Origin of the sequence: Hwangdonia seohaensis (assembly GCF_031932625.1) — a bacterium.
Classification (GTDB): domain Bacteria; phylum Bacteroidota; class Bacteroidia; order Flavobacteriales; family Flavobacteriaceae; genus Hwangdonia; species Hwangdonia seohaensis.
On sequence record NZ_JAVSCK010000002.1, the window covers coordinates 461,372 to 519,042 of the forward strand.

The 57,671-nt window shown below is 31.5% G+C and carries 48 protein-coding genes (2 of these 48 running past the window's edge); 35 read left to right on the top strand and 13 right to left on the bottom strand.

Annotated elements, in window-relative coordinates; translation table 11 throughout:
- On the bottom strand, positions 1-1,773 hold the 5' portion of the coding sequence (locus RNZ47_RS07275) for a TonB-dependent receptor domain-containing protein (RefSeq protein WP_311938306.1). Its footprint begins 654 nt before the window's first position; the window shows 1,773 of its 2,427 coding nt (coding positions 1-1,773); the start codon lies at positions 1,771-1,773; the stop codon falls past the left edge of the window.
- A gap of 165 nt (positions 1,774-1,938) precedes the next feature.
- Here RNZ47_RS07275 and RNZ47_RS07280 point away from each other — a divergent pair, with 165 nt between their 5' ends.
- From RNZ47_RS07280 to RNZ47_RS07295, 4 genes are all read left to right on the top strand, one after another.
- Positions 1,939-3,138 (top strand): alanine dehydrogenase, encoded by a 1,200-nt coding sequence (locus tag RNZ47_RS07280; protein WP_311938308.1) that lies wholly within the window; start codon positions 1,939-1,941, stop codon positions 3,136-3,138.
- 37 nt (positions 3,139-3,175) lie between these two features.
- Entirely contained in the window at positions 3,176-3,529 is a 354-nt protein-coding gene (locus RNZ47_RS07285) for a hypothetical protein (protein ID WP_311938309.1), read from the top strand.
- Complete coding sequence (locus RNZ47_RS07290; protein ID WP_311938311.1) at positions 3,523-4,116, top strand: sugar transferase; 594 nt, start codon at positions 3,523-3,525, stop codon at positions 4,114-4,116. Before RNZ47_RS07285 ends, RNZ47_RS07290 begins: the two co-directional genes overlap by 7 nt.
- A 99-nt stretch (positions 4,117-4,215) precedes the next feature.
- Entirely contained in the window at positions 4,216-5,274 is a 1,059-nt protein-coding gene (locus tag RNZ47_RS07295; RefSeq protein WP_311938313.1) for an SDR family NAD(P)-dependent oxidoreductase, read from the top strand.
- Here the strand turns inward: RNZ47_RS07295 and RNZ47_RS07300 are convergent, their stop codons facing one another.
- Entirely contained in the window at positions 5,275-6,453 is a 1,179-nt protein-coding gene (locus RNZ47_RS07300; RefSeq protein WP_311938315.1) for a proline dehydrogenase family protein, read from the bottom strand.
- Between the two features lie 97 nt (positions 6,454-6,550).
- Here RNZ47_RS07300 and aroB point away from each other — a divergent pair, with 97 nt between their 5' ends.
- From aroB to RNZ47_RS07315, 3 genes are all read left to right on the top strand, one after another.
- Complete coding sequence (aroB, locus tag RNZ47_RS07305) at positions 6,551-7,618, top strand: 3-dehydroquinate synthase (RefSeq protein ID WP_311938318.1); 1,068 nt, start codon at positions 6,551-6,553, stop codon at positions 7,616-7,618.
- A 65-nt stretch (positions 7,619-7,683) separates the two neighbouring features.
- Positions 7,684-7,983 (top strand): hypothetical protein, encoded by a 300-nt coding sequence (locus RNZ47_RS07310; protein ID WP_311938324.1) that lies wholly within the window; start codon positions 7,684-7,686, stop codon positions 7,981-7,983.
- Between the two features lie 145 nt (positions 7,984-8,128).
- Entirely contained in the window at positions 8,129-8,875 is a 747-nt protein-coding gene (locus tag RNZ47_RS07315; protein ID WP_311938337.1) for a tyrosine-protein phosphatase, read from the top strand.
- On the opposite strand, the gene RNZ47_RS07320 is transcribed toward RNZ47_RS07315, so the two are convergent.
- Genes RNZ47_RS07320 through RNZ47_RS07335 form a run of 4 tightly spaced genes read right to left on the bottom strand, consistent with a single transcriptional unit; the run spans position 8,872 to position 15,178 of the window.
- On the bottom strand, positions 8,872-11,244 hold the full coding sequence (locus RNZ47_RS07320) for a GumC family protein (RefSeq protein WP_311938351.1): 2,373 nt from the start codon (positions 11,242-11,244) through the stop codon (positions 8,872-8,874). The genes RNZ47_RS07315 and RNZ47_RS07320 overlap by 4 nt on opposite strands.
- 4 nt (positions 11,245-11,248) lie before the next feature.
- The gene (locus RNZ47_RS07325) at positions 11,249-12,055 is read right to left on the bottom strand and encodes a polysaccharide biosynthesis/export family protein (RefSeq protein WP_311938356.1); all 807 of its coding nucleotides are present in this window, start codon (positions 12,053-12,055) and stop codon (positions 11,249-11,251) included.
- A gap of 41 nt (positions 12,056-12,096) precedes the next feature.
- Entirely contained in the window at positions 12,097-14,052 is a 1,956-nt protein-coding gene (locus tag RNZ47_RS07330; RefSeq protein WP_311938359.1) for a polysaccharide biosynthesis protein, read from the bottom strand.
- A complete protein-coding gene (locus RNZ47_RS07335; protein WP_311938365.1) occupies positions 14,045-15,178 on the bottom strand; it encodes a DegT/DnrJ/EryC1/StrS family aminotransferase in 1,134 nt (377 codons plus the stop codon). Before RNZ47_RS07335 ends, RNZ47_RS07330 begins: the two co-directional genes overlap by 8 nt.
- Positions 15,179-15,839: 661 nt before the next feature.
- Here RNZ47_RS07335 and RNZ47_RS07340 point away from each other — a divergent pair.
- From RNZ47_RS07340 to RNZ47_RS07395, 12 genes are all read left to right on the top strand, one after another.
- The gene (locus tag RNZ47_RS07340) at positions 15,840-16,838 is read left to right on the top strand and encodes an SDR family oxidoreductase (protein WP_311938375.1); all 999 of its coding nucleotides are present in this window, start codon (positions 15,840-15,842) and stop codon (positions 16,836-16,838) included.
- 19 nt (positions 16,839-16,857) lie between these two features.
- Positions 16,858-18,138: a nucleotide sugar dehydrogenase gene (locus RNZ47_RS07345; protein WP_311938382.1), complete on the top strand. Its 1,281-nt coding sequence runs from the start codon at positions 16,858-16,860 to the stop codon at positions 18,136-18,138.
- Positions 18,138-19,652: a lipopolysaccharide biosynthesis protein gene (locus RNZ47_RS07350; RefSeq protein ID WP_311938384.1), complete on the top strand. Its 1,515-nt coding sequence runs from the start codon at positions 18,138-18,140 to the stop codon at positions 19,650-19,652. Before RNZ47_RS07345 ends, RNZ47_RS07350 begins: the two co-directional genes overlap by 1 nt.
- Before the next feature lie 2 nt (positions 19,653-19,654).
- A complete protein-coding gene (locus RNZ47_RS07355; RefSeq protein ID WP_311938386.1) occupies positions 19,655-20,941 on the top strand; it encodes a hypothetical protein in 1,287 nt (428 codons plus the stop codon).
- A gap of 6 nt (positions 20,942-20,947) precedes the next feature.
- Entirely contained in the window at positions 20,948-21,712 is a 765-nt protein-coding gene (locus RNZ47_RS07360; protein ID WP_311938388.1) for a formyl transferase, read from the top strand.
- An 84-nt stretch (positions 21,713-21,796) separates the two neighbouring features.
- Entirely contained in the window at positions 21,797-22,801 is a 1,005-nt protein-coding gene (locus tag RNZ47_RS07365) for a polysaccharide pyruvyl transferase family protein (RefSeq protein WP_311938390.1), read from the top strand.
- A gap of 1 nt (position 22,802) precedes the next feature.
- Complete coding sequence (locus tag RNZ47_RS07370) at positions 22,803-23,777, top strand: glycosyltransferase family 2 protein (protein WP_311938392.1); 975 nt, start codon at positions 22,803-22,805, stop codon at positions 23,775-23,777.
- 3 nt (positions 23,778-23,780) lie between these two features.
- On the top strand, positions 23,781-24,884 hold the full coding sequence (locus tag RNZ47_RS07375) for a glycosyltransferase (RefSeq protein ID WP_311938394.1): 1,104 nt from the start codon (positions 23,781-23,783) through the stop codon (positions 24,882-24,884).
- An 18-nt stretch (positions 24,885-24,902) separates the two neighbouring features.
- Entirely contained in the window at positions 24,903-26,003 is a 1,101-nt protein-coding gene (locus RNZ47_RS07380; protein WP_311938396.1) for an EpsG family protein, read from the top strand.
- Positions 26,004-26,131: 128 nt separating this feature from the next.
- Entirely contained in the window at positions 26,132-26,998 is an 867-nt protein-coding gene (locus RNZ47_RS07385; RefSeq protein ID WP_311938398.1) for a glycosyltransferase family 2 protein, read from the top strand.
- A gap of 14 nt (positions 26,999-27,012) precedes the next feature.
- The gene (locus RNZ47_RS07390; RefSeq protein ID WP_311938400.1) at positions 27,013-28,011 is read left to right on the top strand and encodes a polysaccharide deacetylase family protein; all 999 of its coding nucleotides are present in this window, start codon (positions 27,013-27,015) and stop codon (positions 28,009-28,011) included.
- A gap of 21 nt (positions 28,012-28,032) precedes the next feature.
- Positions 28,033-29,178 (top strand): glycosyltransferase family 4 protein, encoded by a 1,146-nt coding sequence (locus RNZ47_RS07395; protein WP_311938402.1) that lies wholly within the window; start codon positions 28,033-28,035, stop codon positions 29,176-29,178.
- A gap of 325 nt (positions 29,179-29,503) precedes the next feature.
- Here the strand turns inward: RNZ47_RS07395 and RNZ47_RS07400 are convergent, their stop codons facing one another.
- The 3 genes from RNZ47_RS07400 to RNZ47_RS07410 all read right to left on the bottom strand — a co-directional run bounded on the left by RNZ47_RS07400 (position 29,504) and on the right by RNZ47_RS07410 (position 35,463).
- On the bottom strand, positions 29,504-30,973 hold the full coding sequence (locus tag RNZ47_RS07400) for a T9SS type A sorting domain-containing protein (RefSeq protein ID WP_311938404.1): 1,470 nt from the start codon (positions 30,971-30,973) through the stop codon (positions 29,504-29,506).
- 655 nt (positions 30,974-31,628) lie between these two features.
- Positions 31,629-33,524 carry a right-handed parallel beta-helix repeat-containing protein gene (locus tag RNZ47_RS07405; RefSeq protein ID WP_311938406.1) on the bottom strand — a complete coding sequence of 632 codons (1,896 nt, stop codon included), beginning with the start codon at positions 33,522-33,524 and terminating at the stop codon, positions 31,629-31,631.
- Between the two features lie 268 nt (positions 33,525-33,792).
- Positions 33,793-35,463, bottom strand: coding sequence for a right-handed parallel beta-helix repeat-containing protein (locus RNZ47_RS07410; RefSeq protein WP_311938408.1), 1,671 nt, complete (start codon positions 35,461-35,463; stop codon positions 33,793-33,795).
- Between the two features lie 474 nt (positions 35,464-35,937).
- Here RNZ47_RS07410 and RNZ47_RS07415 point away from each other — a divergent pair, with 474 nt between their 5' ends.
- The 16 genes from RNZ47_RS07415 to RNZ47_RS07490 all read left to right on the top strand — a co-directional run bounded on the left by RNZ47_RS07415 (position 35,938) and on the right by RNZ47_RS07490 (position 54,030).
- On the top strand, positions 35,938-36,570 hold the full coding sequence (locus RNZ47_RS07415) for a sugar transferase (protein ID WP_311938411.1): 633 nt from the start codon (positions 35,938-35,940) through the stop codon (positions 36,568-36,570).
- 32 nt (positions 36,571-36,602) lie between these two features.
- The gene (locus RNZ47_RS07420) at positions 36,603-37,295 is read left to right on the top strand and encodes an acetyltransferase (RefSeq protein ID WP_311938413.1); all 693 of its coding nucleotides are present in this window, start codon (positions 36,603-36,605) and stop codon (positions 37,293-37,295) included.
- On the top strand, positions 37,295-39,958 hold the full coding sequence (locus RNZ47_RS07425) for a peptidoglycan bridge formation glycyltransferase FemA/FemB family protein (protein WP_311938414.1): 2,664 nt from the start codon (positions 37,295-37,297) through the stop codon (positions 39,956-39,958). Before RNZ47_RS07420 ends, RNZ47_RS07425 begins: the two co-directional genes overlap by 1 nt.
- Positions 39,959-40,114: 156 nt before the next feature.
- The gene (locus tag RNZ47_RS07430; RefSeq protein WP_311938415.1) at positions 40,115-41,167 is read left to right on the top strand and encodes a sugar-transfer associated ATP-grasp domain-containing protein; all 1,053 of its coding nucleotides are present in this window, start codon (positions 40,115-40,117) and stop codon (positions 41,165-41,167) included.
- Between the two features lie 3 nt (positions 41,168-41,170).
- Positions 41,171-42,475, top strand: a complete 1,305-nt coding sequence (locus RNZ47_RS07435; protein ID WP_311938416.1) for a phenylacetate--CoA ligase family protein — start codon at positions 41,171-41,173, stop codon at positions 42,473-42,475.
- Between the two features lie 103 nt (positions 42,476-42,578).
- Positions 42,579-43,280: an acetyltransferase gene (locus tag RNZ47_RS07440; protein WP_311938418.1), complete on the top strand. Its 702-nt coding sequence runs from the start codon at positions 42,579-42,581 to the stop codon at positions 43,278-43,280.
- A gap of 43 nt (positions 43,281-43,323) precedes the next feature.
- Entirely contained in the window at positions 43,324-44,571 is a 1,248-nt protein-coding gene (locus RNZ47_RS07445; protein WP_311938419.1) for a GNAT family N-acetyltransferase, read from the top strand.
- 262 nt (positions 44,572-44,833) lie between these two features.
- The gene (locus tag RNZ47_RS07450; protein WP_311938421.1) at positions 44,834-46,042 is read left to right on the top strand and encodes a GNAT family N-acetyltransferase; all 1,209 of its coding nucleotides are present in this window, start codon (positions 44,834-44,836) and stop codon (positions 46,040-46,042) included.
- Between the two features lie 10 nt (positions 46,043-46,052).
- A complete protein-coding gene (locus tag RNZ47_RS07455) occupies positions 46,053-47,228 on the top strand; it encodes a GNAT family N-acetyltransferase (RefSeq protein WP_311938423.1) in 1,176 nt (391 codons plus the stop codon).
- Positions 47,229-47,245: 17 nt separating this feature from the next.
- Positions 47,246-48,181, top strand: coding sequence for a GNAT family N-acetyltransferase (locus RNZ47_RS07460; protein WP_311938425.1), 936 nt, complete (start codon positions 47,246-47,248; stop codon positions 48,179-48,181).
- 9 nt (positions 48,182-48,190) lie between these two features.
- Positions 48,191-49,363 carry a GNAT family N-acetyltransferase gene (locus RNZ47_RS07465; RefSeq protein WP_311938428.1) on the top strand — a complete coding sequence of 391 codons (1,173 nt, stop codon included), beginning with the start codon at positions 48,191-48,193 and terminating at the stop codon, positions 49,361-49,363.
- Positions 49,364-49,371: 8 nt separating this feature from the next.
- Positions 49,372-50,535: a GNAT family N-acetyltransferase gene (locus RNZ47_RS07470; RefSeq protein ID WP_311938430.1), complete on the top strand. Its 1,164-nt coding sequence runs from the start codon at positions 49,372-49,374 to the stop codon at positions 50,533-50,535.
- A 175-nt stretch (positions 50,536-50,710) separates the two neighbouring features.
- Positions 50,711-51,658 carry an SGNH/GDSL hydrolase family protein gene (locus RNZ47_RS07475; RefSeq protein WP_311938432.1) on the top strand — a complete coding sequence of 316 codons (948 nt, stop codon included), beginning with the start codon at positions 50,711-50,713 and terminating at the stop codon, positions 51,656-51,658.
- Between the two features lie 15 nt (positions 51,659-51,673).
- A complete protein-coding gene (locus tag RNZ47_RS07480; RefSeq protein WP_311938434.1) occupies positions 51,674-52,504 on the top strand; it encodes a cupin-like domain-containing protein in 831 nt (276 codons plus the stop codon).
- Positions 52,494-53,012 (top strand): hypothetical protein, encoded by a 519-nt coding sequence (locus RNZ47_RS07485; RefSeq protein WP_311938436.1) that lies wholly within the window; start codon positions 52,494-52,496, stop codon positions 53,010-53,012. Before RNZ47_RS07480 ends, RNZ47_RS07485 begins: the two co-directional genes overlap by 11 nt.
- Positions 52,996-54,030: an HTTM domain-containing protein gene (locus tag RNZ47_RS07490; protein WP_311938438.1), complete on the top strand. Its 1,035-nt coding sequence runs from the start codon at positions 52,996-52,998 to the stop codon at positions 54,028-54,030. Before RNZ47_RS07485 ends, RNZ47_RS07490 begins: the two co-directional genes overlap by 17 nt.
- A gap of 7 nt (positions 54,031-54,037) precedes the next feature.
- Here RNZ47_RS07490 and RNZ47_RS07495 read toward each other — a convergent pair whose 3' ends face one another.
- The 4 genes from RNZ47_RS07495 to RNZ47_RS07510 form a co-directional block, all read right to left on the bottom strand.
- Entirely contained in the window at positions 54,038-54,973 is a 936-nt protein-coding gene (locus tag RNZ47_RS07495) for a hypothetical protein (RefSeq protein WP_311938440.1), read from the bottom strand.
- A 31-nt stretch (positions 54,974-55,004) separates the two neighbouring features.
- Entirely contained in the window at positions 55,005-56,357 is a 1,353-nt protein-coding gene (locus tag RNZ47_RS07500) for an MBOAT family O-acyltransferase (RefSeq protein ID WP_311938442.1), read from the bottom strand.
- 316 nt (positions 56,358-56,673) lie between these two features.
- On the bottom strand, positions 56,674-57,153 hold the full coding sequence (locus tag RNZ47_RS07505) for an Lrp/AsnC family transcriptional regulator (protein ID WP_311938443.1): 480 nt from the start codon (positions 57,151-57,153) through the stop codon (positions 56,674-56,676).
- A 70-nt stretch (positions 57,154-57,223) separates the two neighbouring features.
- Positions 57,224-57,671, bottom strand: partial view of a M14 family zinc carboxypeptidase gene (locus RNZ47_RS07510; protein WP_311938445.1) — the final stretch only. It continues 701 nt past the right edge of the window; the window shows 448 of its 1,149 coding nt (coding positions 702-1,149); the start codon falls outside the window, past its right edge — the gene reads right to left on this strand; it ends in the stop codon at positions 57,224-57,226.

Consider the following 57,671-nt stretch of genomic DNA (forward strand, 5'->3'; position numbering starts at 1 on the left):
TAAAGTAAATGTATTGTCAATCTGTGGTTTTAAATACGGGTCTCCAGTTGTATAAGCATTATCATTTAAAAAGTATTTAAATGGATTTAGCTGGCTATATCTGGGTCTGTGGATGCGTTTATTATAATTAAAATAAATCTCGTTATTATCATTCAGTTTGTTTAAAATATGGAACGACGGGAAAAACTTAACATAGTTATTGTCATTCTTTTGATTTGTGGATATCGAAGTCCCTTCAATGTTTGTAAACTCAACCCTAAGACCAGATTTTAAACTCCATGCCTCCCAATCTTTCGAGTAACTGGTGTAAGCCGCATAGTTTAATTCATCGTATAAAAACGTATCCGAGTTTTGTACGTCTTCAGTTTTTACACCGTTTTCAAAAGCAAACTGATTTAAAATACTTTCGGAATTGATATTGGATATTTTAGCTCCAGCTTCAAAATGTGCAGAGGCGCTAATGGGCAACTCGTAATCAACTTGCCCCGTATTTAGTTTTATTTCTTGACTGGAATATGTTTGAAACTTATTGTTCCTAAATGCCGTGCTATTATTTGGCAAAAAATAACCGGTATTCACATCTTGAAAATCAGAAAAATCATAATCGGTATAATGTAAGCTGACAGACAGCTTCTCTCCTGCCCTTTTAAATTTATGAATATAATCTAAGTTAAAAGCAAGGTTAAAAGTTTCGTTTACTTTGTTATTTGATGTATTAAAAGTTGAATCCAGTACTTTGGAAATATGATAAACTTCGGTTAATGAGTTTATGTTTGTTTTACTGGCTTTTCTCGGCGCCATTAAAATATTTGCTGAAAACCCTAAACTGTTATTTTCGTTAAAATCGTAATCCAAATTGGCGTTTATATTTTGATTTGCAGATTTTCGACTTCTTTTAAAATCGGTTTCCCAACTCGTGTTATCTGAAAAATTTAACGATTCGTTGTTATGCCTAAAATCTTCCCTCGGATTTAAACTGTAATTGAAATACGTACTTAGTTTTTTAGTTTTAAAAAAATGGTTTGTGCCCAATGCATATTTTGGAAATTCCGAACCTTGTTTATAATTCCCAAAAACACTGCCGTTATACCCAGCAATAATGTTTTTACTGGTTTTGATATTAAGTACGGCTCCGCCTTCTGCTTCGTATTTTGCCGGTGGGTTTGTAATAACCTCGATAGATTTAACGTTGGTTGCCGATGTGCCCTCTAATAGTTGCTGAATTTCATTTGACGACAAATGGACTTTTCTATCATTTATATAAACCGTGGGAGTAGCGTTTTTAATTGTAATACCACCATCATGCACCAATACACCCGGAGTATGTTTTAAAACATCCAAAACATTGGTGTTTGACAAAGTAGAGTTTTCCACATCAAAAACTAAGCGGTCAACCAGCCTTTTTATTGTTGGTCTTTTGGCAATAACAGTAACATCGTCCAGCGCCTCTAGGTTTTCTTCTAAAACAATGGTTTTTAATATAGTATCCTCATTAATCTCAACAGTTATCGAGTTTGATTTATAGCCTAAAAAGCTAACCTTAAAGGTGTAATTTCCAGCTTTTAAATTGTTAATTGTAAAAGCTCCATTTTCATCGGTTGAGGTGCCGGTAACAATATCTTTTAGCGCTTCTGAATTTTCAGTAACAACGACATTAGCATAGGCGATTGGGGCGTTTTTATCATCTTTAACAAATCCGTTTACGCTAAAATCTTGGGAAAAACAGGAAATAGAAAAAATAAATAAAAGGAAATGAGTAGGTTTTAAAATCATAGTCTATCTAAAACACAAACATAAAATAATTATACTAAATAGAGATGGGGCAAATCCACATTAATTCCAAAATTTTTTCTTACAGAAATTATAAAATAATATTCTTCTCTATGTAAAGCAATCAGAAATTATTCGTAATTTCATTTTTATTTAACAAACCAAACCATGTCAAAATACTTGTCACCTTTTACTAAACAACAACTTTTGCCTCAAGAGGAAATGCTTGAAATCAAAAAACGAAAAGGTAAACTTTTTATTGGAATCCCAAAAGAAACAGCTTATCAGGAAAAAAGAGTCTGTTTAACACCAGATGCCGTTTCTGCACTTGTTTATAACGGGCATCAGGTTTTAATGGAGTCTGGAGCTGGTGAAGGCGCCAATTTTAGCGATAAGGATTATAGTGAAGCAGGTGCGGAAATAACAAAAGATACGGCTAAGGTTTTTTCGTGCCCCATGATTTTAAAAGTAGAACCACCAAGCCTGGAGCAAATAAAATTAATTAACCCACAAACCATATTAATATCTGCTTTACAGCTTAAAACTCAAGAAAAAACATACTTCGAAGCCTTGGCGTCAAAGCGTATTACGGCCTTGGCCTTTGAGTTTATTAGAGACGCAGACGGTACCTATCCTGCCGTTAGGTCATTAAGTGAAATTGCAGGTACGGCATCTACCTTAATTGCCGCCGAATTACTATCTAATAGTACAGATGGCAATGGGTTAATGTTTGGTAACATTAGTGGTGTTCCGCCCGTTGAAGTAGTTATTCTCGGTGCGGGAACCGTAGGCGAATTTGCCGCCAGAAGCGCTATTGGTTTAGGCGCCAATGTAAAAATATTCGATAATTCCATTACAAAATTAAGAAGCATTCAAACCAATCTTGGACGCCCGCTTTTTACTTCAACTTTACAACCAAAAAACCTAACCAAAGCCTTAAAACGATGCGATGTTGCTATTGGTGCAGTACGCGGAAAAAACCGATCGCCTATTTTGGTTACCGAAGCTATGGTGCAACACATGAAAAAAGGCGCCGTAATAATTGATGTTAGTATTGATATGGGCGGTTGCTTTGAAACCAGTGAGGTTACTACACACAAAAAGCCAACATTTATAAAGCATAACGTGGTACACTATTGTGTGCCAAATATACCTGCAAAATACTCCCGAACCGCTTCCGTTTCAATAAGCAACATTTTTACACCTTATTTGTTAAAAATAGCCGAAGAAGGCGGTATTGAAAATTCTCTAAGATTTGATAGAGGTTTAAAAAATGGATTGTATTTTTACCACGGGATTTTAACCAGCAAACCTGTTGGCGAATGGTTCGATTTAAAGTATAGCGATATTAATTTGCTCATATTTTAGAACCAGCTTTCCTTATTAAACGTTATTTTTTAGGTATATGAAATTAATACAGCGTATTGGCTACTATTTGGGCGGCTTCTCAATAGGGTTAATTATTTTGGCTTTTTTTTTAAACGGTAAAAAGGTGTCTTGCGATTATGGACCAGATGCCAGGGTTTTAAAAAACATCAATTCAAAAGTTATAAAATATAATGATGATACCATTAATGATAGTATCGCCATACGTTATGTTTTAAAAAAGGGTGATATTAATTTTTCTAAAAGCGAAACACGGCAAAAACCATGTGGTATTTATGTGATAGAAGGCGATTATAACGAAAAGGAAATTATTCTAACCGTTGAAAATTGCGATAGCACTGCCACAGTAACTAACGTGAAAACAGTATGGTAAAACGCGTTTTCGATTTGGTTTTTTCCTTTATAGGATTACTACTCCTCGCTCCTTTTCTCATATTAATTGCCATTTTAATCAAAGTTGATTCTAAAGGTCCCGTTTTGTTTATTCAGAATCGGGTTGGTAAAAACAATGTCGATTTTAACATTTTTAAGTTTAGAACGATGCATGTTAAGTCCGAAAAAAAGGGATTGTTAACGTTGGGCAATCATGATTCGCGTATCACCAAAATCGGCTATTTTTTACGACGTTATAAAATCGATGAATTCCCTCAACTTATAAATATTTTAAAGGGCGATATGAGTTTTGTTGGTCCAAGACCGGAATTGCGTTATTATGTAAATTTTTATAACGATGATGACATGAGAATTTTTAAAGTCAGACCGGGCATTACGGGATTGGCATCGTTAAAATACAGAAACGAAGTTGAGCTTTTAAAAGCTGCCGAAAATCCCGAGGAATTTTTTATTAAAACCATAATTCCTGATAAATTACGGTTTAATAAAATGTATATTGAAAAGCGCAATTTCTTTTTTGACTTAAAACTGATTTTCTTAACGGTAATAAAAGTAATTACAAAATAGAATGGTTTTTATTTACTATTTGTTATAAAGACTAAATATTCCTATTTTGCACATGTGAATTTTATATAAAAGCCTATATTTCACCGAAGTTAATAGCCCATGGATGCGTCAGTCTCAAATCATATTCAACAATTAATTAACGATTCCGGTTTACTTCATTTAAAGAATAATTCTAAAAAAAACTATCGCAGCTTAGATTTTTCAAACGACACTATTTTAATTACAGGTGCAGCAGGTTCTATAGGTAGCGAGCTTTCAAAACAACTCATACATTGCCGTTACAAAAAACTTATTTTAGTTGATATAGCCGAATCGCCGCTTTACGAACTTCAACAAGAATTAGAGGGCGATACAGATGATGTAGAATTTATATTACTAAACATAACCGATAAAGCATCTCTGGATTATCTTTTTAAAACACACCAACCAACACTGGTTTTTCATACCGCAGCGTACAAACATGTGCCATTAATGGAATGTATTCCTTATGAAGCCGTGAAGCTCAATATTATTGGCACGAAACTTTTGGCAGATTTATCCATTGTGCACGAGGTTAAAAAATTCGTTTTTATTTCTACCGATAAAGCCGTTAATCCCATAAGTGCTATGGGAATGACAAAGCGTATTGCCGAACGCTACTTATTGCATTTGAACAATCCGGACCAAACTAAATTCATCATCACACGGTTTGGAAATATATTTGGTTCAAGTGGTTCGGTTGTGCCTTTATTTATAAATCAAATTCATTCAGGAAAACCGTTAACCGTTACCAATAAAGACATTTCCCGCTATTTTATCTGTAAACATAAAGCGTGTAATTTGATATTGGAAATAGCAACTTTTAAAGATTTTAAGCCTTCTGTTTTTACTTTTAACATGGGAACGCCAATTAAAATAATGGATTTAGCGAAAGCCTTAACGACATTTTATAGCGAAGACATAGCTATTAAAATCACAAAAATTCGCCCTGGTGAAAAACTGCATGAGGAGATAGTAACGAAAAATGAAACATTGATGCCCACACCGCACAAAGATATTATGCGTGTGAAAAGCAAAAATGGAGAGCTTACAAAAGCAATGGATATTGATGAATTATTGGAAATTTCACCTTATAATTCACTTTCAGAAATTAAAGCAATTCTTGAAAAGTATATGTGATTATTTTTGTTTTCTACGTTTCTTCTCTTTGGCCAATAAATTAAGTTCTCTACTGGTTTGTCCGGCAACCGATGTGTTTTCTTCGGCACGTCTAATCAAATAGGGCATCACATCTCTTACTGGGCCAAAAGGCATGTACTTTGCTACGTTATAGCCTCTGTCTGCCAAATTATAACTAATATGGTCGCTCATCCCGTATAACTGTCCAAACCAAACACGCGGATCGTTATTTTCCAAACCGTGTTCTTGCATGAGTTGCATTAATAAATACGAGCTCTCTTCGTTGTGCGTTCCAGAGAACAGAGAAATGTCATTTAAGTTATCTAAAATATATCTTAGGCCTTCATCAAAATTGGTATCGGTTGCTTTTTTATTTTCGCAAATAGGTGATACATACCCTTTTTCTTCCGCACGGTCATTTTCTTTTTCCATGTAAGCGCCACGTACCAATTTATAGCCCAAATAAAACCCCTCTTTTTTTGCCAAGGCATGTTGTTGTTTTAAAAAGTCCAATCTATCGTGCCTGTACATTTGTAAGGTATTAAAAACAATAGACTTTTCGGTATTGTACTTTCGCATCATTTGTGTAATCAAATCATCGGCGGCATCTTGCATCCAACTTTCTTCGGCATCAATTAAAATAGCAATGTCATTTTCCTTGGATTTTTTACAAACAGCATCGTATCTGTTCACTACCCTTTCCCATTCTTCTTGTTCCTTTTCTGTTAAAGCTTCGCCTTTGCTTAATTTTTCATATAAATAAAACCGACCAAAACCAGTTGGCTTAAACACCGCAATTGGAATCGCATCAATTTCCTTTGCGAAATCTATAATTTTTAGAACCACCTTTAATGCCGCATCAAATTGGGTTACATTTTCTTTGCCTTCAACAGAATAATCAAGAACGGAGCTCACTCCTTTTTCATACATTCTATCTATAACGGGTAAGCAATCATCTTCGTTTACACCACCGCAAAAATGGTCGAATACCGTAGAGCGGATAAGCCCTTCGATGGGCAGATGTGCCTTTATTGCAAAGTTGGTTGCTGCGGTTCCTATTTTTACCAAAGGCTCGATAGAAATCATTTTAAACAAAAAATAGGCGCGCTCTAACTCAGAGTCACTTTTAAGCGCGAAAGCTATTTCGGTATTTTCAAAAATAGGGTCGACTTTTTGCATAATCAATAAAATTTTGCACAAATATAATTAAGAGTTCGTTATCATTTTATATAAAAACTCCTTAATTTCACTGCTTTAATTAACCGTATTATTTTTTATGAATTCGATTACAGCAAATGATTCTACAATTTATTTCAATGAAGCATGTTACATCTCACTGAATGAGCATCTTAAAAAAAATAATTTTTCCATAATTTTTATTTTGGTAGATGAGAATACGCATGAGCATTGCTTGCCAAATTTTTTAGCAAAACTTGAAACTAATGCCGTTATTGAAATTATAGAGATAGAAGCTGGCGAGGAACATAAAACCATAGATACTTGTACTGGCGTTTGGGATACGCTTTCTGAATTAAATGCCGACAGGAAAAGTTTACTTATAAATGTTGGCGGTGGCGTGGTTACGGATTTAGGCGGTTTTGTGGCATCTACTTTTAAAAGAGGGATTGCCTATATTAATGTGCCGACCTCTTTACTATCCATGGTTGACGCCTCTGTTGGCGGTAAAACCGGTGTGGATTTAGGACATTTAAAAAACCAAATTGGCGTAATTAGCACACCCGATTTGGTACTGATTGATACGGCTTTTTTGCAAACACTGCCACAAAACCAAATGCGGTCCGGTTTGGCCGAAATGCTAAAACACGGTTTAATTAGTGATGAAAAATATTGGAATAAATTTAAGGATTTATCAAAGTTATCGGTTGACAATTTAGACGAATTGATTTACGAATCGGTTATCATTAAAAAGAATGTAGTTGAAGAAGATCCTTTTGAAAATGGCCTTAGAAAAACATTGAATTTCGGTCATACTCTTGGTCACGCCATAGAATCTTATTTTTTAAGCAATCCCAATAAAAAAGAATTATTGCACGGTGAGGCCATTATTGTTGGAATGATTTTAGCGAGTTATATTTCCACGGAATTAGTTGGTTTTCCAAGACAAACCACCGAGGAAATCAAAACCCTATTTTTAAGTTTTTACGAAAAAGTAGACATTGATAAGAGCGAGCATCAAAGCATTATAGACTTATTAAAATACGACAAGAAAAACAACCACGGCAATATAAACTTTGTGTTGCTTGAAAAAATTGGCGTACCTAAAATTGATTGTTTAGTGGATGATGCTATTATAATTGATGCTTTTGAATTTTATGCGAGTTAAATATATTTTTTTGTAATTTTATAACTATTGCAACTTAATTTAATTATCAATTAAATTTTTTAATTATGAAAAGGATTATAGTTGATTACAAAAAACTAACTCCGGAAGTTTTAAATCTTTTGACTGAAAAATTTCCAGATGGCTACGGAGACGACGACATTATTACTTTTGATAACCACAGAAACGAAATAATTGAAGCCATTGAAGTTAAAACACCAGATGCTATTTATTTAGTAAAAGTGAGCAGTAAACTGCATTACACGATGACTAATTTTGATAACGATAATATTGAGGTGGACGATTTAGGCAATGTTATAATTGATGATGCGATTGAACCAACTATCTTTGAAGACGAAGAGGAATAAACCACCTCTGGGTCAGCACACGAGGTATTAAAACTCCAAAATCACAAAAACTAAATTCAAAAAAAAGAACGCAGATATAAGCGTTGAAGTATTAAATTTTAATAATTAAACCCCATTTTCTTTTTAAACAAACCTACTTTAAATCATGTTCCATTTTTTTTCTAAAAAAGTATTCCTTAAAGATTTATTAGAAGGTTTTGTTGATATACATTCCCATATTTTACCGGGAATAGACGACGGCGCAAAAGATACTTCAGAATCCAAAGAATTAATTAAAGGCTTGCAAGCTTTGGGCGTTAAGCAATTTATGCCCACGCCCCATGTGATGCAGGATTTTTATCCAAATACGGATGAAACTATTGGTGATGCTTATCAGAAATTATTGAGCGCCTTGGATCCTAAATTACTTTCTGAAATTACAATCAATCCTGCTGCAGAATATATGTTGGATGATAATTTTCAAAAGCAATTAGAAACCCAGGAACTATTTACGCTCAAGGGAAACTATTTGCTAATTGAGATGTCTTATTTTCAGCCACCGATTAATTTGGAAGAAATCATTTTTAAAATCAAAAGCAAGGGTTATCTGCCTATATTGGCACATCCGGAGCGCTATTCGTTTTATCACGACACCAAAGATTATTATTTAAAATTGAAACAGTTAGGGTGTTTTTTTCAACTGAACCTATTGTCGTTAAGTGACCATTATGGCAAAAATGTAGAGAAAACAGCACATTATTTAATTGAAGAACAGCTGATAGATTTCGTAGCAACGGACACCCACAATGCTTTTCATATAAAAAAGCTTTCCAACTTAACTCTTAACAAGAATTTAGCTAAAAAGCTTTCTGATATTATTGAGAAAACATGTAAAACGTTTTCGGTAATTTAAGCTCGTTTTCTAAAAAAACCTTTCTTTTCCTTAGCACCGTAGTAGCCGTATTGCGCACCGTAGCCAAAGTTGGACTGTTTCACATCGTTAACTACAAGCATCATGCCGTTAAGTTTCCTTTCTGCGTGTAATTCCTTGGCAAAGTTTAAGATGCGTTTTTCGGTATAGCCCGCACGTGTTAAGTAAATAGTGTGTCCTGCATATTGGCTAAACAATAACGTATCGGTCACTAACATAGCTGGAGCTGTATCAACGATAACATAATCGTATTGTTCTGAAACCTCGTCAAATAGTGGCTTCATCCTATCACTCATCAATAATTCTGCAGGATTTGGTGGTACTTTACCCGATAATAAAATATCAACTTTATTACCATTTATTTCATATGTGTTTATGGCTTCATTGGTAGTTACAGATTTATCAACCAGATATTCTGTTAGTCCAACTTTTGCCAAATCGTCTTTCTTTTTTCCTTCAAGCCCCATAAGTAATTTAGGATTCCTAATATCGGCACCTATTAACAATACCTTCTTATTGGTATTAGCAAGTGTAAGTGCCATATTCATACTAAAAAAAGATTTTCCTTCACCATTGATGGTGGATGTAACAAAAACCACATTATTATAATTATCTACTTTTCTTGATCGTTTAATGTAATCAAAATTTGTTCTTATTATTCTAAATGATTCGGATAGTATAGAACGGTCATTTCTTTCAACTAAAACCTTATTGGCTTTTATCTTAGGAATTTCACCTAAAATTGTAATGTTATTTACGTCTCTTTTTAAATCTTCTTTGTTATGTATTCTTGTATCTAATAAGTCTGAAACATAAATAACCCCAAATGGCAATAGAAACCCTAGAAACATGGCGCCAATATAAATCATTTTGGTATCTGGGAAAACTGGCTTACCAATGGCATAGGCACTATCTATAACTTTTAAATTTGGTGATGTAGATGTTTGGGAAATTATAGCTTCTTCTCTTTTTTGTAATAAGTATAAGTAAATGGACTCCTTAATGCCTTGTTTGCGTTCAATAGAGCGCAATTTACTTTGTTGACCAGGAACAGCGGTTATTTTAGAATTAATCCTGTTAGATTGATTCTCTAAACTGTTAAGTTGAATTCTATAAGATTTCTTTGAGTTTTCTACGCTATTCTTTAAATCTTGTTTAATCCCGTTTAAAGATTGCTCAAACTGAATAACCGTTTGATTTTTTTTGCCTGCACCAATCTCCAAAAGCGTTTTACGTCTTTGAATTAATTCGTTATACTTTAAAGATAGTGCACTAATAGAAGGGTCTCCCGCACCCAAGTTAGACGGTATGGCATCGAAAGAATCGTCGTTTAATGATTCGCTAACAGAGTTAAGCAAACGCATTTGGGTCATAGCCGCATCCAATTGTTGTTCGTTTTGCGCGCTGGTTGACATAAATAATCCGGCTTCAGATGCTACATCAGTTATTTTATTACCAGTTTTAAATCTTACAATGCTACTGTCTACACTCATTAAATCTTCTGCAATTAACTCAACACGCTCATCTATTAATTTTGCGGTATTTATAGATTTAAGGTTCTTTTTTTCTAAGGTTGAAATATTATACTGTTCTATGAGAAAGTCCAAAATTTCCATAGCCTTTGACTGAACCGGATCGGTTATTCTAATTATAAGCACCTTTGAGGATTTTGAATAAGGTTCAATTGAAATCTTTCTTTTTAGTCTAGCTGAAACTGATTCAACCGGTGTTAATTTTACTCTAATAGATTTGCCAACATATTTTTTTACATTGGTTTTTGGTGTAATGATCATCCCTTCAAAAGGTGTTGGTATTGTTTCGCCAAAATCAACTTTTTTAGGAGTATCATCTTCTGAAACCCTATAGTTAAATTCTGTCTCAGAGGTTATATCGATAAAAAAATTATAGCTGGTTTTGCTTATAATAGAATCCGTTGCAATAAAGTCAATCGTTATTGGTGAGCTTTTATATAATTCAGACTCGTATATTCTTCCTCTTGTAAAATACTGGACGTTCAAACCTAGGCTTTTTACAATATTCTGCATAAAGCTTCTAGAAGCAATCACTTGAATTTCATCTTCAACTGCAGCCTCTTCCTTTTCTACGAATATTGAAAGATCCTTAAAGGCACCCGCTCCCGAACTTCCCTCAGAATCACTTGTTATCATGATTTTTGAATATGCAGCGTATTCAGGTGTTGTGTACCTAAGATATATAAATGCTGAAAAAAGAAAAATCAATATACTTAGTAAAAACCATTTCCATTGTTTTACGTATATGGAAATTGTTTTTTTTAAATTAAATCCTTCAGAATCAATTTCGTTATCAATTTTATTATCATTTGTAATCATAAAATCAGTTTCTTCGAGTTACAAAAATAAGTGCTGTGGTTAAAATAAAGGAGGTAATGCTAATAATTGTGCCTATTCTAGTATCTCCAGAAGCAGAACTAACAGCTGAATTGTTCGGTTCAACATACACAATATCATTTTGAGTTAAATAATATACCGGAGAATTAAAAACTTCCTTTGTTGTTAAATCTATATAAGTTATAGTTTTCGTGCCATTAAAATCTCGAATTACCATAACATTGTCCCTTCTCCCTTTTATGGTTAAGTCGCCCGCCATACCTAATGCTTCTATTATAGATACACGCTCACCGGTTATTGGATAAACCCCGGGAGACCTAACTTCTCCAGAAATAGTAACTCTAAAGTTTAGAACCCGCATTATTATTACCGGATCAGTAAGCAATTCGCCTTGAGCAAATTTTTCTTTAAATAGGTTTTTGGCCTCTTCAATGGTTAAGCCCACCAACTTTACTTTACCGAGTACAGGAAAATCAATATTGCCATCAACATCTATAAGATAATCTACGAAATTAGCGGAACCGGAACCTCCTTGCCTTACTAAATTAAAAGGTGTTGCTGGATCTATAATGGTGCCTTCAGGGGTAGTAGCTGTCATAACAGAGACATAAATGCTCACTATGTCCCCTATTTTTAGCTTTGCTCTAAACGTGTCCGTATCTACTATGGTCTCGAAGTTTTTTGCGTTTTGAAAATAAACAATTTCTTTTTTTCCAACGCAAGAAGACAAAAATACAGATACAATTATAAAGCCAATTATCTTTAGGTTATTTTTTAACTTAGATATTATCATTTTAATTTAAATTTGGGGTGTAAGCAAAAACTAATATTTAATTACAGATTAATTATAGTTTTGTCTTTTTTCTTGCCAATATATCCTTTTGCTTTTTTATAAATTTGAACTCTTTTGTCAAATTTCTCGTAATCGGAGTTATTGGATTTATACTCTGGTATTAAGTTTTTCATTTTCATAACAATATTATTGTTTTGAAAACGGTTTGTTATACAAAGCTCTTCAATATCAGATTTTATTTTACTATACTCTAACTCTCTTGTTTTACTAATCATAATTTTTTTATGATATGTCGAAAGTGTATTTTCCCCATTAGCCAATAATTCCTCATAAAGTTTTTCGCCTGGTCTTAATCCGGTAATTTCAATATCAATATCTTCAGGGAATCTTAATCCAGACAATTTAATCATATTTTTAGCAAGATCGTAAATTTTTACAGATTCTCCCATATCGAAAATAAATATTTCACCACCTTTTCCCATAGTACCGGCCTCTAAAACTAATTGGGAGGCCTCTGGAATAGTCATGAAATAACGCGTTATGTCTTTATGGGTTAAGGTTAATGGCCCACCTTTTTCTATTTGTTTTTTAAACAATGGGATTACCGATCCATTAGAGCCTAAAACATTTCCAAACCTTGTGGTGATGTATTTAGTTTTACTTTCTTTTTGCAGACAACTAATATACATTTCGGCCATTCGTTTAGTGGCACCCATAACACTTGTTGGGTTAACAGCTTTATCAGTAGATACAAATACAAACTTTTTAACGTTGTAGCGGGATGCCGTATCTGCTAAAAGTTTTGTTCCGTTAACATTTATTTTAATCGCTTCGTAGGGCGACTTTTCCATTAATGGAACGTGTTTGTATGCCGCCGCATGAAATACCATGGTTGGTTTGTGTTCTTGGAAAACACTGTCAATTCTTAATCCATCTCTAATATCCGCAACAATAGAAGTAATAAAACTTTCTTTACCGTTTTGTTTTAAATCCTGTTGTAAATCGTACAATGCAGATTCGGCCTGATCAACCAATATCAATTTTTTTACGTCAAAATTAGATAATTGTTTTACTATCTCGCTACCAATTGAACCAGCTGCACCGGTAACCAAAATGGTTTCGCCATTAAACTCATTTAATAAATTTGGGTTGTCTATTTCAATAGGCGCCCTTCCTAAAAGGTCTTCAATTTGTACTTGTTTTATTTGTTTTGCACTTAACTCACCATTAATCCACTTTTCAATTGGCGGTACTTTGGTTATTTTCACATCTAAATCGATCAGACTATCAATCAATTTTAATAAGCTGTTTGTATCTATAGATTGACAGGCTACAACAATTTCATCAATGGCATTGGATACTATATAAGATTTAGTAACCTTGTTTTTGGGAAAAATAGGAACGCCATTAATGGATTTGCCATTCTTCTTAACATCGTCATCTATAAAACCAACAATACTAAATCTTGAGCTTAAATTGCTAACCAATGCGTTATAAGTGATTATTCCTGAATCTCCAGCACCATAAATAAGCACCCTTTTTGAAGTTGATAATTTACACTTTATAGATTTGTAAACCATTTTAAATAACAACCTACTAGAACTTAACGCTACAAAACTCAATAGCGCATGCATTACAATAATGGATAGTGGAATAGTAAATTCTGGAATTACATTTGTTATTCTGTTTACCAAAACAAATACAATGGCAAATAAAGACATTAATGTAATGGATTTAAATAAGTTAACAACATCTGTAAACCCCGTGTGCCGAATTACACTTTTGAATGAACCTATGGTTAAAAAACTAAAAGTAGCAATAATTAACAAAAAAGGTATTTGTAGTAAAAATTGATTTATATCAAAATCCAAAGTAAAGTTAAACCTAATAAAATATGTTGCACAAAATGTTAGTAAAACTATGGTTAGGTCTATACCTAGCACTAGCCATTTTGAAGCATACTTTTGTGAATAATGTGAAAAGTAATTTTTAATCATAAGTTTGAGTTTTTATTATGGCATCCAAAACGCGCTCTAAATCATTTTGAGTTAGGTTTGATCCGCTTGGTAAACAAAGTCCGTTGTTAAATAATTTTTCAGAGGTACCATCTGTATAAGACAAACAGTCTTTAAAAACAGGCTGAATGTGCATTGGTTTCCACAAGGGCCTGGACTCAATATCCTCTTCCTGCAGAGCCAATCTTATGGCTTCGCGCATTTTATAAGAATTGGTTTTTATACATGTAATCCATCTATTGCTAAAGAACCCTTCCGGTTCATCTACAAATTCTATAGCATCAAATTTTGATAAATTTGCTTTATAGTACTTGTAATTTTCTCTTCTAGCTTCTACTCTATCATCAATCACTTCCATTTGTCCTCTTCCAATACCTGCCAAAACATTGCTCATTCTATAGTTAAATCCTATAGATGAGTGTTCATAATGCGGCGCATTGTCCCTCGCTTGAGTTGATAAAAAGACGGCTTTATTTTTTAATTCTAAATTTTTCGTTATTAGCGCGCCTCCGCCCGAAGTTGTTATTATTTTATTGCCGTTAAAAGACAAGATTCCCACATCAGCTAATGTTCCGCATGCTTGGTTAAAATAAGTGCTTCCCAAAGCTTCCGCACTATCTTCAATTACAGGAATGTTATATTTTTCAGCAATATCATTTATTTCTTTTGCTTTATAAGGCATACCATACAAATGAACAGCTATTATGGCTTTCGGTTTTTTAAATTTTTCAATTCTATCCTTGATAGCAATTTCAAGTAATTCCGGAGACATATTCCATGTGTCAGACTCACTATCAATAAAAATTGGAGTGGCACCTTGATATACAATAGGATTTGCAGAAGCTGAAAAAGTAAAACTTTGACACAAAACCTCGTCTCCCTTAGATACGTCCAACAGTTGTAATGCCAAATGAATGGCAGCAGTACCAGAGCTTAACGCGGCAACTTCATTATGGCCTCCTAAATAATTCTTTATATCGTTTTCAAAACCATCTACATTGGGCCCCAATGGAGCTATCCAGTTTGTATCGAAAGCTTGATTTACAAATTTCTGCTCTGAACCTCCCATGTGAGGCGATGATAAATATATCTTAGTCTTGGTTAGCATTCTTTATTACATTTTAGGCACAACAAGTTAGGGCAGCTTATTAAACAACCTTTATAAAAAAAAGATAAACGATTTTTGGTGAATCCCTCACATGCAAAAAACAGAATCAATATCATAAATATATAGCTCATTATTGTTGTTTAAAAAAAAATAACTTTTTAAAATATATCAATCTAAAGTGAGATTAATATTGAGAGGTTACTATAATGTATTTAAGTTTTATTTTTTTATTAAATCAATGTGCTATTAATCAATTCAATTTTTAATTACGCTGTAAATTTAGTGATTGTTTTAATTTAACAACTATGGAGAACGGTTAATTCGCTAAAACAGTAATAAAAATCGGTTAAATACATTAACAGATTTCGTTGGTAGTTAAACTATGCACATTATCGATTTTGATATAATCCTTTTTGTGCATTAATTTGCTTAAATGTATAAGTGGTAGGCTAACTTTCACCATGCCGCTATTTTACAAAAAATACTTTTTTTTAAATCTGTAGAATATTATGTGAAATCTTTAATTTAATCGATGTTTTTGGCACAAAATTGAATTTCATCGGTAAAAACAAGGTATTGATATAATTAGTTAACCACTTTACATTTATTTTTTTCATATTTGCGACGCTATTAATAATTCTAAATCACACCCCAAATTCAAATGACTGCACATCAAATAAAAACATTGGAAGGAAAGCATGTACTTATAACCGGTGGCGCTGGGTTTATTGGTTCTAATTTATGCGAAGTTTTATTGAACAACCATATAAATGTAGTATGCTTAGATAACTTTTCAACTGGAAAAAGAAATAATATTGAACCGTTTTTAAGTAACAACAAATTTAATTTAGTTGAAGGCGACATAAGGCATTTGGCAGATTGCCACAAAGCCTGCAAGGGTGTAGAATATGTATTGCACCAAGCTGCATTAGGTTCGGTACCAAGATCCATAAACGACCCCATAACAACTAATGATGTAAATGTTTCCGGATTTCTAAATATGTTGGTTGCCGCAAGAGACGCAAGCGTTAAACGTTTTGTATATGCTGCAAGCTCATCAACTTATGGCGACCACGAAGCACTTCCTAAGGTTGAAGATGTAATAGGGAAACCGCTATCTCCTTACGCCATTACTAAATATGTAAATGAATTATATGCCGATATTTTTCATAGCACCTATAATTTAGACACCATAGGTTTACGTTATTTTAATGTATTTGGTAAACGACAAGATCCCAATGGTGCTTATGCAGCTGTTATTCCAAAATTTGTTCAACAATTTATAAGTCATGAATCTCCTATGATTAACGGTGATGGAAGCTATTCAAGAGACTTTACTTATATAGATAATGTAGTACAAATGAATATTAATGCCATAACAACAAGCAACCAAGAAGCATTAAATAATGTGTACAATGTAGCTTACGGAGAGCGGACAACTTTACTAGAATTAGCAACTTTGTTAAAAACATATTTATCGGAGTTCGACGCCTCTATTAAAGATATTGAAATTAAACACAGAGAAAATAGAATTGGAGATATCCCTCACTCTTTAGCATCAATTGATAAGGCAAAACGATTATTAGATTACAACCCAAAATACAATATAAGTGATGGTTTAAAAGAAGCCGTTAATTGGTATTGGGAAAATTTAAAATAATTATCATCAAAATATAAAAATGAAGGATATTAAAATTGCAGTAATAGGTTTAGGATATGTAGGTTTACCATTAGCACGCCTATTTGCAACCAAATACAACGTTGTTGGTTTCGATATTAACCAAAATCGAATAAACGAATTACAAGAAGGAAAAGACTCTACCTTAGAAGTAGAAGAAGACATACTACAGTCCGTCCTAAAAAACAAGCGTGACAATAGTACGGGGCTACTTTGCTCATCTGATTTAGAGGACATAAGTGATTGCAATTATTATGTGATAACGGTCCCTACACCTGTTGATAAAAACAACAGACCAGATTTAACACCTTTGTATAAATCTAGCGAAACGGTAGCCAAAGTTTTGAAAAAGGGCGATATTGTGATATACGAATCTACCGTATTTCCTGGAGCAACAGAAGATGAGTGCGTACCGGTACTCGAAAAAATAAGTGGTTTAAAATTTAATACAGATTTTTATGCCGGTTATTCACCAGAGCGTATTAACCCAGGCGACAAACTACATACGGTAGATAAAATACTTAAAGTTACCGCAGGGTCTACTCCGGAAATAGGCAAGAAAGTAGATGCCTTGTACGCGAGTGTAATAACTGCAGGCACACATTTAGCACCAACAATAAAGGTTGCTGAAGCAGCGAAAGTTATTGAGAATTCGCAACGCGATATTAATATTGCATTTGTAAATGAGTTGGCCAAAATATTCAATCTTATGGATATTGACACACATGATGTATTAGAAGCGGCAGGAACCAAATGGAATTTTTTGCCTTTTAAACCAGGGCTTGTAGGCGGGCATTGTATAGGTGTAGACCCATATTATTTGGCACAAAAAGCACAAGAAGTCGGGTATCATCCGGAAATAATTTTGGCTGGTCGACGCGTCAATGATAGTATGGGGCAATATGTAGCTTCGGAAATCATTAAGCTCATGGTGCAAAAAGATATAAAAATAAAAGGTTCAAAAGTTTTGGCATTAGGGATTACTTTTAAAGAAAACTGCCCCGATGTTAGAAACACCAAAGCGGTTGACGTAATAAATCAATTGAAAAGCTTCGGAACAGATGTAACTATTTACGATCCTTGGGCAAACCCAAAAGAAGTTAAACACGAATACGGTTTAGCAACCGTGCAAAAGTTACCACAAGAAACCTTTGATGCCATTGTTTTAACAGTAGCTCATAATGAGTTTTTAAATGAAAATTTAAAAGTATTGTTAAAAAAAGACGGAGTCCTTTATGATGTTAAAGGTGTTTTAAAAGATCTAGATTGTAACAGACTTTAATGAAAGTTAACCAACTTAAAGGAGGCGCAGCACTATCTTATGTTATTATATTTTTAACTAACATAGTTGGCTTAGTCTTAACCCCATTTATTATTCGATCGTTAGGTAGTGCCGAATATGGCCTATATACCATGATTGGGGCTTTAGTTGGTTATATGAGTGTTTTAGATTTTGGACTCAACAATACCATAGTTCGTTTTGTGGCTAAATACAAGGCAGAAGGCGACAAAAAAGGTGAAGAGAATTTCTTGGCTCATAGTTTCATCATGTATTTTTGCATATCTATTCTGGTTACCATTTTAGGTTTAATTTTATATTACAATTTAGAAAGTTTATATAGCGAAACCTTAACAGCAGATCAAATTGATAAGGCTAAGGTAATGATGCTTTTATTGATTTTTAATTTAGCAGTTTCACTTCCCGGTGGTGCTTTTGGTGGCATCTGCTATGGTTATGAAGAATTTATTTTACCTAAGATCACTAATATAGTTAGATATGTAGTTAGAAGTATATTGGTTGTAGTGATACTGCTTTATGGAGCAGATTCAGTGGGGTTAATTATTTTAGACACCATTATGAATCTTTTAGTTATAGCGGTAGATATTTACATCGTTTTTAAAATATTAAAAGTTAAAGTTAAAATACATGACTTTGATAAAACCTTATTTAAAAGTATATTGGGTTTTTCACTGTGGTTGTTTGTTTTCGCCATAGTCCATCAATTAAGATGGCAATTTGGCCAAATGATAATTGGTTTATATTATTCCACGTCAATAGTGGCTATATATGCCGTAGGGATAACTTTAGGGAACTATTATGGTGCTTTTTCAAGTGCTATTTCTTCGGTTTTTTTACCAAGAGCCATACAAATGACGGTACAGAACATTCCAACAAAAGCGTTAACAGATACATTTATTAAAATTTCCCGGCTCGTACTCATAGTATTACTATATATTTTTGGTGCATTTGTTATTACGGGTAAAGATTTTGTGTTTTTTTGGGTTGGGGTAGAGTATGAAGAAGCCTATTATTTCGCCATAATAATTATGGTGGGCCTAACCCCAATACTTTGCCAAAGTTTTGCAAGTAATATCCTTGATGCCAAAAATCTTTTAGCTTATAGAGGTAATCTTCTTCTTATTACAACTGTGTTAGGCACCTTAACTGGATTAATATTTGTTGAGGAATATGGTTCAATGGCATTAATAGTTTCTACTGTATTTTTCATGTTAGCTGAAAGAATAATAATGATTCCATATTATACAAAAAAGGCGGAATTGGATATGAAGCGGTATTATAAAGAGATTTCCCCTCTATTTTTAAATATAATACTAATAATTGTCTGTTTTTTAGTAGTTAATGACTTTTTACCTAAAAAGAATATATATATGTTTTTTACTAATGCCATAGCTTACAGTTTAATTTACGTAGTTTTAGTTTTTTTTGTAATGACAAAATTTGAAAAATCTTTATTAAAATCCATATTTTTAAAGTTTAATATTTTAAAAAAATAAATATGATTAAATTGAATAAAATAAAAATTAGTCATGATGGTAAAAGAATTATTTATGATTATAGTATTAGTCCAGAACTAGAGAATTACTTTAATAAAAACAATCCGTTATATATTGAATATGATACTGATATAAGCAAAGTTCCAGATTCAATTATAGTTATACCCTTTTTGGCTAATTTTATACCAATTGCTTGGTTTTCTGGGTTTTCAATTCAAGTTGAAGAGGTAGATGATGTTTTTATGATTGCACTAAAAAATATAAAAAAAGAGTTTGAGATTTTATACCCCAATGTAGATTTTTCTAGAAGTAAAATATACACCAACACAGTAGTTAAAAACAATATTAAAGGCCCTTTTAAACAAGCAATATTATTTAGTGGTGGTGCTGATGCTTATGCCACATTTTTCAGGCATTATCAAAAAAAACCTGACTTAATAACAATACAAGGTGCTGATGTAGAAATTGATAATTCATCACAATGGGAAAGAATACTTCAAATAAACAAAGAAGAAGCAATACTTACAGATTATAGAAATCTTTATATAAAAAGTAATTTAATTACTTTTTATTCAAATGAGGTAAATCAAATATTACCAAGCACAAATTGGTGGAGTACAATACAGCATGGATTAGCATTAACTGGAATTCTAGCCCCATTAGCAATAATAAACAAATACAATTATGTATATATAGCGTCAAGTTACACTGAAAAATTTAAGATCCCCTGGGGGTCAACACCTGAAATTGATAATAAAATTAAATGGGCTGACACAACCGTAGTTCATGATGCTTATGAGTTAAATCGAATAGATAAAATAGCATTAATTATAGAAACCTCTAAACAAATTGGAAAGACGATAAACCTTAGAGTTTGCTATTCTATCTTTAATGATAAAATTAATTGTGGTCGTTGTGAAAAATGCTGCAGAACTATAATAGCCCTTACATTACTAAATGCCAACCCAAATGATTATGGGTTTATAACCTCAGAAAAAATATATAACAACATACTTAAAATATTTGAGCATGGTTTTAAATCAAAAGGAGTGAGATATTTTTGGTCGGAAATATTACAAAAACTAAAAGAAAGAGATGTTTTTTACGTCTATAATGATTTAGAAAATGAAAAAAGTTTGTTGCTTAAAATAGAAAATCAAATTACAGAAAATCTTAAAAAAGAAATTTTGGTTGATAGTAAAATTATGTCATTGAAGAAAAAAATGATAAATAAATTTCCGAAACTATTTAAGTTTTATGTGAAGTTTAGAATAAAAAACATTGAATAATAACTGATGAAAAAAAAAATAGTTATGTTAGTTGGAGGAGACCATTCTTCTTACGCTATATATAATGCTTTAAAAAATGAATATAACATATCAAATGTTATATTAGAAGAATCAAAAAGCAGAAAAGAATTTATTAAACGACGAATTAAAAAATTAGGTTTAATAAAAGTTATCGGGCAGGTACTTTTTCAAAAAATAGTAGTTCCTTTTTTAAAAAAAGAATGCAAAACAAGAATTGAAGAAATTGTAAAGAACAACCAATTAACCTTTACGGATTTTGAGAAAGAAAAGTTGATTAATGTTCCCTCGGCAAACTCTGAAGTATGCATAAAAACTTTAAAAGAAATAAACCCTGATATTGTTATAGTTAACGGTACAAGAATTATATCAAAAAAAGTACTAACATCTATTGATGGTACATTTATAAACACCCATGCTGGACTTACACCACTTTACCGGGGCATCCATGGAGCTTATTGGTCTAAAGTTAACAAAGATGGTCATTGTGGGGTAAGTGTACACCTCGTTGATCCTGGCATTGATACAGGCGGAATTCTTTATCAGGACTTAATTGAAACTAATGAAGATGATAATTTTGTGTCGTATACCTATTTGCAGTTGGCTAAAGGTATCGATTTAATGAAACTCGCTATAAACGATTTAATTAAGAATGAAAGTAAGGTCGTTACTAATAATCTTGACAGTAAGTTTTGGACACATCCCACAATTTGGTTTTATTTAAAGCACAGATTGTTTAATAAGGTAAAATAATAGCAAAAAATCAAAATAGAAATGATATCATTTGTTAATAAACTAATACCGTTAACCTGGAAAATTCAAACTCAATTATTTTTATTGAGAAATAAACCTATTGAAAGTTTAACAATTAAAAAACGAGAAGAAAACAAAAAGTATATTTTTATTTTTTTAGCGGCTGACTACGGTAACCTTGGCGATGTTGCGATAACTTATGCGCAGCATAAATTTTTATCTAATTCGTTCCCAGATCACGTAATTACAGAAATCCCTATAAGCAAAACAATAAAAGGCATTGCTTGTGTAGAAAGAATAATTAAGCCAAACGATATTGTTACCACCGTTGGCGGAGGTAATATGGGAGATTTATATAAATCTATTGAATATTACAGGCAGTTGGTAATTAACTGTTTTAAAAACAATAAAATTATTTCATTTCCCCAAACTGTAGATTTTAAAGACACCCACAAAGGGAAAAAAGCCTTAACAAAAGCTATAAAAGTTTATTCAAATCACCCAGACTTAACTCTAATTGCTAGAGAACATAAATCTTATGATTATTTTAAAAGACATTTTATAAAAAACAATATTTTGCTCACTCCAGATATTGTTTTATCGCTTAATCAAACACTACCAAAATTTGAACGAAAGGGGGCTTTAATATGTTTGCGAAACGACAAAGAAAAAAAGCTTACAAAAAAACAGGAAGATTCTATTTTCAAATATTTATCAAATGAATTCAAAACTGTTAAAAAGAGAGATACGCATGTAGGAGGAATGAAGTTGCCTTTGAAAGATAGAGTGACTAAACTAAAACATATTTGGGACGATTTCAAAAAAGCCGAATTGGTCGTAACAGATAGGTTACACGGCATGATTTTTTGTTATATTACAGGTACACCAGCATTAGTTTTTTTAAATAACAATCATAAAATTAAATCTTCTTATTTTTGGATCAATTCTGCACCTCATATCCGTTTAATAGAAAATGTTGAATTGAAAAACATCAAACAAGCAATAACCGAAATTAGGGGCGCTGAGGTTGTGATAGATATAAACTTAGAAACCAAGTATAACGAAATAACAAAAACTGTTAAGGCATAAAATGGCACCCAAACTATCAATAGTTATACCGGTTTATAATGTAGCTCCATATTTAAAAAAATGTGTAGTAAGTTGCTTTAATCAAAACGTAACTGAAGATTTATATGAAGTGATTTTAGTCAACGACGGGTCCACAGACAATAGTTTGGAAATATCTGAAGAATTAAAAATTACATATCCAAAAATCCAAATAGTAAGCCAAAAAAACAAAGGTTTAAGTGGCGCTAGAAATACTGGATTAAAACATGCTATAGGTGAATTTGTATGGTTTGTTGATTCCGATGATTGGATTAAAGATAATTGTTTAGGCGATATTTTAAAGAAGCTAAACGCCAATACTGATATTTTATGGCTTGGTCATGATGTATGGCACCATGGTAAATCGGTAAAAAGTTACATACCAGAACAGACTTCATCGGCTATAACTGGCGAAGCGCTTTTTTCAAACCATTTGGATAATTTATTTTACATCTGGAAATTCATTTACAACAGAAATTTTTTAAATTCAAATTCCCTACTTTTTTTAGAAGGGATATTATATGAAGATCTTGAATTTACGCCAAGAGCTTTAATAAAAGCCTCAAAATGTTATACCATGCCAGATGTATATTATCACTACTTAGTACGGGAAGGCAGTATTGCAAACAACATTAAAAGTAAAAACATTGAGCATCGCTTTTATATTTTAAATAAATTAATAGACTTGCTAAATACCAAAGAGATTAGTAAATCTTATGCTACTACCCTATCCAGAGTTATAACTCATACAACAGAAGGAACCATAAATTTAGCTGCCAGAGCTGATGTAAAAATTCCAGAAAATGGTACAAAAGTAATTAGCCGAATTAAGGAAAGTGATAATTATTTTAGTCATGTATCATTTAAATTCAAACTTATAATAACTAGTCCAAAATTTTATTATAAAGCTTATAAGGTTTCACATGCCATATATAAATTGTTAATTTCAAAAACATAAGGAATGAAGAGGATATTGCATATAGTAGGGACGATGGATAGAGCTGGAGCAGAGACTATGGTAATGAATTTATATAGAGCCATTGATAAAAACAAGTATCAATTTGATTTTGTTTACTTCACCAATAAAGTTTGCGCTTATGATGATGAAATAAAAGAACTTGGTGGTGTGATTTACAGAATACCAGAACATAGCGCAGTAATAAGAACTTATAAGCTATATCAACTATTAAAAAAAAACAGACAGTTTTATGCTGTACATTGTCACCAGTTGTTAGCAAATGCGTCACACCAATTAGCGGCATTTTTAGCTGGAATTCCCACACGCATATCGCACGCACATTCAACCCAAGACATTCATAACACAAACGTTATAAGGAGTTTATATCAAAAAGTATCAAAAGCAATAATTTCCAAGCTATCTACCGACTTTATTGCTTGTGGTGTCGAGGCCGGCAACTTTTTATTTCCTAGCAAAGAAAGTATTTTATATATTCCTAATGCTATAGACGTTTCAAAGTTTATAGAATCTGAGAAAAAGAAAATTAAATTTTTTTTTGATATAGGTAGTATTAATGATAATACTATAATAATATCGCAAATTGGGAGATTTATGCCCGTAAAAAACCATGAATTTTCAATAAATTTTGCAGTTTATTTAAAGCAAAACAATATAGACTTCCATATGGTATTTGCTGGTTCTGGTCATTTAGAAAACGATTTGAAACAATTGGTAATTAAAAGGGGTTTATCCAATCATATTACTTTTTTAGGAGTTAGGGAAGATATCGATTTGGTTTTAGCTCACTCAAAACTACTTATAATGCCATCGCTTTACGAAGGTTTTCCTGTTATATTAGTTGAATCACAAGCCGCAGGAATACCTGCACTTATTTCCAGTGGGATTTCACAAGAAGTCGATTTAGGATTAGACTTAGTACAATTTTGTGACTTAAAAGCGTCAAAAGAAGAATGGCTAAAGTTAATGCAGGATTCTCTTAAAAAAGAACGTGTTAATGCGTTGGAAAGGCAAAAAATTATAAAGTCCAAAGGGTTTGATATTGATGTTAGCGTTAAGCTGTTAGAGAAGCTCTACAGTGCAAATTAATAAGATTATTTATAAAGTATGTTAGATTTTGTTCCTATTAAATATTATTACGACATATATCACCATTTTATGTTGTTTATGTGTTTGGTAGCTTTTTTTCATACTCTTGTTTTAAAGCCGATAGAACCTAAAACATTTTCATTTAATAGAATTGCCGCATTATTTTTACTCATTACACTATTAACATATATTGGCTTCCGTCCCATACATGGTATATTTATTGACATGACCACCTATGCCCATATATTTCAAAGATATTTAAATGGCACCTATGTGATTGATAGTGATTATGGTTTTTCTTACTTTTTACTCTTCTGTACAAAAACCATGACAATTGAAATGTTCTTTTTTGTTTGTGCCTGTATATATATAATCCCTTTGTACATTGCCAGTCGAAATTGGTTTCCAAAACATTATTTTTTTGCATTTCTACTATTTGTTGGGTCTTTTTCTTTTTGGGCCTACGGAGTAAATGGTATTAGAAATGGTATGGCCACGTCTCTTTTTGTTCTAGCTATTTCATATTATAAAAAAAACACAGCCTTAATGGTTTTGTTTTTTTTATTGTCTTGTTCTTTTCATACCAGTATGCTGTTACCAATAGCTGCGTTTTGCTGTACATTTTTTGTAACTGACACAAAAAAATATTATTTCTTTTATATACTATCAATAGCGCTTTCAATTAGTATGGGCGGTATTTGGGAAAATATTTTTGCGAGTATAGGGTTTGGAGATGACCGGTTTTCTACTTATTTAACATCGGCCAATTCGAGTACAAATAAATTTGCGTCAACGGGTTTTAGGTACGATTTTTTAATTTATAGTGCAGCTCCCATAATTTTATCTAGATATTACAAATATGTAAGTGGTTATAAAAGTGTTATATACGACCATATTTTACATACTTACATCATTGCAAATGGATTTTGGATTATGATTATTAGAGCAAATTTTTCTAACAGGTTTGCTTATCTGTCATGGTTTTTAATGGCTGTTGTCGTTATTTACCCATTATTAGATAAAAATATATGGACAAATCAATTTAAGAAAATAGGGTATGTTATTTTAATCTATTACGCATTTACGTATGGTATGTTTATGTATTACGCTTTTAAATAAATTATTATAGCATAAATACGGCAAATAACTTGATTTTATTGGTCTTTAACGAATAAATATGAGATACGGCTTAAGTGTTTTTATTTTAGCTCTAACAAATTTATAAATAATCTACAAAAAAGTTGCTTATGGGAATTACAATTGGTCTTCCTTTTTATAATGCGGAAGATTATCTTGAACTTTCGATAAAATCAGTATTCGCTCAAACATTTACCGATTGGGAATTAATATTAATGGATGATGGTTCTACAGACAGATCTTTGGAAATCGCTAAATCAATAAACGACCCAAGAGTTAAAGTATATTCAGACGGAAAAAACAAAAAACTAGCTGCAAGGTTAAACGAAATAGTCGGTTTAGCAAAATATGAATATTTAGCAAGAATGGATGCTGACGACTTAATGTCTACTACAAGGTTAGAAAAGCAATATAACTTATTAAAAAACAATCCCGGTCTAGATTTAATTAGCACAGGCACAGTATCAATAGCCAATGATCTAACGTATTTAGGCGCAAGAGGTGCCGATGTATCTAATATATCATTTATTGATTTGCTATTAAAAAGATCCTCTCCGTTACACGCAAGTATTCTTAGTAGGACAGCTTGGTTTAAAAGAAATTCTTATAATGAATCTTTAAAAATTGCTCAAGATTATGATTTATGGTTAAGAGCAAGCAAAAAAAATGATTTTAAATTAAAAATTATTTCCGACCTATTATACTATTATAGGGAAGAAAACAATGCCACCTCTAAAAAAGTATTGGCTGCATACAAAAATGAAAGGGTCATGTATAAAAAGTATGCTGGCAATGCATTTTATATTCTATGGCTAAAATCAAAGCTTAAATCGTTAATGGTTTTGGCTATTACCTTATTAAACAAAGAAGACATTTTATTGAAAAGAAGAAGCCATAATAGTATAAATTCGACAGATAGAGACAGCTATTTGGCCGAAGTTGAATTAATAAAAAAAACAAAGCTACCAACCTTTTAAAGTAATAAACCAAAATGAATGGTAAGTTTATAATTTCTTTAGACTATGAATTGCATTGGGGTGTTTTTGATGCACTAACATTAGATACTTATAAAAACAATCTTTTAAATGTAAATTATGTCGTTACAAAACTGTTGGAACTAAGCGACAAATATGACATTAAGTTAACATTCGCTACCGTTGGTCTCCTTTTTGCCGAAAACAAAGCTGATATAGAAAAGTACATGCCTGATTCTATACCCTTATATGAAAATGAAAAATTAAATCCTTTTAAATTACTTGATCATATTGGAGAAAATGAAAGTTTAGATTCTATTCATTACGCGAAATCTGTTATAAATAAAATAAAATCTAGCAATAAACATGAGATAGGCACTCATACATTTGGGCATTATAATTGTTTAGCTCCAGGACAGAATACGCTCAATTTTAATTCAGATTTAGCTGCAGCGAAAAAAATTGCAAATAATATGGATATTGAAATTAAAAGTATTGTATTTCCAAAAAATCAAGTGAATAAAAAGTATTTACAAGTCTGTAAAAAAAATGGCATAACAAATTATAGAGGCACTGAAAACAATGTATTATATGACCCTAACCCTAACCTTAAAGGATTAAAAAAACATTTTTATATAGTGTATAGATTTTTAAGATTAATGGATGGCTACATAAATATAAGTGGTTTTAACACCTACCCTATTAATAATTTAAAACCTGACGAATTAGGATTAATAAATTTACCTTCTAGTAGGTTTTTAAGACCTTACATTCCTAGTTTATCATTTCTTGAATTTTTAAAAAGAAGAAGAATTAAAAAAGCAATGAAATATGCAGCAGTAAATAATGAACTTTTCCATTTATGGTGGCATCCGCACAATTTTGGAGATAACATGGATGAAAATTTCAAAAACTTAGAAGAAATATTTAAAGCCTATAAAACACTCAAAGAAAGATATCAATTTGAAAGCGTTACTATGACAGAATTAACCAACGAAATCATTAGTCCCTGTTAATTTTTAAAACTTAATAAATCAATGAAAAAAAAATTTCTATTAGTTTCAACAGTCTCTACTACATTGAATTTTTTCGGAGGTCAGATTAATTTTTTAAATAAAACATTTGATGTAGAATTGGTTTCTAGTCCAGATGATATGCTATATGGTATAGGCGAACGAGAAGGCGTTAATGTGCATCCTGTAAAGATGGTTAGAGAAATATCACTTTTTAAAGATCTAAAAAGCCTATTCCAATTAATTGTTCTTTTCAAAAAGCTTAAACCACATGTTGTACATGGTAATACTCCAAAAGGGGGATTACTAAGTATGACGGCCTCATGGGTAGCAAGAGTACCTCATAGAATTTATTATGTGCACGGACTGCGTTACGAAGGAGATACCGGTCTTAAGCGCAAAATTCTTAAAAATATCGAACGTATTTCATGTTATTTAGCAACTGATATAATTTCTGTTAGCCATGGTGTTAAAGAAAATATGGCTAAGGATAATATAACAAATAAAACACCTCATATTATTGGGAATGGCAGTGCAAATGGCATTAACCCTAATGAGTTTTCGCGTGAGAATATTGAACATGACGATTTAAGAAAAAAATATAGTATCTCTGAAACCGACTTATTATTTGGTTATGTAGGAAGACTTGTTGGCGATAAAGGCATTAATGAATTAATTTCTGTGTTTTCAGCACTAAACCAAACCCATAAGCACATAAAAATTTTATTGGTTGGTTGGTATGAAGATTTATTAGACCCTCTTGAAGATCACATAAAACAGGAAATAATCAATAACGAAAATATTATTGCTGTAGGTGGACAAAACGATGTAAGACCTTTTTTAAACATCATGGATGTTTTTGTGTTTCCCAGCTATCGCGAAGGATTTGGAGTATCAATCATGGAAGCAGCTGCGATGGACTTACCGATAATTTGCTCAAATATTTCTGGGTGCAATGAAATTGTTTTGGATGGACATAATGGTAAATTAGTAACTCCCAAATCTCTTACTGAGCTAACCAATACTATGGAGCATTTTATAAATAACCCGGATACAATTACAAAAATGAAAGCAGTTACCAGATCTTACGTTTTAGAAAAATATAAGCAAGAAACTGTCTGGAAAGAAGCTCTTAAAACTTACTCAAACATTTGTTTGCCCTTAAAGTAGATGCTAATGTCATAAATTTAAGTGCCTGCTAACAAATAATGTTGATAGTGCTAGTCACTCCAAAAACGCACTTTTTTTTATGCTAATTTAGGACTCTCTATTTATTTAAAAAATATTTCAACAAACTTATCGCTTGACTAATTCGATAATACATCAATAAAAAAATAAAGAAAATATAGGATAAATGAATGGTTTTAATTCGTGTTATATTTTGATGTTACGAAATCAAAATTCTCTAAACTTTTACCTAGGGCATCATCATGTTTAAATAAAAAAAGGCGTCCAAAAAGTAATTTTAGACGCCTTTTTTATATATAGATAAAAATTATCTAACAACTATCCTTTCTACCAACCTCCCTTTATCGGTTTTAATTTCTACAAAATAAATACCGTTTTTCAGTCTACTAACATCAATATTTGAATCCTTTACACTTAAAACACGTTGGGTTAGCGCATTGTAAAAATTAACTTGTATAAGCTTAGTACCTTTATTCAATGAAATTCTTAAAAAATCGCTAACCGGGTTAGGATATATTTTGAAACCGTTATTTTCTAGGTTATTAGTACTCAAAGCGGCATCATTCACAATTGCAATTTTATTTGAAATAGAATTGCGTTCCACTAAATTACAATCCGCACTAAAACTGGCCGTTGCATCTTTTTTAGACCAGTTGGCCGTACTGTAGGATGCGTTGTCCACCGAGATGCACTCCAAATCGGGATTGTAGCGGGAATCAAAATCCGCCATGCCCGAATTAACACCGTTGCGGAGGTCAAGACTGGTCAGGTTGTTGTAATAGCCATAAAAATTATTTAAAAGCCCATTGTTGGTCAGATCCAAACTGGCAATAGAATTAAGGGCACAATGCAGATACTCCAGCGATGTGTTAGCGCTCAGGTCCAAATTGGTGAGTTCGTTTTTGGAGCAGCGCAACCATGTCAGGAAGGCATTACCGCTCAGGTCCAAGCTCGTAAGCGCATTGTTCGAACAGTTGAGCACCGACAAATCAGCAAAAGCCTCTATCCCGGTTAGGTCGGATATGTTCCTGTTGGCAACATCCAGAGACGTCACCGTGTTGATGTTGGCCGTAGCCACATAATTGTCCATAACATCGTCGTAGCCCAAATCTATCAAAGCCTGCTCAAAATTGTTGTCGGGCACATAGGTAAGGTTAATTGGTACGCCGCCGTCGCAATCGTTACTATAGCTGGCCGTTGCATCTTTTTTAGACCAGTTGGCCGTACTGTAGGATGCGTTGTCCACCGAGATGCACTCCAAATCGGGATTGTAGCGGGAATCAAAATCCGCCATGCCCGAATTAACACCGTTGCGGAGGTCAAGACTGGTCAGGTTGTTAAAATCGCTATATAATACAGATAGTGCAGAATTGTTAGATAAATCCAAACTAATTATAGTGTTAAAACCACAATCTAAATAATTCAAAGCTACATTGTTACTCAAATCTAGCGCACTGAGCTCGTTAAAAGCACATGCTAAGGTATTTAGTAAAGGATTATTGCTTACATCTAAAGCACTAATATCATTAAAAGAGCAGTTTAAATTTGTTAATCCTGTAAAGGCTTCAATACCTGTTAAATCCGAAATATTCTTAAATCTCAAATCTAAATAAGTAATACCAGTTATGTTATTAGTTTGTACATAATTATCCAAAACATTATCATAACCCAAATCTATGAGGGCTTGTTCAAAATTATCATCAGGAATATAACTTTGCTGCGCTAAAAGTGTGCTACTGATGAATAAAATGGCTAAAAAACAATAAAGATTTTTCATTAAAAACAATTTACATTAATATGAATTTTGGCTGCGAATATATTAAAAATCAACAGCTTAACAAAAATATAACAAATAAAAAAACAATATGAGTACAATAAAAAAAGTGGAGCTCAATTTCTTGTGATGGTTTATTTACAATAATTAAAATCCATAAGATTTTTACCTCTGTTTATAAATATAGAAACCATAATGCATAACCAACTTTTACTCAAGTTCGAAATCGTAAAATCTCATTTATATAATGGTATTACCCATGTTGTAATTAGTTTTCAATAGAGATCTGAAGTTTTTAGTTGTTAATTAATAACTATTAGGCCTGTTATGAATAAACAATAAAATTGACGTAAAATGAAGTGTTTGTGGCACAGTGATTGTGGTTGCATTCTATAAAACAAACCAATTAACTTAACTGATTAAAAGCAGTTTACTTATTAAGCACAGCGCATTTATTTTGCGTTTTAGGAAAATAACATTGCTTGATATAACTTAAAATCTTAATAATTTGCCTCTCCTTTGGTACAAATAAAGGTTCAAAGAGTCAACTTTTCAAAAAAAACAACCTCTCATTTATATTTTTATAACTCGATAAAGCTAAAACATAAAAAGCCCAGTTCTAAAACTGGGCTAAACATAAATTTGTTGTTGCTTACTGCTATTGGGTTACACTATTATTTGTAAGATTAATATTTTGGGAATCAATAACCTCAAAGTCTGTATTACTTGTACTATTTTTAACAGTTATATTTTTACTATTATTGATATAAAGTGGAAAATTCTTTGAACTGGTTTTAAATTCACAATTATCAATAGTTAACTGGTTAGTTGTTAATGTGCTACCACTATTTAGGCTTCTCAAATTAAGCGGCCTATTTGTAACCTCAATATACTCGTTTGAAATAGTCACATTATTGATTGAGGCATTTGGCATAGGATTAATTCCATAACTAACATCTAAGGTACTAATGTATTTATTGCCGGAAATTTCACTATCAGATAAGGACATACCAAGTTGTAACCCTGTAACGCAATCTTCAATAATATTGTTCTTTACAATTTGGTTATAACCAGATAGCTTTATCCCATCCCTATATCCTTTAATGGTATTTCCTGTAATGGTATAGTTATAATTAAATTCGATATTGTTTCTTATGAATGACTGAATATTAATGGCAAAAGAAATATCTGGAGAACGAGCTTCAAAAGTGTTATTTCGTATAATGGCGTCATTTGCAGCAAAATTAGCAACCCACTTATCAAAATAATTATTTTCTATTAGCACGTTAGTCACTGTATAAATATCAATGTCTCCAGCAGCATTTCCTTTAAAACTACAATTTCTAATAATCACGTCATCAATTTTATTAATTTCATTTATAGTTCCATCATCGTTAACATACCTTAAAGCCTCTAGGTCTATGCCGTAACGCGGTGCAGTACCAGAACTACTAAAAATTTTATTTCCATTAGTATCATAAGCTTGTTCGCCTTTCCCTGTATCATTGATTTCACAATTTTCAATAATAACGCCTTTTGCATCAATAATGGCAATATTGTTTCTTCTGCATTCAGATATGAAGCAGTTTTTTATCAAAATATTCTCGCTTGTTCTCGTTCCGGGCTTTAGAGAACCATCAGGATCCCTAATGGTTTCTGAGTGCACTTGAATACCCTCTCCAATGGCATCTTTTATGGTAATGCCATCTAATACTGTATTATGGGATCCAATTACCCAAATAAGATGGCCATAACCATGCTCGTCACGATTAACCCCTGCAATATCATTAATTGGTGTGTAATCATGCTCCCAACGGTCACCAATCAAATTTCCACCGGATATTAGTGCATCATCTGTAACCATCGTGGTAATTAAGGCGTATGCTGGAAAATGCGTGGGTTGTACTCTAAGATAAGTTTCATCGCTCATTTTAAAATGAAAATTGGACGGTATTCTAATTGATCTATCCCAACTATATTTTCTATTTGCTTTATTCGCTTCTACATTAAAATAAGCATCTATTTTATTTAATTCAAAAACATTGGCGCCTATTCCATTAACTAATTCAATGGCTTTATTGATGTTTTTTCTATTCTGTAATGAAATTTCTTTAGTTGTTTTACCCTCAACGATGTCCCATTTTTTGGGATCAAATCCAAAAGTGGTATTTCTTAAACTTACGTTTCCAGAAATTTCTAAAGAAATATTTAGCAAGTCACCAGCAATAGTTCCACCGGAAAAAACCAATGTTCCGTTTTTAATTTCACCGCCTTCATATAAAATATTTATGTTATCGGGCAGATTTACAACTTCGCCCCCTAAATCAAGAGAGCAGTTTATAACAACAGAGGAGTTGGAATCAATACTGTTTAATGAAAATTCACAAGGCAAGCTTGGATCGACTGCACTGGGATCTTCTGGTAACTCTTCGTCTGTTTCTTCAACAACTTCTTCAGATGGTTCAATAAATAACTCTTCTTTATTACATGACCAAGAAAAAAGAAATAAAAATAACGTAACAATTAAAATTGTAGGTTTAGTAGGTGTTCTCATAAAACTATTAATTTGGGGAGGGGTGAATTTATTTAAGGCAATTATATAAAAATATATGTGTAAATCGTCAAAACGATGTTTTTATTCGATGTAATGCATAAAAACTTAATTTATAAATCGTTAAAATACATTTATAATCGATAATATGTTTTTTGAAAAAAATTTAGAAAATTTTCAGAGTAACCTATGTTGGTATACCATAAAAGTAGGCTTAAGTTTGAGTATTAGTAATTGGACGATATATTTCTTCCAATTACTATAAAAAACACTAAAGATTTGTTTGATTGTTAACTAAAACTATATTCTCAGAATCGACAATTTGAAAGTCAGTATTGCTTCTGTTTCCTTCAAATTTAACATTTTTTGATGCCTTAATGAGCATTTTGAAATTCGTATTACTAGTATTAAATGTGCAATTAGTAAAGGTAACATGTTCTGTACTCGATACACTGTCATTTAAGAATACATTAAAGTTAATAGGTCTGTTTTGCACTTCTACTATTTCGTTATTAAAAGTAACGTTATTAATGTTTTGGCAATTATAAAAGTTTTTGTAACCATAACTAAGGCTTAGACTGCTTGTTATAGTATTTCTTGAGAATGTACTATCAAAAAAGTCACCTATTAAGAAAACACCAGTGGTACAATCTATTATTTTATTATCGGTGATTAATTGATTATTCCCAGCAACCCGGATACCAATTCCATAATTTTTTACTGTATTATTAGTAATTTTATAATTATAATTAAGTTCGACACCTTCGTTACTTAGATAGGATTGAATACCTATTGCAAAAAACGATGGGTCTCTAGATTCAAAAACGTTATTTCTAATGGTTACATCATATGATGCAAAATTGGCAACCCATTTATCAAAATAACTATCTTCGATTAATACATTATTTGCAGTATATACCACGATGTCCCCTTTTTCATTACCAACAAAATTACTACTCCTTACAACAACATTTTCTATAAGCGCAGTTTCATGAAACACACCATTCTCATCCCTTGTTCTAATCGCCTCCATATCAAGCCCATACATAGGCGCGGTACCCGCACTACTATATATTTTAGTGCCTGAAGCATTGTAGGCTTGAGAGCCATTTCCTGTGTTAGTAACGCTACAGTTAACAAAAGTAATATTTCTACCATCTAAAATACTTATACCATTTCTTCTACATTCGTCTATATTGACGTTACTAACCAACACATTGTTTACTTCTCGGTTATCAGATTGAAGCGATCCATCTGAATTTCTTAAATCCTTTGCATGAAAGACAATTCCATCACCAATAGCGTTACTTAAGTTCACGTTGTCTACTATAGTATTATGAGAACCAATAATCCATATCAAATGTCCCCAGCCATGTTCATCACGTTTTACACCGGCGGCATCCGTAAAAGGCGAATAGTCATGTTCATACCGATCTCCAACTAAATTCCCACCGCTAATCTTAGAATTGTCGGTCAGATAGGTTGTCATTAGCGTATAAGTGGCAGCAGCATTAGGTTGAACCCTCAAATATGTATCATCGCTCATTTCTAAATGAAAATTTGATGGTATTTGAATTGACCCTTCAGCATTTTCTTCTCTACCTATTTGATCTACATCCACTTTAAAATAAGCATCCATGGCCCCTATTTTCATAGTGTTTATGTTTATTTCTTTTAATTTGGACATTATTGAATTGAGTATCTCTTTGTTTTTTAGAGCTACTTGATCAGATACCACACCTTGAACAATACCCCAGCGGTCAGGATTAAAAGTAAAAACAGGATCCTGAATACCCGAAGTTGTGTTTTCTAATATGTCTTCAGTATTTTCGATTTGAGCTTCAAGAAATACATCCTCATTATTACATGAAACTAAATAAGGAATAAAAAACAATAATAGAACATTGATTTTTTTAAAATTAGTTGTTAAAAAATTTTGCATTTTTTTGAGAGTTATTTATTAATATAAATGATTTTTAAAACTTAGTTTTGCTAAAGTTTAGATGTATATACGACCAACTGCTACTTTTAGACGTTGAAAATTTTTGGTTTGCAAATATAATTCAGAAAAACTCAATACCATCAAATTGTTAATAACTAATAGAAAATCACCTAGTTACAGAGGAAAAACACTGTTTTTTATATATAATTTCTTATGTTTTGAAAGCATTTTTAACATTATATTATATTTTCCTTATCTAATTTTTCTAAAGAATCTTTAATTATTTTGTCAAGAATTATCCAAAAAACACCACTTTTCACCCATAACAAATTAATGTTATGGTGTCTCACCGATAAAATAATTAGTATAAACGGAATTTTATTGAGATAAACCCATAGTATAAAAGATAATTTTATATTTGATTTAATTTTTAACCAAAACCTCATTGAAATTTTATAACCTACCGCTCTTCTAATGAATTATAAGACCACATTTAAACCCATATTAGACTTTCTAGTTTCAATAATTTTAATTACCCTGCTGTCGCCAATAATAATTATAACTACAATTTTACTCTGGTTTGCAAATAGCGGAAAACCATTTTTTCTTCAAAAACGCCCTGGAAAAAATGAAAAAATATTCAACATTATCAAGTTTAAAACCATGACGGATAAAACAGATTCTGCGGGAAAGCTGCTTCCCGATTCAGATCGACTTACCTCAATTGGTATGTTTGTTAGAAAAGCCTCTATTGATGAAATACCTCAATTATTTAATGTAATTAAAGGAGATATGTCCATTATTGGCCCCAGACCGTTATTACCTCAATATCTGCCATACTACACCAAGGAAGAACGACAAAGACACCATGTAAAACCTGGTATTACCGGTTTAGCTCAGGTAAATGGAAGAAATTATTTAGATTGGGTTCCTAGATTAAAACTTGATGTAGAATACGTAAATACCGTTTCATTTAAAGTGGATTTTAATATATTGATGAAAACTATATATAAAGTGCTGGCATCAAAAGATGTTGCTATTGATGCTACCAAATCACAGCCCTATTTAGATGAATTACGACGAGGACAAATAAATAATAAAGATTAAATTGGAAGCACATAAACATTTAATGTTAGTTATTGATTAAGTCATTAATTTTAAAAAGAATTCCAGACCGAAAACTATTTATGATTAGTTTAAAAGAAAAAAATAAAGTACGAATTTATGGAGCGGGCGGTCATTCGCAAGTTATAAAGGAAGTTTTGCAAGAAAATGGCTATAATGTTGTTGAAACTTTTGATGATAACCCTTCGGGAAGCCACCATGCGTCTAAAAATGTTGTTATGGGTGCTAGAGGAGATTTAAAAAAATTCCCTCACAGTGGGCCTCCGGTAATCATAGCTGTTGGTATAAACTCAGATAGGGCCGAAATTGCAGGCTTTTTAAAATGCAGGTATGAAAAAGCCATCCATAAATCTGCAATAATATCATCTACTTCAAAAGTTGGAGAAGGTACTGTAGTTTTTGCTGGAGCGATTATACAGCCCAACACAACCGTGGGAAAACACGTAATTGTTAATACCGGTGCTAGTATTGACCATGACAATGTTATTGGGGATTTTGCACACATATCGCCTAAAGCAGCTTTGTGTGGCCATGTAGAAGTTGGTGAAGGCTCACATGTGGGTGTTGGTGCCGTTGTAATCCCAAAAGTTAAAATAGGGAAATGGTGCACTATTGGAGCTGGCACTATAGTTATAAAGGATATACCCGATTACTGTACCGTTGTTGGCAACCCTGGAAGAATAATAAAAACAAACACACCTAAGTAATGTTTAGAGACCCTAACAAAATATCAGACATTTCCTTTATTGGTTCCGGAATTTCGGCATCATTCACTATTTTAAATTTTTTAGACCTTATTAAAAATGGTCCAAAATTAAAAAATAGACTATCCATACATATCATTGATAAATACCCTGAGTTTAATACAGGCATTCCTTACGGAGCTAGGTCTGGTTCATCAACACTTTTAATAACATCGTTGAGAAACTTTTTACCAGAACCAGAGCTTACCAAATTTATAAAATGGCTAAATGTAAATAAGGATTGGCTTTTAAAGGAATTTAAAAATGAAGGCGGCATTTTATCTGAGAAATGGTTAGATATAAATGGTGTTGATATACAGAACAATAAATGGAAAGATATTTTTATTCCGCGTCGTTTTTTTGGTTATTATATTAACGAAATGGTTGAAAATAGCATAAAGGAGTTAACAAGCCAAAACGCAATTGAGATCAATTATATAACCGATGAAGTTATAAACCTAAGTAAAGAAAACAACACCTATACCATTACTTTAGAAAACAATAAGCCTATTTTATCAGAAAAGGTTATTCTATCCGTGGGCTCATTACCCGTAAATAACTTATGGAAGAATGAAGCCTTAATTGAAGAAGAAAACTTAATGTTTATCAACACCCCGTATGATCCTCAACTTGAAATCACCTTAAAAAACGTTAAGCATTTTATAAAAAACAGAGCGGACAAAGGAACTAACGTGCTAATAATTGGTGCCAATGCAAGTGCACTCGAGTTATTGTATAAATTAAACGATGTTTCAAAAGCTGGAGATCATACTCCAAATAATTTTGTGTTTCTATCTACCCAAGGAAGGGCTCCAGACGCGATAATAGATGAAAAAAGAAAAAAGGAATTTAAACCAATTCATTTAAATAAACTTCAAAATGCAAGTACTTTAAGTGCAGATTCTATAGCGGAAGCCACATTTAAGGATATAGATTTATCAGATGAAATTAACTTAGGTGCGGCGTCCACGGTCGAAATTATATCATCGGCCTTTGGTAGTTTATTGGAAAAACTTAACGAAACTGAACTTGAAAAATTTGCCTGTTATTACGGTAACGAAATAGGAAAAAAACAACGGTGCGCAGGTGTCCATTACTCCAACACGATAGAAATGCTTAAAGCGGACAGGCGTTTTGAGCATATTGCAGGCAGGTTTGTCGACCTTCAAGAAAACAATAACAATTACTTTTTAAAGTATCTCGACACAAACACTAAGGAAGTAAAAACATATAACAAAGAATTCAACTTAATATTTAACTGTATTGGCGGCAAAAACCTAACTCAAAACGATATCCCTAAATTAATTTTAAATTTAATAGAAAATGGTTATTGCAAACCAAACGAGTCAAAAATTGGATTCCACGTTAACCACAATCTTGAAGCATCAAACAATTTGCACGTCATGGGACCTCTGTTAGCAGGTAATGTAATTGATAATAAAGCTGTTTGGCATGTTGAGCACTGTGGTAGAATAATTTGGATATCTCAAATACTCGCTAAAAATTTATATAATTACTTTCTTGAACAGGATAATAATGCAGAAGTTTCTCAAGCTAAAATTATTCACAAAGAAAAAGAAACCAATAAATCATACTTCGAAGCGGTTATTAATAAGAAAGACTGGGATACTTTTTTAGATAGTATAGAGTCTTATGATTTTTATCATACCTATGATTATCACAAATTATCGGTGTCGGAAAATGAAACACCAATATTATTGAAATATGTAAATAAAGAAGTCCAAATTGGTCTGCCGTTAATTATTCGTGATATTCCAAACTCCAAATACAAAGATGCTACTTCTGTTTATGGCTATGTTGGCCCGATTTCCAAAGGGCTAGATGCCTCTTTTAACAATTTGAAATTTTCAAAAGGGATAACTAATTATTTCAATAACAATAATATTATATCAGTTTTTTCTAGGTTAAACCCGTATATAGAGCATCAACATGCCATATTAAATAATTTTGGGGAAATCTTCCCGCAAGGCAAAGTGGTAAACATAGACCTGACTTTGGATTTTGATTCACAACGAAAAAACTATAGAAACAGACTTAAAACCCACATTAATAAAGCAAGAAGATTGTGTACAGTTAAAGCATCCTCTTCAAATAAAGATTTACAAAAATTTATTGAGCTGTATAATGAAAATATGGATCGCGTAAACGCTAAAAAATACTATTATTTTAGCCAATCTTATTTTGAAAATATTCTAAAAAGCAACGATTTTGAAACTACTATATTATCTGTAGTCGATAACAAATCTGGAGAAGTTATTGGTGCTAGTATGTTTATTGCTACTAATTCTATTTTGCAATACCATTTATCTGGATCAAAAAACGAGTATTTGCATTTAATGCCCACAAAATTATTGATTGATGAAATGAGGGTAATCGCCAATGAAAAAGGATGTTATAATTCTTTTAATTTAGGTGGCGGATTAGGCGGTAGAGATGACGATTCATTATTTCATTTTAAATCGTCGTTTTCAAAAGATTTCAAACAATTTAATTTATGGAAATTCATTGTGAACCAAGAAATTTATGATGAGCTCGTAGAAATCCATAAAGTTAATGCTAATTCGGATTATTTCCCAAATTATAGATCTAACGAAGTAATCAAATAATATTTATAAATATACACACTGATGTTTTGGTACTGATAATGAAAAAAATTTAAAAAAATCGATTTCCTGTATATAACATCAATTATATGTCTAGAATATTGTGTTAAATGACTTTAATATGTTATTGTTATACAAGTATTTAAACAAGACCATAAAATGTTATCAAGAATTAAAAATCTAAATGTATTTTTAAATGATTCGGACAAAAAAAGTTTTTTAAAAATAATCAAAGAAGTTATCCATTTTTCATGGATAAAAAAAGCACTACCAACCGATTATTTTAGAAAGTATTTGTACCGAAGAGATGTGACTGATTACACAAGTTACTTATCGTTCAAGGAATACAATAGCATTTTGTCATCTAAACAATTAGTGTTTCCAGAAATATCTGCATTGCTGAATAATAAATTAAGTTTTAGTTTATTGTGTAAAACAAATCATATTAAAACTCCTAAATTATTTAGTTATCATATAAAAAACAGATTTTATTTTAATGATAAAATTTTTGTGATACATACCGAAAATGATCTTTTAAGTTTTTTTGAAAACGTATTCGAAACACAAAATATTGATGCGCTTTTTTTAAAACCTCTTCAAGGTATTGGAGGCCAAGGTTGTATACTATTAAATAAAAACAATTTAAAAAACAAAATACAACACGCTAAAAAATCACTTTTAAAAGCCAGTTATTTACATCAAGAGTGCATTGAACAACATACAGAGATAAACAAAATACACGCTAAATCTATAAACACATTACGATGTGTCACCTATATAGATAAAGAAAACAAAATACACATTGTTTCAATTTTTATGCGATTTGGTGTTGGAAATAGTGTGACCGACAACGTAACTAGTGGTGGTTTTTATATAGCAGTAAATACTGAAACGGGGGTTTTACAAGGCCAAGGAAGGCAAAGTGTTGTTATGGGGGGCAATGTATTTAATAACCACCCAAATTCAAATTTTAAATTAGATGGCTTTAAAATCCCATATTTTACAGAAGCTTGTGATTTGGTAAAATATGCCGCTTTATATTTTCCTAGCAGAATTATAGGTTGGGATGTCGCCATAACCCACACTGGCCCTATAATTATTGAAGGGAACCATAATCCGGATTTACAAACTTCAGACACTGCGTACGGCGGCTATTGCAAAAGCCCTATTATAAAAGAGATTTTAAAAGAAATCAATACATTACCTGCTTAAAATATGATACCTTTTTCAAATCCTAGATTATTTATTTTTAATGCATTAGACGCTTTCAATGGAAATAAAAAAAGACAACAATTTAACGATGTAAAGACTATTATAGAAAACACGTCATTAAACGGTATTCATAATAAAACAATCCAATACCTTTCAGAAATTTTAAACCATGCTTGTAATACTACCCCGTTTTACACTAAATATACAGGAATAGAGCAGTTAGAAGATTTTCCCGTAATTGATAAAAATATCATTAAAGCTAATTTTAAAACATTCGAATCTGCCCTATATAAAAATCTAAAAAAAACAACGGTAAAAACAAGCGGATCTACAGGTACACCATTTAAAGTTTATCAAAACATCAATAAAATAAACCGCAATGTGGCAGATAATTTATATTTCTCTCAAAAAGCAGGATACACGATTGGCAATAAACTCTATTATTTTAGAATGTGGGATGCATTCGGCAAAAAATGTTTTCTAGCAAAGTGGGCACAAAATATTGAACCTATAGACGTATTTGATTTAAACGACACCTATTTAAAAAAATTTATTGCAAAATTAAAAAAGAATAAATCAGCAAAAAGCTGGATAGGTTATGCCTCAGCATTCGATCAAGTTTGTAAATACTTAAACAACATTAAAGCAAAACCCATAAATTGTAATTTAAAATCGGTGATTGCTATTTCTGAAAGCTTATCCCCTAGCACAAAAAAGTCTTTAAAAAAATATTTCAATGTTGATACCGTGTCGAGATACTCTAATGTTGAAAACGGTATTATTGCGCAACAGCTTCCTAATACTTCCTATTTTGTAATCAATTCAGCAAGTTATTATGTTGAGATTTTAACACTCAATTCAAACAGGCCGGTAAAACTTGGTGAAAAAGGTAGAATTGTAATCACCGATTTATTTAATTATTGTATGCCCATGATTCGATACGACACTGGAGACATTGGGTGTATAGACCATGCAGATGGTAAGCTCGTTTTAAAACAAATTGAAGGCAGAAAAATTGACGTTATAACCAATACCAAAGGCGAAATAATATCTAATAACCTACTTTTATTAATTAATAAATATCACGAATTAAATCAATGTCAGCTTATTCAAAAAACAAGGAATAAATATATTTTTAAAATAAATATTGATGGAGAATTTAAAAACGAAAAAAAGTTTGTTGACGAGTTTAAATCGTATTTAGGAAATAATGCCATAATAGAAATACACTATGTTAACGAAATCCCTTTATTGGCATCAGGAAAAAGAAGAGTTATGGTAAATGAAACAATTAAAGCAAAAGCATAAAAAAACTTAAAATAATTAAGGTATGCACAAGTAAACAGAAAATATAACATTGCTCAACAGAAAAAAACTATATTATAGCGTTTAATAATAAATCAAAATCAATTTGACAATTTCAAATAAACATAATATTGTAATTATAGGCGCATCAGGGCATGCTAAAGTTATTATTGATATAATTGAAAAGTTAAATCAGTATACTATTGTTGGTTTAATAGATTCCTTTAAGCCTATTGGAACTAAAATATTTAATTATAAAGTAATTGGCAGAAAAGAGCATATTCCTGAGTTAAAAAAAACACATAACTTTAATAAAGGTATTATAGCCATAGGTGATAATTGGGCACGTAAAAAAAACCATGAAAAAATAACCACAATCGATCCGGGTTTTGAATTTATCAGTGCCATTCACCCAAATGCTGTTATTGGAAAAAATGTAAATATTGGTAAAGGTACCGTTATCCTTGCAGGAGTTATAATTAATAGTGATGCTATTGTTGGTGAGTTTTGTATTATTAATACCAAAGCTTCGCTTGGGCACGATAGCGAAATAAAAAAATACTCAAGCTTAGGGCCAAATGCTACAGTTGGTGGTCATGTATCAATTAAAACCTGCACTTATATTGCTATGAGCGCTACTATAATACAAAGCATTAAAATTGGTAAACACTCCATTGTAGGTTCTGGCGCTTTAATTGTTAGAGATGTGCCAGATTTTAGTATGGTTTATGGTGTACCCGGAAAATTTATTAGAAAAGTAGCTAAAGCTGAAAAATACTTTTATCATAAAAACAATACCAATCCATAATTTTCGTCGTAAAATTGATTTTACCAAACAATTAAGCAAACTCATGATAAAAAGCAACCCTTTTTTTTCTTCAACCTTTATTAAAATATGGCATAGACATTTTAATACTGAAAAACCCTTATATAGTTTTGATTTTATTAAAAACATTTCTTTTTATAAACCTAGGTCCTTTCCCCTATTTATCAATTCAGGTAAAAATTTAACAAAAGGGGTTTCGTATAGTTTAGATGATGAAAGCGCTGCAACCGATTTTAAGTCCAAATGTTTTTTAATCTACGATGTTCCAAAATTTTTTAATGTTAAAACCAACAGCGGTAACAAAAACCTAAAAGTAAAAAAGGCAAAACAATACCCTGGTTTTTTAATTCATTTAGATAAACATAAAGATTTTAACACGTACTTTAAATCTACTTTTAGCAAAAGTAGTGTGCAAAAATTTAGAAGATACAATAGGCGTTTGGAACATTGTTTTTCAATAACCTATAAAATGTATTATGGAGAAATTGACAAAAAAGAATACGATTTTGTTTTTAGCTACTTTAATAAATTATTGACCAAAAGATTTGATGACAAACAAATAACAAACAATAATTTGAATCCTGAGGAATGGAATTTTTATTACGATGTGGTTTATCCTTTAATTTTAGAAAAAAAAGCCTCTCTTTTTGTTGTTTATAATGATGGTATTCCTATTACCGTTAGGCTAAACTATTTTTCAGAAGACATTATTTTTGATGCCATTACCGTTTTTGATATTGATTACAGCAAATTTCACATCGGAAAAATTTCAATTATGAAAATATTGGAATGGGCTTTTGATAACGATTTTAAAACATTTGATTTCACTAAAGGGTATTTTGATTACAAAGAGAGCTGGAGTGATTTAAAGTACGATTTTGAATATCATATTTATTACGACTCCAAATCTGTAACCGCTGCATTAATTGCTAATTACCTTTATCTATTTTTTAAACTAAAACAATCTTTAAGAGAAAAAGACATAAACACAAAGCTACACAAGGCATTGTTTTTCCTTAAAAACAACAAAAGTAGCAATGCCAATAGTTACCACATAAAACCAATTATTAATAGTAAGGATTTTGAGCCTGAAAAAACACAAGAAATTGATATTAACAGTACTGAAAACACTTTTTTAAGAAAGATCGTTTTCGATTACCTGTATACGAGCTCAGAAAACCTAAAGCATATTAATTTGTATAAATGTAAAACCGCTTCTAATAGCTATATATTAGCAGGCAAAAAAGACTCTCAATTAATTACGCACAGCTAATTGCGAACCTTCTAATAGTCACTAAATTAATCTATTTTCATGTACTTAAATTAAGGTTTAAAACCTTAATTTAAGTACTTTTTAAAAAACTAATATGTCACTTTTTTTTCAAACTCCACTTGGTCAATTATTATTACTTTTTATCTAATAAAGAATAAAATTACATATTATAATAATTACCTTTAAAATGAAAAAGACAACTTTTGTTTTTTTTAGTTTTATTAGCCAAAAATTTACCACATAATTATCAATTAAATTATTAATGATTAAAAAAATACTTAATGTTGGGCATTACGGCTTTGATTATTTTGAGAACAGAAAACTACCTGCTTTTTACAGTAGCATTCAATATAAATTTAATGGTAAAGTTGTAACTTATAAGGAATTTGAGGGTATCAAAATTTCAAATGAAAATAAGTTATATCGCGTTTACAATATTCCGCCTTATCTGGATTTATTGTTAGAAAACACAAATACCTACCGTAAAATAAGCCTTCCTGAAATAGACAAAGGTCTGTTGGTCGACATTAGCAAATTTGCTACTATTGAAGATTATACAGCAAAACAATTTAACTCCAGAAAAAGAAAACAAATTCGGTCTGTTTTAAAACGAGCAGATACTTGTTTTAATATTGATTATAAATTTTACTATGGAGAAATTAATAAAGAACAGTATGAATTTTTATTAAACACGGCATACACTTTTATAACACGACGGTTTAATCAAATTAATAAAAAACATTTTCATCTGTCCCGTTGGAATTTAATTAAAGAGAATTTATTCCAATTGATTTTAGAGAAAAAAGCCTCCATTTTTGTGATTTATGATAATGACAAGCCTATAAATATTTGTTTTAATTATCATTTTAATAAAATCACGTGCAATGTACTTGCCAGCTACGATATAGATTACGCAAAATTTAGTTTAGGCAGTATTGACCTCTATAAACAGTTGGAATGGAATATCAATAACGATTTTGAGATTTTTGACCTGTCCATGGGAGCATCAGAATATAAATTTAAATGGAGCAACAACCATTACGATTTAAGCCATAATATAATTATCAAAAAAAAATCGGTTATCAGTAATCTTTTGGCGTTGCTGTTGTGTTGCTATTTAAAATTAAAATTTTATGTTTTTAGGTATTACTACAAACATCCAAACAATAAGTTACTCTTCTTTTTAAATAGATTTATACCAAGTCCAACAAATGATAGTAATGAAAATATTGAAAAACCCGCAGAAATCGAATCAAAAACCATTGACGCTTTTAATTTTGAATCGGACAGCCAAGAAAAAATAGACATTGAAACCGAAACTTACGCATTTTTAAGAAAACCAATTTACGATTTTTTACACGCAAACCCTCAATTAAAAAACAACGTTTTGGTTTATAAACTAAATAATGAAGAAAAGAGCTATATTATAAAAGGAACCAATAAGATACAAAAACTTATAATTACTAATTAGGTATAAAAATATGGCATCAAAATATATTTCTAGATCAAATTTTTACTCAGATATTTTTGAAGAAAATGCGATTCCATCTATATATGAAAAAATTAAACTAAAAGGTGATGACGAAGCGTTTTATAGCCCTGAAACCAAATTATTACCAACATCAAAAATATATGCTTTTGAGTTGGTTCCCAATTATTTTGAACTCCAGGTTAAAGATGGTTTTTTTTGTACAGAAGTATTTCAAAAATATGGATATGCCATAAATTTAACGGGTTACAACTCGGTTGACAATTACATAAAATCTGAGTTTAAAACGAGTATAAGAAAAAATTTTAATCGTACAAAAAACAAACTAGAAAACTGCTACAATATAAAGCACGAATTTTTTTACGGCGCAATAAGCAATGAGCAATATTATGCGCTAATGCATGCTTTACACGACATGCTAATAAAAAGGTTTAAAGAGCGAAACGACAGAAACCCTGTTCTGGAAAATTGGGCGTATTATGAAAATAACACACTCCAGCTCATAGCAAGTAAAAAAGCATCCTTACTTGTTGTTTTTAGTGATAATGAGCCCATTGCAATTACCTTAAATTATCATCAAAAAAAAGTGATATACAGCGCCATTGCATCATATAATATAGATTTTTACAAATATAGCCTTGGCAATCTTATGATCTACAAGCTTGTTGAATGGTCTGTTTTAAATCATTATAAGCTTATCGATTTGGGCTACGGAAACTTTAGCCACAAACAAATTTGGAACAATAAACAATATAGCTTTAACCACCATGTAATACGTACAGAAAAAGAATGGTTTGGCAAAGTGTATGCCATTTTTATAAAATATAAATACCAATTAATAAACTATTTGCTTTCTAAAAAAGTAAACGTTTTATACAAAAACTTTAAACAGTTTTTTAAAGGTGTTCCGAATGAAGAGCCATTGGAATCTTTCGAAATTAAAACTATTAAAATCAACAACTTATCAAGTGATGAGATTGAAAAACTAAACCAGATTAATTTTAAAAAAGATGATTATTTATTCTTGAGAAAATCAATTAATGATTTTATTTACACTAATAACAATCACATTGATAATATGTCTATTTTTAAGGCAAATACAGAGGAGAATGTTTTTTATTTAAAAGGAGAAAAATGTTCAATAAAATTAACCTATACCAGAGATTAAGGTTTTAACTATATAAAATGGCACAATTAAAAAGAGAACAATTTATATATGATTTTTATATGAACAGCAAAGCAATAGTCCCAGGTTGTTATGAGTATGTTTATATAAACAACAAGGCGTTTTTAAACAAAGATGCCTCCAAACCAAATCAATTAAGCGATGTTATTTATGTAAGCTTGTTCCCTACTTTTTTGAATTCTAAAATTGTAAATGAATCTGGGTTCCACTCAAAAAAAATTATACATCACGGCATTACAGGTGCTGGCATTCTGTTGGACGAAAGTTATACCGTCGAATCTTATTTGGCTAAACATACAAAATCACAACTTAGAACCAACTTAAGAAAATCGTTTAAACTGCTTGAAAAATCTTGTAAAGTAAAATACGAATATAACTACGGGGAAATCTCTGAAGAGAAATGTGATTTTTTACTTAAATCGCTTCGCGAAATGATTGAAAAAAGGTTTAAAACTAAGAACACACAGCATGTTTTTATGATGGAATGGGATAATAATATTAAGGATTTACGAGAATTGATAAATCAAAAGAAATCATCATTATTTGTGATTTATGATGATGATAAACCCATTAGCATATCATTAAACAGGCACATTAACAACAGTATTCTTTTTAACGAAACGCACTCTTATGATGTGGGATATGGTAAATTTGGACTTGGGCACATAAATAATTATATGCTTTTAAAATGGAGCATTGACAACCACTTTGATTTTTTAGATTTAGGCATTGGCGTTTTTGATAATAAGAGAAAATGGTACAATACATGTTATAAAGTGGAATATCATCTATACTATAAAAAAAACTCTGTTAAAGCAAAAGCCATCGCCCTAATGGAAAGCTATAAAATCCACTTTAAAAATTTTATAAAGTCGAAGAACATTATGGGTTCGATTAAAAAAATAAAAGCTTCTTTTACCAATAAAGGAAATTAAAAACTTATTATGGCGCTTTTAAATAAAGAAGATTTTTATAACACGTTTTTTCAAAAAGACAAAATATCACCGGTATTTTCTAAACTATTTTATAAATACAATAATTCAAAATTTTACAATTCAGAAAGCACAGAGATAAATAAAGATAAACCCAAGGTAAATTTTATAAGTTTATTTCCACAATATCTCTACCCAGAAATTGCAAATATCAACAATGTTACAGTAAAAAAGGTTCAGCAAAAAAAGCTTGATGGTTTTGCCATTCTAATTGATGGCGTTAAAAATGCCGACACGTATTTGGTAAACACCTTTAAATCTAGCACTCGTGGGCCCATAAAAAAGAAAATCAAGCGTTTAGAGTCTTGTTTTAACATACATTATAAAATGTTTTATGGCGACATTACTGAAGTCGATTACAATGTTATAATGCCTCAGTTAAAGACCATGATTAAGCGCAGGTTTATTCAACGGAACAATACAAACGAAGCTTTGGGAAAATGGGATTCGTATCTCAACACTACACTATCGCAAATCAAAACAAAGGAAGCTTCGCTTTTTGTGCTTTATTCAGACAATGAGATTATTGGCATTTCGCTTAATTACCACATTAACAAGGTTTTTATCGGTCATATTATTGCTTATAATATCGATTATTCAAAATTTGGCATAGGTAACACCATAGTTTATAAATTATTGGAGTGGAGCATAAAAAATGATTACGCTATCTTTGATATGGGTAATGGCGCCTTAGATTACAAACGGATTTGGAGCAATCTTTCATATAATTACGAGTATTACATAGTTTATAAGAAATCGTCTTTTTTAGCCTTGTTTTTTGGACAACTTCAAGTTTTTAAAGTACAGTTTAAAAACCTTTTAAAGAAATATAATGTTGTTGATAATTTCAGAAAAATTAAAGCATACCTTTTAGGGAAAAACAAACAAGATGTAAACCTTCAAAAATCACTTAGTTTTGAAGAAATTAAAGCTGAAGTTTTTAAACAATTAAAATTAACAAAAATTGAATTTCATAATGTTGCAAACAATCTCTTAAAAAAAGCAGTAATAGATTTTACATTTGCACATCAAGATCATATAAATGATATCGAGGTTTTTAAAGTAGATAATTCGACTTTTATTATAAAAGGAACAAGTAGCACACAAAAAGTTATAATCGATTAAAACACAAAATGGGATTATTTAATACATATGATTTTTACAATACACTATCAAAAAAGCATAAAGTGTTTGATAGCTATGAAAAATTACATCTTACTCATAATAATTACGAGATTTATAGTGCAGATGCTGGAAACAATTTTGTTGCTTCAAAAAATGTGTACACTTTTGATTTGTTTCCCTCCTACTTAAAGCCCACGTACAGAAATAATGAGCAGAAAATAGTAAAAAATATTCCGCAAAAAAAAATTATTGGATATGCTATTCGAATCAATGATAACAAGGGATTTGATGACTTTTTTAAAAACGAGTTTAGCAAAAGCTTTAGGAGCAACACAAAGCGCTTTGTAAACAGATTTGAAGCTTGTTTTAATGCGAGCTATAAAATGTTTTATGGCAACATTGATAAAACTGAGTATAACGATCTAATGAGCGCATTGCACACCATGCTTACCAAAAGGTTTAACCAGCGTGAAGAATCAAACAAAATGCTTGATAACTGGGAGTTTTACTTAACCACAACATACAAAAACATCAACTCTAAAAAAGCATCGTTATTTGTTATTTACCACGATAATATTCCGGTACAAATATCGCTTAACTACCATTTTAACAACATTCTTTTTATAGCCATTCCCTCTTATAACATTGATTATGCAAAGTTTTCTTTGGGAAACATTTCCATTTATAAATTATTGGAATGGGCAGTAACCCAAAAGTATGATCTTTTGGATTTAGAGTATGGTTATTTGGAGTACAAGCGCCGGTGGAGTAATTATATTTACGAATTCGAACATCATGTTATTTATTCAAAAAATAATATTCAAGCTACTTTTTTGGCTACTAGCTCCATTTTAAAACTTAAACTTAAAAACTTCTTCAAAACAATAAATGTAGATGTGCTAATTAAAAATTTAAAAAGCTATTTCTATAAGCAAAAATCAACGTTTAAGGATATTGCGTACGATGCTGAAACTATTGATTTTGATAACGCAAACAATCTAGATTCCTTAAATATAAATAGTCCGCAAGTTGAGGATATTAAAAAGGCCATGTTCGATTTTCTGTTTGTAAATAAGGAGCATGTAAACGATTTAAAAATCTACGAAGTGGTCTCTTTTAAAGAATATGTTTTTTGCGGTAAAACAGTGTCACAAAAAGTCGTTGTTTTATAAGTAAGCATGTTTAAGCTCAAAAAATTTACACAAATATTTTAAAGGGTTTAAAATGTACTTTTTTAGGAAAAACCTCTATTAAAAGCAAAAAGAATGTATTTAAACGATTATTGATTTAATACTTGCAAATTGTAATTATATTTACCTTACAACTAAACTTCTATGCTTTAAAAAAATGAAATTATTAATTGGTAAAATGATTTTATATTTTATTCTAATCTTGGTATTCTTGGAAGTTTGCGTGCGTGTTTTTCATTTATATTTTGAATATCCAACTTATTATATTAACGAATTGAATGTTAAAACATATTTACCAAAACAGCAAGGGTACTATGTTACTGGCAACAGGCGCATGAAATATGCAAAATATAATATTAACGACAGTGGCTTCAATTCCTATAAAGAATATAATCCTAGTAGCACCACAACAGATATTGCTCTTATTGGCGACTCTTTTATAGAGGGTTTTCATCAAGATTACCATAGATCTATTGGAAAAAAAATAGAAACCAAATTAAAAAACACGGTAAACGTTTTTGAATATGGGCACTCTGGCTACGATTTGGCCGATCAATTACACCTTATTCAAGCCTATCAAGAACATTTTAAAAACATTGATTATATTTTTATTTATATTAAGTTCAATAACGATTTAAAACGAGGTAAATACACTCCCAATCAGTGGCGGGTAGACTTACAATACTCTACCACCTTTCAAATTAGAGACAAAATTAAACTAACCACCTATGCCGAAGGTATTGGTGTTTTTGAACCAATCTTAAGGTTACGGGATAGGTTTTTTGGAATTGTACCCGAAACATATGAAGACGAGGCAGTTTCTGAAGCTGATGCCAAAAAATATTTAGATAATCTTAAAACTTTAATAGATACATTTGGATTTGATAAAACCAAAACTACTTTTCTGCTCAATAAAGACAAAACCAGCACATATTTTTTAGATTATTGCGATAAAATGGGCTATAATTATATCGATTTTAGCAAGGCATTTAAACAATCGGAAAAGCCCACTACTTTAATATACGATATGCACTGGAACAATCATGGCAGAGCTTTAATAGCCAACAGTATAGTTGATTATCTGAATAAAAAAATTAGTAACTAAAAACACCATCGGGAAATGAATATTTTAAATGACATTTTATCTCAAAGCATACCCATTGAAGAAATCACATCATTTGATTCCTCTATCTTTAAAAAAAAATATTACAATAAAAAACCAGTTGTTTTTAAAGGTCTGGCCAAAGATTGGGGCGCGACAAAAAATTGGGATTTAGATTTTTTATTGAACTTAAAAGAAGATAAAGATATTCTTTTACTCTCTGGTAATTTTATACAAGACGATAACCGCTACACAAAAGCATCCTTTAAAGATTATATTAAAAAATTAAAAACGGCTGATGCCAATAAAGAGTCCTTTAAAGATTACTTAACTACCCTGAATATTTTTAATTACTACCCACATTTAAAAAATGCAATCGATTTTTCGTTTTTTGAAAGCTATAATAAAATAAACGACGTTACAGCTTGGATTGGGCCGTCAAACACAGTGTCTGGGTTTCATAACGATACAGGAAAAAACATGTACGCCCAAATAAAAGGAAAAAAAATGTTTATCATCAGTTCTACAAAATTTAACAAAAAGATGTATCCGAGTGCTAAATACATCAATGGCGCAATAGCCAGTCAAGTTGATATAAATAATTTTGATGAAAGCAAGTTCCCTAAATTCAAAGAGGTGGAATTTTTAAGTGTTACGTTGGGGCCTGGAGATGTTCTGCATGTGCCTTCAAAGTGGTGGCATTATGTACAATCGTTAGACACTTCAATTAGCATAAGTAATTTTGGTTACTCAAAACAGGAAATGTTTATTATAAAAGCAATTGATTATTTGCACAGACGAGGATACTATAAATCTAAAAATTGTTTTTGCTGTAATAATGAGAAATAAGTTATTTGAAAAAAAGGCATATTTTAAAATTGTTACTGCACTAATATTGGTACCAAATATCTTTGTGGCTATTTTGGGTATTGAGAGCTTTCCGTATACCTGCGCTCCCATGTTTGGGCATTATATTGATGATAACACAGATTTATACCTATTTAAATTTGAAGGTGTAACTGATTCCACACAAGTTGATTTAACGAGGTATTACGGTAAGTCTGAAGATCTTTTTATCAGGCATTTTTTTAGCAAAGTTTACGGTTCAACTCATGCCATTTCACCTTTTGATAGCAAATTGACCGAAAGCAAATCCGATTTTCAAGATAGGATGGATGCCTTTTTCAACTATTATTCTGGTTTTATTTTAAGTGAATACAACCTCTCGTTTAACCAAATAAGTTTATCTGTTAAAAGCGTAGACCAAAATAGAAACATCATTAAATACTTTAAACCTATTGGCTATTTTGATTATAGCGATAAAAAATACCATGCGTTATATGAAAATAGGAATTAAGCTAATTGGTTTACTAAGGTTGGTAATAGCACAACCTTTAAGCATTTTAAGATTTTCGCTTTCAATATTAATGGGGAAATATGTATTGGAACGCCTTAACGCTATTTTTCAGTTAGAAAATAACATTCAGTATGCTTTATCAAAAACTTGGTTTACCAGCCTTTTGCCCGATGCGTTTTTAGTACTGGATTCAAACCTTTACACAACCGTTAAGTTTTTAATTATAGTTTCTGCTTTTGGTGCGGCACTGGGCATTTTAGGCAGACTAAATTTATTGGTATTGGCCTTTTTATGTTTTTACGTATTCGGGGTTGGCGAGGGTATTGGGGTTTTTGATCATCACACTTCTTTACCAAGTCAGGTTATTTTCGCTCTTGCGCTTGTGCCAGGATCCATGAAGCTATCGATTGATTATCTTTTAATGCATTTTTATAATAAACGTAAAAACAGGGTTTTAGATTTTGCAAGCAATCCAAAGTGGGGTTTGAATTTGGTTTTGGCTTTGGTAGCCATTACTTACTTTTCTGCCGGAGTTTCGAAGCTTAGATATGGCCATGGCATGTCTTGGATGGACGGCTCGACTTTAGGGTTTTACTTAAAGGAAAGAACCATAAAATATGAAGGAGGCGAATCGCAACTCATTATTGGTGATAGCAAAATTAAAGAGAATGAAAAATGGAAGGATGAATTTGGTTTTATAGCTCATACTTACGGCAACTTTCAAACAAAAAAGAAACTGAATGATATTGCTGAATATATAGCAAATAATAAATTTCTGGTTGTTGCCCTCTCAATTGGTTCGGTTTTATTTGAATTACTCGCTTTTGTAGTGTTTATTAACTCAAAATACAGAAACATATATCTTATATCTGCCATTGTTTTCCATCTGTCCATAGGCTCTTTAATGGGTATTTCATTTAGGCAGTATCGATTGATTTGCTTTTTCTTAATAGATTGGGATTATTATTTAAGATTTACATTTAAAAAACTTAAAATGCAGCATCTTTTAAATGGGTGAAGAAATGTTATTTGCCTGCATTGTTTTTAACGTAATCGGCTATTACCGAAGCCACAATTTCCCTGCCGTGGTTATTCCAATGGCGGTCGTAAATTAAATCGGTTGGTCTGCTAGACTTTTCAAAAACCGCTCCAAAATCAAGGTATTTGTATCCCATCTTTTCACAATGTTCTACAAAAAGGGGGCTGGTTTTTCTTTTGTCAAATAAAAAGACATTTTTTTCTTTATTAAAACCATAGGTTTTGACTAGCGTTTTAAAATTATCTAAATATTCAGCGTCGAATTTATCGCTGATACTATCACTACTAGATATAAAAGTATCAAAAGTTTCTTCATTAAAATTTGACCCGTACCAAAACCTTCTAAAAGCATCAAAAAGACCTATGGCATTAGCGTACTTAAGCAACCTAATTTGTCTTTTAATCTTAAATTTAAAAGAATGTTTTAAATTCACTAAACGATGGTCTGGCTTAATTTCAGTTCTTTTTAAATCATTTTCAAATTTCATATAAATAAAAACATAATCTATAAGATCAAATTGATCTTTGTAAGATTTTATTATATGAAACTGGTCCGCCATATCATATCCGCCGCGACCATATTCGAACACCTTTGTCCCATCATTTAAATAGTTTTCAACTTTTTTTCCTGTGGAATCATAAAAATGCTGATTGAAACCTTCAATAAAAGAGTCGCCTATTAGTGCAATCTCAACTTCATTTGCTGTTGGGATAAACTCCCTATACGAATTATAACCAAAATTATTAATTCTGAATTCTGCAAAATTCTGTCTTCTATTTCCAGTAACCGAAAATCCAGTTTGTCCTGGTACTGTTTTTTGAATATCATATTCATCAATATACAAGTGCAAAGGCACATCATTATATAAATGAAAGAGCCGTACAAGGCCTTCTAAACATAAAAGGATTAGAAATATGTACAAACAAGTATTTAGAACAAACCTTTTCACGATTTTAAAATTGAAAATATATAAACGACCTATCAATGCCATCATCATAAAACAACATCATCAATAAAACCACTATCGCATAAGCTATAAACCTAACGACTTTAGATTTGAACTTAAAGGGTACGCGTTCATCTTTTCTCATCCTATATTCATAAATTACAAATACCGCTATTAGAATGTAATAATCGATCATCCTGTAACCCATGGGATGGTAATACACTTCGTAACTAAAATCAGAAACTATTCTTTTTATAAAAGCAAAGGCATCGGTGATGGATTCCGATCTAAAAAATATTCTTGAAAAAGTTACAATTCCAAAGGTTAATATAACTTGGCCAATTTCTTTAAGCGAAGGAAAAAAGGAGTGCTCTCCCACTACATTGTTTTTATAAATGGTGTTTCGGCCCAATAGAAAAACAGGGATAAATGCCAAGGCATGAAATGCACCCCAAAAAATAAAGGTCCAATTGGCACCGTGCCAAAAGCCACTGACAAGAAAAATAATAATAATATTTCTAACCGATTTAAGCTTGCTAACACGCGATCCACCTAAAGGTATATAAACGTAATGCCTAAACCATGTTGAGAGCGATACGTGCCACCGCTGCCAGTATTCCGCGACATTTCTCGAGAAATTTGGGAATTTAAAATTAGACATTAATTCTATCCCAAAAAGTTTGGCGGTACCAATGGCAATATCAGAATAACCGCTAAAATCGCCGTACACTTGAAAGCTAAACATTGTAACTCCCAAAATGAGTGTAGAGGCCGGATAATCGGCATAATTGGCGAAAATATCATCAACCATTGGCCCAAGAGAATCTGCAATAACCACTTTTTTAAATAATCCCCACAATATCAATTTAAGCCCGCTAACGGATTGGTCGTAACTAAATGTTCTTTTATGGGTAATTTGAGATAACAGGTTCGAGGCACGCTCAATGGGTCCTGCCACTAACTGTGGAAAAAAACTAACAAAGGCGGCAAAGGACAAAAAATCTCTTGTAGGCGTTAATTTTTTATAATAAATATCGAACGAATACGACATGGTTTGGAAGGTATAAAACGATATACCTATTGGTAATATAACACGCAATGTCCACGTACTATGCATGTTATAGCCAAACATTGCGAACATGTCCACCCAAGAATCAACGAAGAAATTGAAATATTTAAAAAAGCCTAAAAGTCCAACATTGAAAATAACCGTTACCCAAAGCCATGCTTTTCGTGCGGATTTTTTTTCATTGGCATGAATTTTTAACCCAACAAAATAATCTACTAATGTGCTGAGCAATATTAATGAGAGGAATCTCCAATCCCACCAGCCATAAAATAAATAACTGGCGAAAAGCAATAACCAATTTTGTGATTTTAAACTTTTTTTAAAAACTATCCAATAGAGGAAAAAAACTATTGGTAAAAAAACAAAGAACTCTAAAGAATTAAATACCATATGGGTTAGTCAAATTGGTTGGTAAAATTCGAAAATCAAAGATTATTATAAAAATGACGAAACTTACATATTAAATCAAAAAATTTCTTTGAAATGCTTAAATAGCTATACAAGTAGCATTGTTAGGTTGTTCTAAGCGTTGAAAAGTAGAAATTATGTATAAAAAAAGCCCTTTTTGAAGGGCTTTTTTTATTTCTGATCTTTAATTTAAAGCAAATTACAACTCATTAAAAATAGAGTGCATCAAACGCTTTTTGTCGTTTAGGCTTTCTTCAAGCGATATCATGGTTTCTGTTCTGTAAACACCTTCAATATCGTCAAGCATAAAAATAACTTCTTTGGCGTGCTCTGTACTTCTGGCTCTAATTTTACAGAATATATTGAATTTTCCTGTAGTTATATGTGCCACCGTTACAAAAGGAATATTGTTAATGCGTTCTAACACAAATTTAGTTTGAGAGGTGTTATTTAAAAATACGCCAACATAGGCAATAAAAGAATAGCCTAATTTTTTATAATCCAATGTTAAGGATGACCCTCTAATAATTCCGGATTCTTCCATTTTTTTTACACGCACATGAACTGTACCTGCAGAGATTAATAATTTTTTTGCAATGTCTGTAAACGGAATTCTTGTATTATCGATTAACATATCAAGAATTTGATGATCGATTTCGTCTAATTTAATTTTCCCCATAATTAATTATTCTTAAATAAAAAGCAAAATTACTACATTTTCATCAAAAAATACATATTATTTCTGTCTTTTATTGCCATAATAATGCGATTTTATTGTTATTTATTATTACGAAATCGTTTTCGTTATTAACTTTTACGCAATCACCACGCTCATCCAATACAACCAAATTATTGGCATCAAACTCTTTATGCCCATAAAAGCCCGTCAATTTTTCAATTTTTACGATTTTTGGGATAAACTCAATGTTGCCATGTATTAATTTTTCTTGATGCATAATGCCAATATCCACTACTCTATCGTCATCTGTTTTGGCATTTCGTATAATCACATCAAAAAAACATTTTTCGTTTTCAGGAATATCAAAATAAGCCTCATATAAATCTCCGTCAACCTTATTATTGGCTATATAGTCCAGCGATTGCATCATAGCCATATAAATATACTCTCGCGTTATTTCTCGGGCGTAATCCTCCTGAAAATGTCCCGCTTCAAACAAAATAGTGGGTACATTTTCA

Excerpts from the sequence above, each read along its gene's own strand:
- RNZ47_RS07280 (WP_311938308.1), top strand. The coding sequence starts at position 1,939 with ATGTCAAAATACTTGTCACCTTTTACTAAACAACAACTTTTGCCTCAA.
- RNZ47_RS07285 (WP_311938309.1), top strand. The coding sequence starts at position 3,176 with ATGAAATTAATACAGCGTATTGGCTACTATTTGGGCGGCTTCTCAATA.
- RNZ47_RS07290 (WP_311938311.1), top strand. The coding sequence starts at position 3,523 with ATGGTAAAACGCGTTTTCGATTTGGTTTTTTCCTTTATAGGATTACTA.
- RNZ47_RS07295 (WP_311938313.1), top strand. The coding sequence starts at position 4,216 with ATGGATGCGTCAGTCTCAAATCATATTCAACAATTAATTAACGATTCC.
- RNZ47_RS07300 (WP_311938315.1), bottom strand. The coding sequence starts at position 6,453 with ATGCAAAAAGTCGACCCTATTTTTGAAAATACCGAAATAGCTTTCGCG.
- aroB (WP_311938318.1), top strand. The coding sequence starts at position 6,551 with ATGAATTCGATTACAGCAAATGATTCTACAATTTATTTCAATGAAGCA.
- RNZ47_RS07310 (WP_311938324.1), top strand. The coding sequence starts at position 7,684 with ATGAAAAGGATTATAGTTGATTACAAAAAACTAACTCCGGAAGTTTTA.
- RNZ47_RS07315 (WP_311938337.1), top strand. The coding sequence starts at position 8,129 with ATGTTCCATTTTTTTTCTAAAAAAGTATTCCTTAAAGATTTATTAGAA.
- RNZ47_RS07320 (WP_311938351.1), bottom strand. The coding sequence starts at position 11,244 with ATGATTACAAATGATAATAAAATTGATAACGAAATTGATTCTGAAGGA.
- RNZ47_RS07325 (WP_311938356.1), bottom strand. The coding sequence starts at position 12,055 with ATGATAATATCTAAGTTAAAAAATAACCTAAAGATAATTGGCTTTATA.
- RNZ47_RS07330 (WP_311938359.1), bottom strand. The coding sequence starts at position 14,052 with ATGATTAAAAATTACTTTTCACATTATTCACAAAAGTATGCTTCAAAA.
- RNZ47_RS07335 (WP_311938365.1), bottom strand. The coding sequence starts at position 15,178 with ATGCTAACCAAGACTAAGATATATTTATCATCGCCTCACATGGGAGGT.
- RNZ47_RS07340 (WP_311938375.1), top strand. The coding sequence starts at position 15,840 with ATGACTGCACATCAAATAAAAACATTGGAAGGAAAGCATGTACTTATA.
- RNZ47_RS07345 (WP_311938382.1), top strand. The coding sequence starts at position 16,858 with ATGAAGGATATTAAAATTGCAGTAATAGGTTTAGGATATGTAGGTTTA.
- RNZ47_RS07350 (WP_311938384.1), top strand. The coding sequence starts at position 18,138 with ATGAAAGTTAACCAACTTAAAGGAGGCGCAGCACTATCTTATGTTATT.
- RNZ47_RS07355 (WP_311938386.1), top strand. The coding sequence starts at position 19,655 with ATGATTAAATTGAATAAAATAAAAATTAGTCATGATGGTAAAAGAATT.
- RNZ47_RS07360 (WP_311938388.1), top strand. The coding sequence starts at position 20,948 with ATGAAAAAAAAAATAGTTATGTTAGTTGGAGGAGACCATTCTTCTTAC.
- RNZ47_RS07370 (WP_311938392.1), top strand. The coding sequence starts at position 22,803 with ATGGCACCCAAACTATCAATAGTTATACCGGTTTATAATGTAGCTCCA.
- RNZ47_RS07375 (WP_311938394.1), top strand. The coding sequence starts at position 23,781 with ATGAAGAGGATATTGCATATAGTAGGGACGATGGATAGAGCTGGAGCA.
- RNZ47_RS07380 (WP_311938396.1), top strand. The coding sequence starts at position 24,903 with ATGTTAGATTTTGTTCCTATTAAATATTATTACGACATATATCACCAT.
- RNZ47_RS07385 (WP_311938398.1), top strand. The coding sequence starts at position 26,132 with ATGGGAATTACAATTGGTCTTCCTTTTTATAATGCGGAAGATTATCTT.
- RNZ47_RS07390 (WP_311938400.1), top strand. The coding sequence starts at position 27,013 with ATGAATGGTAAGTTTATAATTTCTTTAGACTATGAATTGCATTGGGGT.
- RNZ47_RS07395 (WP_311938402.1), top strand. The coding sequence starts at position 28,033 with ATGAAAAAAAAATTTCTATTAGTTTCAACAGTCTCTACTACATTGAAT.
- RNZ47_RS07400 (WP_311938404.1), bottom strand. The coding sequence starts at position 30,973 with ATGAAAAATCTTTATTGTTTTTTAGCCATTTTATTCATCAGTAGCACA.
- RNZ47_RS07405 (WP_311938406.1), bottom strand. The coding sequence starts at position 33,524 with ATGAGAACACCTACTAAACCTACAATTTTAATTGTTACGTTATTTTTA.
- RNZ47_RS07410 (WP_311938408.1), bottom strand. The coding sequence starts at position 35,463 with ATGCAAAATTTTTTAACAACTAATTTTAAAAAAATCAATGTTCTATTA.
- RNZ47_RS07415 (WP_311938411.1), top strand. The coding sequence starts at position 35,938 with ATGAATTATAAGACCACATTTAAACCCATATTAGACTTTCTAGTTTCA.
- RNZ47_RS07425 (WP_311938414.1), top strand. The coding sequence starts at position 37,295 with ATGTTTAGAGACCCTAACAAAATATCAGACATTTCCTTTATTGGTTCC.
- RNZ47_RS07430 (WP_311938415.1), top strand. The coding sequence starts at position 40,115 with ATGTTATCAAGAATTAAAAATCTAAATGTATTTTTAAATGATTCGGAC.
- RNZ47_RS07435 (WP_311938416.1), top strand. The coding sequence starts at position 41,171 with ATGATACCTTTTTCAAATCCTAGATTATTTATTTTTAATGCATTAGAC.
- RNZ47_RS07445 (WP_311938419.1), top strand. The coding sequence starts at position 43,324 with ATGATAAAAAGCAACCCTTTTTTTTCTTCAACCTTTATTAAAATATGG.
- RNZ47_RS07450 (WP_311938421.1), top strand. The coding sequence starts at position 44,834 with ATGATTAAAAAAATACTTAATGTTGGGCATTACGGCTTTGATTATTTT.
- RNZ47_RS07455 (WP_311938423.1), top strand. The coding sequence starts at position 46,053 with ATGGCATCAAAATATATTTCTAGATCAAATTTTTACTCAGATATTTTT.
- RNZ47_RS07460 (WP_311938425.1), top strand. The coding sequence starts at position 47,246 with ATGGCACAATTAAAAAGAGAACAATTTATATATGATTTTTATATGAAC.
- RNZ47_RS07465 (WP_311938428.1), top strand. The coding sequence starts at position 48,191 with ATGGCGCTTTTAAATAAAGAAGATTTTTATAACACGTTTTTTCAAAAA.
- RNZ47_RS07470 (WP_311938430.1), top strand. The coding sequence starts at position 49,372 with ATGGGATTATTTAATACATATGATTTTTACAATACACTATCAAAAAAG.
- RNZ47_RS07475 (WP_311938432.1), top strand. The coding sequence starts at position 50,711 with ATGAAATTATTAATTGGTAAAATGATTTTATATTTTATTCTAATCTTG.
- RNZ47_RS07480 (WP_311938434.1), top strand. The coding sequence starts at position 51,674 with ATGAATATTTTAAATGACATTTTATCTCAAAGCATACCCATTGAAGAA.
- RNZ47_RS07485 (WP_311938436.1), top strand. The coding sequence starts at position 52,494 with ATGAGAAATAAGTTATTTGAAAAAAAGGCATATTTTAAAATTGTTACT.
- RNZ47_RS07490 (WP_311938438.1), top strand. The coding sequence starts at position 52,996 with ATGAAAATAGGAATTAAGCTAATTGGTTTACTAAGGTTGGTAATAGCA.
- RNZ47_RS07505 (WP_311938443.1), bottom strand. The coding sequence starts at position 57,153 with ATGGGGAAAATTAAATTAGACGAAATCGATCATCAAATTCTTGATATG.